We start from the raw sequence: 57671 nt of genomic DNA, 5'->3' as shown, positions 1-57671 counted from the left end.
CACAGCGGTTTACCAAAGAGCACCCGGCGTATATTGCCCTGCTGGATAAGCGGCAAACCCTGCTGAAAGAGCGGGAGCGATTTAATCAGCAGGTTCAGAAGTTGCCGAAGACCCAACGTGAAGTGTTGCGATTAACCCGGGATGTGGAAGTCAATCAGCAGATTTATGTGCAACTGCTCAATAAAGTGCAGGAATTGAATATTCTCAAAGCCAGCACGGTCGGGAATGTCCGGATTCTGGATGTGGCGCAGTCATATACCACCGCCATCAAACCCAAGAAACCACTGATTGTGGTGCTGGCGACCTTATTGGGTGGCATGTTGGCAGTAGCCTTGGTGCTGGTTCGTGCAGCCTTCCATCGTGGGGTTGAAAACCCGGATGAGATTGAAGCCATTGGTTTACCTGTGTATGCCAGTATCCCGATGTCGGACTGGCAGGCGGATATGGAGAAAAAACAAAAAACCAAGCGCCAATTGACTGTCGAAGAAAGTTTACTGGCCGTGGCGAACCCGGCGGACTTGTCGATTGAAGCCTTGCGCAGCCTGCGAACCAGCCTGCACTTTGCCATGATGGAAGCGAAGAATAACGTGCTGATGATTTCGGGTCCCAGCCCGGGTATCGGCAAGTCCTTTGTCTCGTCCAATATGGCTGCCGTGATTGCAAAAGCAGGGCAGCGTGTGTTGCTGATCGATGCCGATATGCGTAAAGGCCGGTTAGAAAAAAACATGGCAGTGACCCATACACCCGGCCTGTCGAACTATCTGGCAGATACGGCAAGCATTGAAGACATTATCAAGCAACCTGGCGTGGAAGGGTTGGCCTTTATTGGCCGGGGCGAAGTGCCACCGAATCCGTCGGAACTTCTGATGCACCCGCGCTTCAAGAAACTGCTGGAGTGGGCGTCTGAAAACTACGATATGGTCGTGGTTGATACCCCGCCGATTTTAGCGGTGACCGATCCGGCCATTGTGGGTGCACATGCAGGCACGACCTTACTGGTTGGCCGCTTTGGCCAGAATGCTGTGAAAGAGATTGAAGTGACCAAGCAGCGCTTTGAACAAAATGGCATTGAGGTGAAAGGTTTTATTCTGAATGCAGTGCTGAGAACAGCGAGTTCGCATTATAGCGGTGGTTACTATAACTATAGTTATGAATCAAAGTAATTGGATATTGAATTTATTATGTCTAAGAAAAAAGTATTAACGGTCTTCGGAACACGTCCAGAAGCCATTAAAATGGCACCCTTGGTTCATGCGTTAGCCGAAGATGAGCGATTTGATGCCAAAGTTTGTGTTACGGCGCAGCATCGGGAAATGTTAGATCAGGTCCTTGAATTATTTGAAATTCATCCCGATTATGATTTAAATCTGATGAAAGCCGGACAGACGTTAAATGATGTCACTGCACGAATATTGACTGAACTGAAACCCGTATTACAGGAGTTTCAACCCGATGTTGTGCTAGTGCATGGGGATACAGCTACGACATTTGCAGCAAGCTTAGCCGCATATTATGAACAAATCCCAGTTGGGCATGTTGAAGCAGGCCTGAGAACAGGCAATATTTATTCACCTTGGCCTGAAGAAGCAAATCGTCGATTAACTGGTACATTGACAAAGTACCATTTTGCACCGACAGAAACATCTAAAGATAATCTGCTGAAAGAGAACTTCTGCCCATCTAATATTTATGTCACTGGAAACACTGTGATTGATGCCCTGTTGATGGTCAAAGAAAAAATTGATACTAATGAAGATCTAAAAGCAACGTTAGCATCTAATTTTCCTTTCTTAGATGAAGATAAAAAGCTCATATTAGTGACAGGTCATCGCCGTGAAAGCTTTGGTGGTGGTTTTGAGAGAATTTGCCAGTCTTTGGCAGAAACAGCCAAGCAACATCCAAATGTTCAAATTTTATATCCTGTTCATTTGAACCCAAATGTACGTGAACCTGTTAATCGTATTCTTGCTGATGTCGAGAATGTATTCTTGATTGAACCACAGCAATATTTACCATTTATCTATTTGATGAGTCGAGCGCACATTATTCTGACGGATTCTGGTGGAATACAAGAAGAAGCGCCTTCTTTGGGTAAGCCGGTTCTTGTCATGAGAGATACAACTGAACGTCCAGAAGCTGTAGCTGCTGGCACTGTAAAGTTGGTTGGTACGGATGTGGATATCATTGTTAATAGCTTGAATGAATTGTTAACAAATAAAGAGCGATATCAAAAAATGAGCTTTGCGCATAATCCATATGGTGATGGAAAGGCTTGTGAACGAATTTTAAGTAGTTTGGTATAAAGGTAATATTGAATGTCATTTGAAACAATCTCAGTAATCGGCCTGGGGTATATTGGTTTACCTACAGCAGCTATGTTTGCTTCTAGAAAGAAAAAAGTCATTGGTGTGGATGTAAACCAGCATGCGGTAGATACCATAAATCAGGGGAAAATCCATATTGTAGAGCCTGAGTTGGATATGATCGTCCACGCTGCAGTAACCGAAGGTTATTTAAAAGCAACTATTTCTCCAGAACCTGCTGATGCATTTTTGATTGCAGTACCGACACCATTTAAGAAAAATACGAATGGTGGTATACCAGAGCCTGACCTGTCTTATATTGAATCCGCCAGTAAAGCTATTGCACCTGTTTTAAAGAAGGGTGATCTAGTCATTTTAGAGTCAACTTCACCTGTAGGGGCTACTGAACAGATGGCTGAGTGGCTAGCCTCTTCCCGTCCAGATTTGAGTTTTCCTCAATCTGCAGGTGAAACAGCTGATGTAAGTATTGCTCATTGTCCTGAACGTGTTTTACCTGGACATGTTGTTCGTGAATTAGTTGAGAATGACCGTGTCATTGGTGGAATGAGTAAGCAATGTTCGGATCGAGCAGTTGAACTCTATCGTATTTTTGTCGAAGGTGAGTGTGTTATTACGAATGCACGAACGGCTGAAATGGCGAAGTTAACCGAAAATAGTTCACGTGATGTTCAGATCGCTTTTGCAAATGAACTCTCTATTATCTGCGACAAACTAGATATAGATGTATGGGAATTAATTAAACTTGCAAATCGACACCCAAGAGTAAATATTCTTCAGCCAGGACCTGGAGTCGGCGGTCATTGTATTGCTGTAGATCCTTGGTTTATTGTTTCAAAGACTCCTGATGATGCTAAAATAATTCATACAGCTAGGTTAGTGAATGATGGAAAGCCTGAGTGGGTTGTAGAAAAAGTGAAAATGGCAATTTCAGACTTTCTGCAACAGAATACTCATAAAACAGTTAAAGATGTGACAATAGCTTGTTACGGACTAGCTTTTAAACCTGACATTGATGATTTACGTGAAAGTCCAGCGTTAGATATTACAAAAATGATAGCGAGTATGCATTCTGGAATTGTTATTGCTGTTGAGCCAAATGTGAATCAACTTCCTATAAATATGGGAGATGTTGTACTGAAGGATATAGGCGACGCTCTAAGTGAAGCTGATATTAGTGTATTGCTTGTTGATCATAAAGAATTTAGGAATATCAAACCTCAAACCCATATCGTTGATACTAAAGGTATCTGGGGATGAAAAAATGCGTCACCTTTAAACTTAAAGGTGGCGCATTTATTTTGAAGGTTTTCAAATGTTAGGTTCATTAATTGTTTCTGTTATGCCTGGAGCGTATCGGATTTATTTGCTTTGGATGGTTAGTTTTTTCTTAGGGAATTCTGAAGCAACCGGACTATCAGTTTACTATACATTAACTACATCATTATTAATGGTCACAAGCCTAGGGTATTGTTTAATTACATTGAAAGACTTAAGTGGAGTCAGTTTTCAAGATGGTTTTAAATACTATTATAAATCAATAACTGGAATTCTCGTTTTAAGTTTTTCTATTTGGGGAGGGTATTCATTATATAATGATGTGTTTAATTTGGAGAAATTATACCTGATTGTATTTTTGGGTATTTACCAACTTGAACGTCATTATTGGTTAAAGGATAAAAGGTTCTTTAATCTTGCACTCATAGACTTGTTATTAGTATTGTTGACTACTTTATTGTTCGGTTTTTCTAATAATCTAAACCCATATATAATAATTTCTTTATCTCATATAGCTTCTATATTTGTATCATTTATTTGTAGGAAATTAAATGATAATAATACTGATAACTTGAGTGGTGTTTCCGCAAATGAGAGCCCAAACCATTTTGAATCAATAAGAGTTGGATGTTCTAATATGATTTCTAGTGGTGTTTTTTATTTTATACCTTCAGCTGTTCTTCTTTTTGATGCTGAAAGCTTTGTTCAGTTGATTGCGCTTACTGTAACGCTTTCAGGTGTAGCAATCGTTTTTCCCAGGGCTGTCTTAAATAGCTATATACCTAAAGTGTCAAAGGAAGTGAAATTAGGGAAGTTTGATAATTGCTTGAGGGAAGAAATAAATAAAAAAATTCGAGTTTTATGTGTTCTGCTTTACGTGCCAGTGATTATTGCTTGTATCATATATTTATATGTTTCCGGTGTTGCACTAAACAGCCAATCGATTATATTGGTTGGTTTAATTTGCGCTACAGTTACAATAGGTCAGCTATACCTACTTGATTCATATATACTATTATTTATGGACATGGATAAAAAAGTTCTTCTAGCCAATATAATGGTATTGGCTGCCATATCATTGATGTCGTACATTATTTATTTAATGGATATAATGATATTTAATAAAGTTCTGCTTCTGTGGTGTGGTATTATTGTGTTGTATCTAGCTAGGTGGTTTTATTACTCGTATATAATAAGGGATAAATTGGTATGAGTTTTAAACTTAGTGCCAGGAATGGTTTTGAATATAATATACTAAAATTTAAAGTGGACAGCATTGCGCTACTTCTTATCACAATCTTTCCTATTATTGATACTTTCGTTGGCTTTTTGAATCAACATAGCGATTCAATGGAATCAATTGTGGGCGTTTTGTTCAAATCCTTAGTTCTATTGTTGTTGATTTTAAGGGTTTTTGTTTTATCAAAATATAGAATATTTGCTCATTTGGTATTATGTTTATCTTTAATAATAATTTTATACCAAATTTCTTATTACGATGCAAAAATCGTTTCTGAGCTATCATCATTAACAAAAATTCTTTTTTTTGTTTATTCAATTTTATATTTTGAGACTATAGCTAAGAATGATGAATATACTATAAATATTAAGCTACTTCTTTGGGTATATTTTTTATCAATTTCATTTAATGTTTCTGTTGGCGTACTAGGTTATGGTGGGCATACTTACGAATCACTTGAATACGGAGTGAAGGGATTTGTTTATGCTGGAAATGAATTATCTTTTTTACTATGTTTAATTTCCTCGTGTTTGATTTATATTTATAGGAAAAACATTAAGTTGGTTTTGGTTATTGGATTGGTTTCAGTAACTTTAGGATATTTTATTGCAACCAAATCTGCTCTTTTTGGATGTGTTTTTTTACTGGCTTTTTATTTTTTTCTATACACGAATTATTTAGCTAAAGTATTTGTTTTTGCATTGTGCATTGGAGCTTTTTTTATATTTCCTTTTAGTAATGTAGAAACACAGCTTCTAAGTAGATTACTAGACAGGTTTTCTTCAGTAGAACTGGTTAGTTTTATTTTTTCTGGAAGAGATCAATATCTGGATATTATATTGCAATATGTTCAGGATTATTCATCCGTTTTTTCATTTCTCCTAGGCTATAGTAAAACAGTGATAAGCCAAAGTGGTTACTCTGGAGTAGAAATGGATTTTGTTGATATCTACTTTTGGTATGGAGCTGTTTTTTTAATATTCATTTCTTGTTTTATATTATCTGTTTATTTGAAAATATGGCTTTCTAGTTTAAAGCAATTAGATAAGGTCTATTTAACGCTATCATATAGTTTAATGATTTTCTTATCAGCGATTGCTGGTCACGTAATTACTTCTGGTATGATTTCTCCAGTTTTTGGTCTTTATATATATCTATCCAATAGAGATAACTTCTAATTAAGATATTGATAGCTTGAAGTTATATTAGGCGATTACCTGTTAATTAATAAAGTATCTTATGAAAAAGTTGGATTTTAAATGAAAAAAATATTTTTGATTCTTTATTACTCTTTTGCTAAACATTTACCCAGAAATGAAACGTTAGTAGTTGGTTTGATTTTTTTGAAAATTAGAAGGTTTTTTTGTTCATTCATTTTTAAAAAATCTGGATTGAATGTTAATATCAATTCTGGTGCCTACTTTGGTAATGGGAATAATATACAGATTGGCTCATATTCATCAATCGGCGAGCGTTGTAAAATTGCTAATGATACAATTATTGGTGATTATGTAATGATGGCCCCAGAAGTCATTATTTTTTCAGTTAATCATGATTTTTCCGATATAAAGATACCGATATGTTTACAAGGAAACCAAGAGCCAAAACCTGTACTAATAGAGCGGGATGTATGGATTGGACAGCGGGCAATTATCTTACCTGGTGTTACAATTGGTGAAGGGGCGATTATTGCTGCAGGTAGTGTAGTGACTAAAAGTGTGGCTGCTTATTCAATTGTGGGTGGTAATCCTGCAAAAGTCATTAAAATGAGAAAATGAAAATGATTCACATATTTAGTACACAAGTAAAATCAGGAAAAGGTGGTATAAGTACAGCTCTAATTGGGTATGTAAATGGTTTTGATGAGTTAAATGTTTCTTATTGTCAGCATGCAACACATAGTGATCTAAGACGACTGAAACCATTTATAATTTCTTTTATTAAATCATTTTCTGTTAAGAAACATGATATTTGTTGGTTTCATCATGGTCCTTGGTTTTCGATGTTAAGAAAACTGGTTTTAATGTTCATCTGCAAGACTAAAGGTGGAATTGTTGTTTCTCATCTTCATTCTCCTAAGGTTTATGATTATCTGCAGCATAGTGTATTATCCAACTTAATAAAAATAATTTTTCTCATTTCTGATAAAGTTGTCGTAGTTGCTCCTTGGTGGAAAGAATTGTTAGTGGATAGATTCCCTGAATATAGAAACAAAATAATAGTTTCTTTGAATCCTATTGATACGTCTTTAGTCAAAGTAAATGATGATGAAGTTAAAAGAAAAAGAAAAGAAATAAAAATTATATCAATGTGTCGATTAGAAAAAGGTAAAGGTGTTGATAATACAATTAAAGCCTTAGCTGAATTACCTGATACATACTCATTAGATATTTTAGGAGTGGGATCCCAAGAAAAAGAGCTTCAAGAACTGGTTAAAGAACTTAATTTATCTAATAGGGTAAGATTTATTGGATGGGTTGATTATGATGAGAAAATGTCTCACTTGGATAGTGCCGATGTTTTTTGTTTACCATCAAGACTAGATTCATTTGGTATGGTATATATAGAAGCTATGGCAAGAAATCTACCAATTGTCGCGTTACGTTATCAAGCGATTCCTGATGTTGTTCCTGAATTTGCCTCTGTATTAGTTGAAGATGACAGTCCGTTTGTCTTGGCACAAGCTGTCACTAAAGCTAGCTGCATAAATTTTAGCGAAGGGCGGCTACCTTCCGAATATGTAAATGATACCTTTAATTACATGACGATTTCAAAGAAACTACTAGATAATTTATATGACAAATAAAGTAAAGATCTCAGGCTTTGATATATCCTGTTATGACAATATCGATAGTGCAGTTAAAGATATAATGCACACCAAATTGGATACTGCGAATATTGCAGTTGCGATTAATCCTGAAAAAATCGTTAGTGCTCAAAACAACAAATTGGTTTATCAATCTATTGAAAACTCAACGATACGTTATTTAGATGGTATTGGTACTGTATTGTTAGCAAGATCTCGTATTAATTCTGATGTGAAAAGAATTCCAGGCTGTGAACTATGGGAAAATTTAATGATAGCTGCAGCTACAAATATGACACCGGTATATCTATTGGGTGCGAAGCCGGATGTTTTAAATAATACCAAAAGGATATTGGAAGAAAAATATAATGCTAATATCATTGGGTGTAGAGATGGATACTTCTCTGATGATGATGAAGTTATTGATGAAATAATCAGACTTAATCCTAAGATAGTAAGTGTTGCATTGGGCTCTCCAAGACAAGAGCAATTTATGATGAAGTGTAAGTTACGTGGCGCCAATTTTTTTATGATGGGTGTTGGGGGGACTTATGATGTGTTTACCGGTGAAGTTAAAAGAGCCCCTCTTGCTTTCAGAAAAATAGGTCTCGAATGGGCTTATCGTTTACTATGTCAACCGACACGAATATTTAGGCAGATTAATTTACTTAAATTTATTGTGTTAGTTCTTAGGAAGAAAATTTAAAACAGCAAATCAATATACTCAGAGTCAAACTAGGTTGACTGAACAATAATTTATTAAAGTTAATAACACTATCCTATGGCTTCTATATTCTTATTGATATTTCTAATGTCCTTTTGCAGCCTGTTTATCTGCAGGAAAATTGCGAAACGGATTGGGCTGGTTGATGCACCCAATGCACGGAAGCACCACAAAGGGGTGGTTCCGTTGGTTGGGGGTGTCTCCATATTTATTACGCTGGCGATTGCCTTTACATTGTTTGAACTGTTTCCTCACAATGCAATGCTGTATTTAAGTTGCGCGACTGTGCTGGTCGTTGTTGGTGTTGTGGACGATCGCTATGACATCAGTTTTAAGTTCAGGCTGCTGGTACAAGCCTGTGTGTCTCTGGTGATGATTTTTGCCGGGGAGAAAAGCCTGCACGATCTGGGATACATGCTGGGGAATTTCCCGCTGGAGTTGCCCGTTGCGGTCAGTACGGTGCTGACCATTCTGGCTGTGATTGGCGCGATTAATGCCTTTAACATGGTCGACGGTATTGATGGCCTGCTGGGTGGCTTGGCCTCGGTCAGTTTCGCTGCACTCGGTTATGTATTTTGGATGTCTGGTAATACAGAACTCTTTGTCATCTGTGCCATGATTGTGACGGCGATGGTGCCTTATATTCTGTTGAATCTGGGCTTTCCGCTCGGGCGTCGCTTCAAGGTCTTTATGGGAGATGCGGGCAGCATTTTTATTGGCTTTACGGTTATTTGGTTGTTGCTGGATGCCACACAAGCGGGCGAGCAAAGTGCAATGCGCCCGGTGACCGCTCTCTGGCTGATTGCATTACCGCTGATGGACATGGCAACCATTATGGTGCGCCGCATCCGCAAAGGTCAGTCGCCATTTAAACCCGACCGCGAGCACCTGCACCATATCTGTCAGCGTATTGGCTTGTCGCCTTTCATGACGTTGATTGTGATCTGTGGCCTGGCTGCCATCATGGCGGCAGTGGGGATCTGGTCTGATCTGGCTCAGATCAATGAAACGATCATGCTGCTGAGTTTCTTACTGACCTTCGGGGTGTACTTTGCAGTGATCTGCCACATCTGGCGGATTACCACCTGGATTCACCGTTTGACTGGCAAAGCGACAACGAAACCAGTCGAGCAGGCAACATCCGAATAAAATATTGCGCTCATCTTGACAGACGCATTCAGAACCCAGGCCTCGGCTTGGGTTTTTTTATGCAATTTTTCGAGGTTATTTGAAATGGCTGAGACGGTCTTCTCTTCGCAGTTGTTTGGCTTCCCGGTCAAATGCATCGAGTTGGCAAAACCAGGCATCCAGTTGCCAAAGCAGCAACAGTCCCGCATCTGCCGGAGATGTGAAAAGGAAAGTGATTCTCTGTAAAACGGTGATCTGACGTTTTATTCGTGACATTGCTGGGTCCGCAGGCTGAGCCTTCATAATTTGTATAGTAATCCTAACTATGGCGTCTGAAATAAAGGACAGAATAAGCGGATGAAAATTTCAGTTGAAGAACTGCGAGAAGCTGCCAGCTTTGAGTGCAACGAAATGAATAATACCAATCAAAGTAAGTAAGTGATCAAAAATAGCGCAGGAAAAATGTTTGAGAACAAGGCAGATTTTTTAGATAAGTAGTTATTCTACAATCAAAAAATCTAACGCAGATATCGAACATTTTAACAAGCTAGGATGACCAGTTATTTACTGCGATTGGTATAAGAAGTGCTCAGGCTGCTACCACACGAGCAGAGCAGCCTGAGAGGGATTAAGCGTTGGTTGTGACTTTGACTTTTTCAGCTTTCGAGAGCAGGAAGAAATAAGCCACAAAACAGGCGATAAATAACCAGAACATCACGTATTCAGGCACATTCGCGATTTCACCGTAAATCCCGACACCGCAGAGCAGGGTTGCAATGGTACAAATGGCAATCAGGGTTTGCGTCGAGTTCAGTCCCATGCGCTGGAAGATATGATGCAGATGCTCCCGATCCGGTTTAAACGGAGAATCGCCCCGCTTGACCCGGCGAATCATGATGGCAGCCATATCCATCAAAGGCACGGCAATCAGCCAGAGTGCCGTCACCGGACGCAAAGGCGGTCGGCTGCCATTCTGGCTGGCCAGCAATAGGAACCAAATCACGGTAAAGCCTATCAGCATGCTGCCGGCATCGCCCATGAAGACTTTGCGCTGACGGCCGAAGGCACCCAGATTGAGTAAGATATAGGGGATCATCGTAATAATGATGATGGTGCACAGATAAGCCAATGAGCCTTGCCCATCATGAAACAGCATGAAGCCCAACCCACCAAAGGTCACCATGGATAACCCGCCTAAAAGTCCATCGATACCATCCACCATATTGAATGCATTGATCGCACCGATCACGGCCAGAACGGTCACGCCATAGCCAAACATGCCCAGATCAATCGTACCGAAGCCAATCATATTGCCCAGTGTGTGTAACTCCAGGCCTGCGAAGTACATCATACAAACCGAGAGCACAGCCTGTATCAGCAGCCGGATTTTGAAGCTGACATCGAATTTATCGTCGAGCGCGCCGACAAGGGTCAGAATGGCGATGCAAAAAATGTAGAGTCCGGCATCATCGAGAATATCGGGAGAGTAGTAGAGAAACTGAGCAATGGTGATGCAAATGGCAATCCCTCCCACCAGCGGCACAGCTCCATCGTGGAGCTTTCTGGCATTCGGCTTGTCGACTAAGCCGACACGTTTGGCGACCTTCCGGAGTAAAAAAAGTGCAGCAAAAGACGAAAAAAAGACAAAGAAAAAGTCAGCAACCATGAGTCGTTCCGAAAGTGGTCAAAACGCCCAAAGACTATCAAGAATTCATCAGACGAGGAAGCGTTTACAGGACCGCTTGAGTGAAATACTTTATTTCAGTTCAATTTCTTGCGAAGACCAGCCACAGACCGCAGGGGATGACATGTGGCGGTAGTCCCTTGTTATTTCATGGTATAGTGGGTCATTATTTTCGCTGACCAAAATTTAATTGTTCGTTTTTCCATCCTTTCAAACGGACGAATCAGGAACCAAGCATGCAATATTTAAAGTCTGACGCATCTTTGAGTCAGGAGTTGTCTGTCCAGATCTTCATCTCGCCCCGAATCACCACAAAGCGCTTATGTATACAGTTAACTAATCGTGATGCAGCTGAAGACGTGGAAAACGAACTGGCTGTGCTGCATCGAAAAAAACTGATTGCGAAAGAAGGTCAGCGATGGCAACTGACCCTGAAGGGATTGCAGTTTGCACTCCAAAACCTGCTGAGCGCTGGAGACAACCGAATCATCCTGGATTTGGTGATCGGTGAAGATGACCCCAGCCCTGAACTTGAAATTTATCTGCTGCTGGCAGATTTAAGCTGGATGCCTACATTCAGAGGATACGCTCAGGAGCTCTCCCAGCATGCGGAAGCCTTATTGATGCAGTTGCTTCTGTTGCCGGAAATTTGGGCGTTATTGACAACCGTCGAGCATGGGCGTGTTCGCGAAAGCCTGCAGGGATGGGCCTGGTTATTACATCAACTGTATTCAACCGACGATGATGACTGGGTGTCGCAGGCGTTGCACTCGCTGGATGCGTCTGACGAAAGAGTCCATTACTGGTCTCCGCAAGCCGATTTCTGGCTCCGTGAGTCTTCGGGACGCAAAGAGCATCCCTTATGGCAACCTTACAACAGTGAGTATCTGCATCGCCGTACTGTGCTTCAACAGGATCTGACGCCCTACTCGTTTACGGCGTTGCTCGATCTGGCCGTCATGACGCTGTTAGATAAAGAAGAAGCCAGTCATATTTATTTTCGGCGACGCGAGCAACTGCGTTTCCGGGTGACTCAGCATGATTATGCCTGGGAGCAGTTTGCGTATCTGATAACGACAACACTTGAAGAACAACAAGATTATTTTGTCTCGGTCGATGACTGGCTGGATAGTGTTTATGCTTTTGATGCCGGGGTGTGCTGGGGCAAGTTGTTGCTGGATGTTTTAATCCTCTGCCAATGGCAGCAGACAAATACAGCACTTTATCAGCAGTGGGTCACTCAGGTTCTGGACCATCCCATGATGGCGTTGATTCTGGCCCAGAAAGCAACAGGTACGCTGGCATGGAAAGCGCAACAGGCATTTCGTTCCCTGACCGGAACCATGTCGGAGGATGAACCGCCGTTCTATCAGCCTGCTGCTCTGCAGGATATCTGGCTGAATAAACTGACAGAACTCATGATTCATGAAACACAGGCAGCGCCAGAACAGCGGCTGGCGTGGGAATTGTGTACAGATACCGGAAACATTCAGGCAAGAGTGCAGGCTTTGGGAAAAAGAGGCTGGACGAAAGGTCGCCTGGTCCAGACACATTCACTGCAATATTCAGTGGCGGCTGAACTCATGACAGATCATGACTGGCATGTCATGCATCAGCTTGAACGCAGCGGACGTGGCTTTGGTGCGCATCAGGGCCTTCGAGCTTTATCGGTTTTAAAAGCCTTGTCTGCTTGCGATAACCTGATGAACCGTGCCGGAGAGCCGATCAGCTTACATGGCATCAAACCACTGCTCATTCTGCATGCTTCGCCTGATTTGAAGCTTGAGATGTATCCTCAGATTGATCCCAAGCGACTGGCTCAATTGCTTGATGATACGTGGTGTTTTCTGGATACAACCGAGATCTCCCCCGCATTGCTGTCTTTAATCGAATCTCGTCCGGAACATTTAGAACTCGGCCATCATCAATCTTTGCTTCATGCCCTGACGCAGCAACAGGGCCTGCAGTGGTACAGCACGGTGTCTGGCGACGGGAGTATCGATCCGGGCCGCTGGGATCCCGCCCCTCACTTATGGCTGGATTGGCAGCAAGGGAAGTTATCCGTGGCCATCGAGCATCAGAATGTTGTCTCTGAGCATGGCGCGTCGAACCGGGTGAGCCGGCCATCCGGCCAGGGCGAACGCTGGATTTCAGGTCCGGATGCCACTTGGTATTCACGCGATCTGGAACAGGAAAAAGAGGCATCACGGTCGCTCCTGAAGCGATTGGGCCTGAAGGCGAACCAGAAGCGCCAGTGGGATTTATACGGTGATGATGCAATGTCATTGGTGAAGCAGTTATCCTCGCTGGAAGGCATCCCCGTGCACTGGCGTCAGAGAAACCGTCAGGTTCAGGTGCTGACCAGTCGCGATGTGGCGTTGAATATCGAAAAACAGCAGAACTGGTTTACGGTGAATGGGAAGGTCAAATCCGATCAGCCACTGGAATTAGATTTGCGGATGTTGCTTGCGAACAGCCGGCAAGGGTACATACAGCAGGACAGTGCTGGCCTGATCGTGTTGCTGGAAGATGATCTTCAGCAACAGCTCAGGATGCTCGACAGCCTGCTCAATGAAGAGATGCAGGTTGATGTGCAGATGGCTTACCCGCTGCAACAATTACTGGAAACTCTGACCCATGACGGCGACAGCGGCTGGCAAGCACTCCAGACCAAGTGGTCTGAAAAGCCTGTGATCGCAGCGCATATTCTGGCCCCCCTTCGGGATTACCAGAAGGTCAGCGTTCAGTGGGCTGCGCATTTGTCTCATCATGGTTTTGGTGCCTGTCTTGCGGATGATATGGGGCTGGGGAAAACCCTGCAGGCACTCAGTTTAATCCGCCATTATGCTCACCAGGGCGCGGCACTGGTTGTGGCCCCGAAATCTGTGATTCATAACTGGGAATCCGAATGTCAGCGCTTTGCGCCTGAATTACGCGTGGTTGATCTGGAGCAGGCGCAAGATCGGAGCGAAGCAATTACCTCGGCGTCCGAAGCAACCATTGTGCTGGTCAGTTACGGATTAATGACCCGTTGTCAGGAAGCGCTTCAGAGTGTGTCCTGGCAAACCATCGTCATGGATGAAGCACAGCAGATTAAAAATCCGCAGACAAAACGCGCGAAGCTGGTGTTTGGCCTGAAAGCTGAGCGTCGGTTTACCCTGACGGGAACCCCCGTCGAAAATCATTTAACCGAGTTATGGAGCCAATTTGCATTTTTGAATCCGGGGTTACTGGGCACTATAAAGCATTTCAAACAGAAATACGGGCAGGCGGATCGAAGCCAGGAGGACATGATGCGCCTGAAGGCATTGATCAGTCCTTTTATGATGCGTCGGACCAAATCTGAGGTGTTGCAGGAATTGCCGGGTAAAACGGAGATCACCCACACCGTTTATCTGTCTGCAAAAGAAAGTGCGGCGTATGAAGCCGTGAGAAAAGATGCACTCAAAACGGCGCAGCGCCAACAAGGTGTGGTTGAAGTTCTGGCGGCGCTGACACGCTTGAGACAGGTGTGCTGCGACGCCAGCCTGGTGTTTGACTCATTTTCTGAGCAGAGCAGTAAATTAAAAGAGGCCCTGACACTGGTGACAGAGGCGCTTGAGGGCGGGCATCAGATTCTGGTATTCAGCCAGTTTGTGAAACTCCTGAAGCGCTTTTCGGGGATGATGGCACAATCGTCCCTGTCTTTCAGCTACTTGGATGGTCAGTCAACTTCGAAGCAACGAAAACAAGCCATTGAGGACTTTAAAAGCGGCAAACATCAGGTGTTTCTGATCAGTCTGAAAGCGGGCGGAACCGGTTTGAATCTGACAGAAGCAGATACCGTCATTCATCTTGATCCCTGGTGGAATCCGGCGGTTGAAGATCAGGCCAGTGATCGCGCGCATCGGATGGGGCAGCACAGGCCTGTGACCGTCTATCGGTTAGTCACAGAAAATACGGTTGAAGAAAAAATTATTCAGCTTCACCGGGACAAGCGTGATCTGGCTGAAAAAGTGCTTTCCGGACAAGACAATACGCAGGCACTGAACCCTCAGATGTTGCTGAGCATGATAGAAGATTAATGACGAAACAGCAATACAGTTGCGGGTGGTACTTTTTCATCCGCGCCTCTTCAATCCCCTTGTCTATACTTGCCTTGAACGGGCGATAAAAACAGACAAGTATCTGATACCAATCGCAGTCAATCACGGGTCATCCTAGCTTGTTCAAATGTTCGATCACTGCGTTAGATTTTTTGATTGTAGAATGACTACTTATCTAAAAAATCTGCCGTGTACTCAAACATTTTTCCTGCGCTATTTTTGACCACTGATTTACTTTGATTGGTATGAGAAAGAAGTACCGAGCATCTTGAACTTTTTTGCGAAGGGGAAAGGCGTATGCAGATTTTACCGGTGATTCTGGCCGGAGGGACAGGCAGTCGCCTGTGGCCGTTGTCTCGCGAGCAATATCCCAAGCAATTTCTCCGGCTGCTGCCAGCGCACGCTTCAAAGCCGCCGACAGCATCAAACGCCTCACTTTCCATGCTGCAGCAAACCATCCAACGCTTGTCGGACTTGGATCATCGTGCGCCTTTGGTGGTTTGTCAGGAAGCACACCGTTTTTTGGCTGCAGAGCAATTGCGAACCTGTCATCAGGGGGATTGCCGGATCTTGCTGGAACCTCATGGCCGGAATACCGCGCCAGCCGTTGCACTGTCGGCGCTTCTTGCGCAGAGCGACGCTGGAGTTATCGCGCACGAGAGCGATGATCCCTTATTGCTGGTGTTAGCGGCGGATCATCATATTGTTGATGACACTGCGTTTGTGCAAGCCATTGAGCAGGCCATCCCGCTGGCGGCGTCCGGTCAGTTGGTGACCTTTGGCATCACGCCGCAATCACCTGAAACGGGTTATGGCTATATCAAGCGGGGTGCGCCGTCGGGCAGTGGTTATGCTGTCGATCAGTTTGTTGAAAAGCCGGATCTGCCCACAGCCAGAGAGTATCTGGTCAGCGGTGATTATTTCTGGAACAGCGGGATGTTCTTATTCCGGGCTTCGGTTTATCTGCAGGCCTTGTCCCTGTTTCGTCCCGACATTCTGGCGGCCTGTCAGGCTTCCATCACCTCCCCAAAATTGGATCATCAATTTATCCGAATTGATGAGCAGGCTTTTGCGCAGTGTCCGTCAGAATCGATTGATTACGCCGTGATGGAAAAAACAACGTCGGCGGTGATGGTGCCCATGGATGCCGGATGGTGTGATTTAGGGGCCTGGTCGGCGTTGTGGGCGCAAAGCGATAAGGATGTCTCCGGCAATGTGACGATCGGAGATGTGCTCACCGCGGAAACACAGAACTGTTATCTCCGCTCGGATGGCCGCCTGGTAGCCACGGTTGGGTTGCGTGATGTGGTGGTGATTGAAACCAAAGATGCCGTCTTGGTTGCTGCGAAAGAACATGTTCAGGATGTGAAAGACATCGTCACCCGGCTTCGGGAAGCGCAGCGGCCTGAATTTGATTTGCACCGGGAAGTTTACCGGCCCTGGGGAAAATACGATCAGGTTGATGCTGGCCTCCGGCATCAGGTCAAACACATTACGGTCAACCCCGGAGAGAAGCTGTCATTACAGATGCATCATCATCGGGCCGAGCATTGGGTGGTGGTTTGTGGCACGGCTCAGGTGACCGTGGGGGATAAAACCTGGCTGCTGAGTGAAAACGAATCGACCTATATTCCTATTGGTGTGGTTCATGCGCTGGAGAACCCGGGCAAGATCCCGCTGGAGATCATTGAGGTCCAGTCCGGCAGCTATCTGGGAGAAGACGACATCGTCCGGTTTGAGGACAGATACGGCAGACAATAAGCGACAGGCTGGCATCAATGAACTGGCAATCGGGTCGATGGAGGCGCCATGCAATCCCTGACATGTTTCAAAGCCTATGATATTCGCGGTGAACTGGGTTCAGAGCTCAATGAAGAGATTGCCTACCGGATCGGACGGGCTTTTGCTCAGCATTTTCATCCGCGATGCGTTGCTGTTGGGGGGGATGTGCGCTTGTCTTCCCCGGCATTAAAACAGGCACTGGCACAAGGGCTGATGGATGGCGGCAGTGATGTTATTGATCTGGGCCTGACCGGGACTGAAGAAGTCTATTTTGCCGCGCAAACGCTGACAGTGGACGGAGGCATTGAAATCACAGCCAGCCATAATCCCATTAATTTCAATGGTATGAAGCTGGTTCGGGCAGGTGCGGTGCCTGTGAGCGGTGACAGTGGGCTTCATGCCATCCGGCAACTGGCCGAACGCAACTGTTTTGAGGCTGTGGCAGCCCAGGGACGTTTGTATCAGGGTTCGGTGCAAGCCGATTATGTGTCTTTCCTGATGCGAAGCTACGCGCCAAAACAGATGCGCCCGATGAAACTCGTGGTGAACGCTGGAAACGGGGCAGTGGGCCCCTTGCTTGATGCCCTTGAAGCAGCATTGCATCAGCAACAGATCCCGATGACATTGATTAAGATTCATCATGCACCGGACGGTACTTTCCCTCACGGGATTCCCAACCCATTGTTGCCCGAATGCCGCGCTGCAACGGCGCAGGCGGTGATTGAACATCAGGCCGATATGGGCATTGCCTGGGATGGCGATTTTGATCGCTGTTTCCTCTTTGATGAGCGGGGAGAGTTTATCGAAGGCTATTATATTGTCGGTTTGCTGGCAGAGGCTTTTTTACAGCAGTCGGCTCAGCCTGCCACAGAAAAAATCATCCATGATCCCCGCTTAATCTGGAACACTCAGGAGATTGTCAGTCGTTATGGCGGACAGGCGGTGCAGTCGAAAACCGGCCATGCATTTATCAAAGAACGGATGCGGCAGGAGGATGCGATTTACGGCGGAGAAATGAGCGCCCATCATTATTTTCGCGACTTTGCCTACTGCGACAGCGGCATGATCCCCTGGTTACTGGTCGTACAGCTGCTCTCGCAAACAGGACAGTCTTTGTCTTCACTGGTGGCAGCCAGAATTCAGGCATACCCGTCATCGGGAGAAATCAACCTGAAAGCCGCCAGTCCTCAAGCCGTACTCCATCGTGTTCTGGATGTTTATGAACCGGATGCACTGGCCGTGGATACAACGGATGGCCTCAGCCTGAGCTTTGCAGACTGGCGCTTTAACCTCAGGGCTTCCAACACTGAACCTGTCTTGCGGCTCAATGTTGAATCCCGAGGCGACATGACGCTGATGCAGGAAAAGACCGCAGAACTGCTGGCGCTGATTCAGGATAAATGAGCCTTTTTTAATGATCTTTGGATCGTTCAAGAAAAAGTCTTTAGATGTGATTGAGGTATCGCATTCCTGTTTTTCTTTTCCATGCCAAGCGAATGTTTCATTGAGCCTTTAAAGGTTAGGCGACTTTTACTGATCTTTTTGATGAGGTGGGATTGAAGGCGTTCAGGTTTCATTTATTGACAGAATGTTCGTGAGCCTGTTCAGAAAAGAATCATGAGGCGTGCTTACGGGAAGAGTAATTTTTCTCAGAGAAAGTTTGTGTAAAAAAGATCAAATTTAGCCTTATGATTTTTAAGGGTATTTTGAGATCGTATTGGCGTGCTTTTCCCCATTTCGTCAATTTGTCGGGATTTTGGAATTAACGGATGTGGATCCGTGACGTTTTTCGTGAATTATGTCGCGCAATTTCGCTGCTAATGTTCCACATGTTATTAAGTTTGTCATGCTGTTGAACATATTTCAGTCAACAGCAGCACCAGGGGAGTCCGGTGAATATTTTACACCATGGCGCCAGGGACGGAGTAACCGGTTCCTGCCACGAATTACAGTTAGGGGAATACAGTCTGTTAATTGACTGCGGGGCTTTTCAGGGCGAAGAAGCCAAGCGCAGCAATGACATTAATTTTCCGGTTGAACCGATCAAAGCACTGGTACTGACCCATTGCCATATTGACCATGTCGGCCGGATTCCCTGGTTATTAGCGGCGGGGTTTCGCGGGCCGATTTATGCCACGGAAGCCACTGCCTCTTTACTGCCGCTGATGCTGGAAGACGGGCTGAAATTGCAGCTGGGACTGAGTGATGAGAAATGCGAAGCTTTTATCCGACTGGTTCGCTCACAGCTCAAACCGGTGCCGTTTGATTGCCGGGCTCAAATTATGTTGCCGGATGGTCAGGATGTCAGCCTTGTGTTCCGGCAGGCGGGCCATATTCTTGGGTCGGCTTATCTGGAATTTACCTTACCTGATCGGCAGAAGGTTGTGTTTTCCGGGGATCTCGGCCCCAGCCAGACGCCGTTGCTGGTGGACCCGGTTTCTCCGGCACATGCGGATGTACTGGTGCTTGAAAGCACTTATGGTGATAAGCGACATCCGGGCGTGGAAAATCGGGAGCAGGTATTGAAAGCAATTGTGGAGCAGTCCCTGCAGGACGGTGGTGCCATTTTAATTCCGGCATTCAGTCTGGGCCGTACTCAGGAAGTGCTGTTTGATCTGGAAAATATCGTGGTTCAGGAACAGGCGAAAACCGGGGGGCGAAGCCCGTGGCCAGCATTGCCGATTGTGCTGGATTCGCCGTTAGCGATGAAAATTACTCAGACTTATCAGGGCTTTAAACGCTTATGGGCTCAGGAAGCCAAAGCAAGAGTGCACAGTGGCCGTCATCCGCTGGATTTTGAGCAGTGTACGCAACTCGACAGTCATGAAGATCACATCGGCTTGGTGAATCGTCTGAAAGCGAGCGGGGAACCGGCGGTGATTATCGCGGCCAGCGGCATGTGCTCCGGCGGCAGAATCATGAATTATCTGGAAGCTTTGCTGCCGGATCCCAGAACGGATGTGGTGTTGATTGGCTATCAGGCCAGAGGCACGCTGGGACGAGAACTGCAAAACGGGGCAAATGAAGTGATCATTCAAAATCAGCGGATTGAGGTGAAGGCCCGGGTGCACACCATGACGGGGTATTCAGCCCATGCCGATCAAAACGATTTACTGCGGTTTGTCAGAGGCATCGAAAACGGCCCGAGAGAGATCCGTCTGGTTCATGGCGACAGACCCGCGCAGGAAGCACTCGCGCGCCGCCTGAGTAAAATTAAGCCGGACGCAAAGGTGATAGTTTGCGCAAACCTGAACCTGGACTAAGTCATTCCTTGCATCCGGACAGTGTTCCGATACTCTAGTCTCCGCGACGACACCAAAATAGCTTAACAGCATATTTCAAAGGATTGCGCCTGCCTTGTCATCTGCATTCCATAACAATCCTTTAGGCTGGGGCTATCATTGGTGTTAAGAAGACCGAGTTTGAGGAAAGAGAATGAAAATTACAGTCGCGGGAACAGGTTACGTGGGCCTGTCGAATGCTGTTTTGCTGGCTCAGCACCATCAGGTGATTGCGCTGGATATTGTAGAAGAGAAAGTAAACCTGCTGAATCAAGGGCTGTCACCGATTGTTGATCAGGAAATCAGTGAGTACCTCAAACATCATTCGCTGGATCTGACGGCCACAACCGACAAACATCTGGCGTACAGTCATGCAGATTTTGTCATCATCGCCACACCGACGGATTACGATCCGGTCACCAACTACTTTAATACGTCTTCGGTTGAGTCGGTAATCCGGGATGTTCTGGCGGTGAATCCTCAGGCGGTGATGGTGATAAAATCGACTATCCCGGTCGGCTATACCCAGCGCATCAAAGCTGAATTTGGAACCGAGAATATTCTTTTTTCTCCGGAGTTTCTGCGCGAAGGCCGTGCGTTGTATGACAATCTCTATCCTTCCCGGATTATTGTCGGTGAACAGTCTGAACGGGCAAAAATCTTTGCCGGGCTGCTGCTGGAAGGGGCAAAAAAAGAGAAAGCCGATATTCCGGTGCTCTTTACCCATGCGACCGAAGCAGAAGCCGTGAAGTTGTTTTCGAATACTTATCTGGCCATGCGGGTGGCTTATTTCAATGAGCTGGACAGCTATGCGGCAGCACATGGCCTGGACAGCCGTGAAATTATTGAAGGGGTGTGCCTGGATCCGCGGATTGGCAATCATTACAACAATCCATCTTTTGGTTACGGCGGTTATTGCCTGCCCAAAGATACCAAGCAGTTGCTGGCGAACTACCAGAAAGTCCCGAATAACATCATCCGTGCCATTGTGGATGCAAACAGCACCCGTAAAGACTTTATCGCGCAGGCGATATTGGCGAAAAAGCCGAAGGTGGTTGGGATTTATCGTCTGATTATGAAAAGCGGTTCTGATAACTTCAGAGCTTCGTCCATTCAGGGGATCATGAAACGCATCAAAGCCAAAGGTGTGGAAGTTGTGGTTTATGAACCTGTGCTGAAAGATGATGAATTCTTTCATTCCACCGTGATCCGGGATCTGGATGCATTCAAGGCAATGTCGGATGTGATTGTGTCAAACCGAATGGCAGACGACCTGCACGATGTGGCGGACAAAGTCTATACCCGAGATTTATTCGGTGCTGATTAATCCAATAAAAGCCTCAACTTAGGGTGAGAACCTAGTTTTCTTGCCCTAAAACCCTCGCATAGATCACAGATTTCTCCTGCTACTGACTATACTGAAATTACCAATTCGTTTTTTCAGAAGGGTCAGGGGCAGCGATGAGAATACGGAAAAGTGGCTTAATTGCGCTCAGTCTCAGCGGGCTGATGAGTGTCAGTGTTTTTGCAGCAGATCCGGTTGCAGACGTGCCTGCGACACCTCAGGCCGCCAGCACGCCGCCGGTCACGACGTCTTCGGCGACCACGACAACCAGTTCGTCTTCGACAGGTTCAGCGGCCGGAATTACGAAAGCGTCTGCTGCTTCTGCCGGTGGCCTGACGGCGACCGTCGTAGCGGTCGGTGTGGCTGCGGTGGTGATTGGTGTCGCGCTGTCGGATACCGGCGGTGGAGATGACAATCCGGCACCACCCGTGACGGATCAGCAGTAATCTGAACTGACCTTTCGATCAGTGGACCTTTTCCTTTCGAGATTGTCTCCCCCTCGCAGAGGGGGAGTGCGTTCAGGCTGTAAGGGCTCAGCTGTCGATCGCTTTTCCTTTCAGCAGCTTGCGAACCCACATCCGGCCCGGATGCAGGGCATCCAGCACACTGAGTGGCAGTGGCAGCGGATCCCCGCATAATTGTGAGGCCAGCAGCTCACCGAGCAATGGCGCAGAACTTAACCCCCGGGAGCCCAGTCCAATCATGGCATACAGACCCTCGTAGACGGGGACTTCGGCAGCTTGGGCTTGCGTGTCTTTCAGATTGGCATACTGGCTCAGGACGTCTTCATAGCGGCAGACATTCCCGACAAACGGCAGATGATCCCGGCTGGCACAACGGACACCGACACGAGCATCCTGCGCAGAAAAATCAATCGCCTTTGGCCAGTCTGTATCCGGCAGGCAATTCACCAGGCGGGTCTGATTGTCCTGATGTTCTGCTTCAGAAAAACTCAGATCGGTGCTGTTTCTGCGGTAGCTGGCGCCGATGCAGTGCGTGCCGGAGGATGGATTGACCGGAGTGAGATAGCCATCGTAGCAAAGCACGGATTTCAGCTGCGCCAGTTCTCCCTTACCTGGCACATGGCTCACTTGCCCCCGGACCGAATAAGCCGGGATCATTTCGGTTTGGCTGAATTCGGCAAAACGGTGACCATTGGCAAGAATCACGGTTGGGTGATGGAACTGTCGTCCATCCGCGGTGTTCAGTGTCCACTGTCCTGCGTCATCTTGAGAAGCGGAAGTCACTTCTGTGCTGGCATATACGGTCAGCAGGCCGGTTGCCTCAGCCTGCCGGATCACGCTGCGGGTCAGCTCCTGCGGGCACAGCCAGCCTCCGAGCGGATAATGAACGCTGCGGTGTCCGGTCTTCACGCCGGTGACGGCTTCGGTCTGCTCAACATCCAGCGCCTGAATCACCTCTGCCGGGAATCCGCCTTTCAGCATCTTATCGAGTTTCTCCCCCGCTTTATCACACCAGGCCAGTTGGGTGACACCGCACCAATCGTGGCTGAAATCACCGGATTGAGCCGCCTGTTCTACAAACTGTCGTGCAAAAAGATAGGCAGGGGCAAAGAAGCGGCTCAGGGCATCGTTAGAGCCATTGAGGAGCGGATAGACCGCCCCCTGACGATTTCCGGATGCGCCTTCTGCCGGCATTGAGTCAGCACAATATAGACTGACGGTGATCCCCCGTCGCACCAGTGCGCTGGCGAGCGTTGCAGAACCGATGCCGCCGCCGACAATGGCGACGTCCGTGAGATCCGCTGCGGATTGCCGCGCATACCAGGGAGCAAGGTTGCTGCCTTGCTGGCGTTCGGTCAGTGTACCGGCCAGCATGTCGCGTTTATGGCCGAATCCTTTCACTTTTTTCATCTCGAATCCGGCTTCAATCAGCCCGCGGCGAACAAAACCCGCGGCTGTGAAGGTGGCGGTCGTACAGCCTTCACGGGCCAGAGCTGCCATACCGTTGAAGAGTTCCTGATTCCACATGTCCGGATTTTTGCTGGGGGCGAAGCCATCAAGAAACCAGGTATCGACCAAGCCGTCGGCATGGGTCCATACTTGAGGGAGGGCTGTTTTGATATCACCAAACCACAGATCCAGCGTAATCATCCCGTCTTCCAGCACCAGACGGTGGCAGTCCGCCACAGCTGGCGGGTAATGGGCATGAAGTTGGCTGGCCAGTTCAGCCAGTTCAGGCCAGGATTGATGGGCTTTGATCAGATCCTCTTTGGTGACCGGAAATTTTTCGAAACTGATGAAATGCAGCGCTTTGACATCGGCGTCCGGATTGGCCTCGCGGAACGCTTTGAACCATTGCCAGACAGCCAGAAAGTTCAGACCGGTGCCAAAACCGGTTTCTGCGACGACAAAGCGGCGACGCGGGAAAGTCGCCCAGCGGGTGGGCAGTTCGTTTTGCTGTAAAAACACATAACGTGTTTCTTCCAGGCCGTTGGCATTGGAGAAATACACGTCATCAAAATCGTTTGAAACCGGTGTCCCGGCTTCATTCCAGTCCAGCACTGCATTTTCTATCTGTTTTGGTGATGAATGGGACAAAAGAAAAACCTCTTCGAAAAAGTTGGGGTCAAGGATGCTAAGCTGATGATTTTCTATACTCAGATGTTGTCGCACGAGGGCGAACTTTGGTAAAAGATCATCAATTGACCACGATAAGCAGCGGATTGTAACTGATTCGGGGGAAAGCTGACCACTTAAGCTTGTTAAACCCGTTATCATCAACCGCGTTAAATGACAGTAGGAATTCATCATGAAACGAGCCGTAATTACAGGCATGGGTATTGTCTCCAGTATCGGTAACAATGTGAAAGAAGTACTGGAGTCTCTGAAAGCGGGCAAGTCAGGCATTAATTTTTCTCAGCAATTCGCCGATGCGAAGCTTCGCAGCAATGTCTGGGGCGACCTGAAAATGAACCCCGCTGATCATATTGATCGCAAGAAAATGCGTTTCATGGGCGATGCCGCAGCATTCGCATATCTGTCGATGGAGCAGGCCATTGAAGATGCTGGCCTGACAGACGAGCAGGTTTCTCACGATCGGACGGGCTTAGTGGCCGGTTCAGGCGGTGCTTCTTCTTATAACCAGGTTGCAGCCGTTGATATTCTGCGCGAAAAAGGCGTGAAGCGTGTGGGTCCGTACATGGTGCCGCGGACCATGTCGTCTACGGTTTCTGCGTGTCTGGCAACCCCATTCAAAATCCGTGGTGTGAACTACACCATGAGTTCAGCCTGTGCAACCTCTGCACACTGTATTGGTCACGCACTGGAGCTGATCCAACTGGGCAAACAGGATGTTGTGTTTGCCGGTGGTGGTGAAGAACTGGACTGGTCCCTGACCATGATGTTTGATGCCATGGGCGCATTGTCGACCAAGTATAACGACGACCCATCAAAAGCTTCCCGTACCTATGACGCAGACCGTGACGGTTTCGTGATCTCCGGTGGTGGCGGCATGATGGTCATCGAAGAGCTGGAGCACGCACTGGCGCGCGGCGCGAAAATCTACGGTGAAATCGTGGGTTATGGCGCAACTTCAGATGGTTACGACATGGTTGCGCCGTCCGGTGAAGGTGCAGTGCGCTGTATGAAGATGGCAATGCAGGATCTGGATGCGCCGGTGGATTACATCAATACCCACGGGACTTCTACGCCTGTCGGTGATGTGAAAGAGCTGGGTGCGATTCAGGAACTGTTCGGTCAGAACAGCCCGGCAATTTCAGCAACCAAAGCGATGACAGGTCATGCCTTGGGGGCAGCGGGTGTACACGAAGCGATTTACTCAACGCTGATGCTGGAAAATGGCTTCATTGCGCCAAGCATCAACATTGATAATCTGGATCCGGCCGCGGAAGGTCTCGACATTGTTCGTGAAGCCCGCGATGCATCGCTGAAGACCGTGATGTCGAACTCGTTCGGCTTCGGTGGTACCAATGCGACGCTGGTGATTCAGAAGTACGAAGGCTAAAGCGTCAGGTGCTGAATCCGGCACCTGAACAGCAGAGATTTCCAGGCCAGCATAAATCGACAAAGCGTTTTATGCCTGTATTCAGACGCGACATTTTGCAGGGCGAATTTCGGTTCGCAGAACGGAAATCTGTGCATGCAAATGTTTTCCCATCCTGGATTTTTAACCCGGTATTCATACCGGGTTTTTTTATTTCCGGGAGCGGTCGCTGCACCTGCTTGACATCAGCCAAAATTTTCCCAAGCTAGAACCAATTTTTTCCGATGTTTCCCGGAGCCCGAATGAAAATCCTTGTAGACGAAAACATGCCTTATGCGGTGGAACTGTTCAGCCGACTGGGCGAAGTCATTGCCAAACCTGGCCGGACCCTGACTGCCGACGATCTGGTGGGTATCGATGGCCTGATGATCCGCTCGGTGACCCGAGTGAATGCTGAACTGCTTGAGAAAGCGGATCACTTGAAATTCATTGGAACCGCAACTGCCGGGCAGGATCACATCGATCAGGCTGCCGTGGCAGAAAAGGGAATTGCTTACACTGCGGCACCGGGCTGTAACAAAGTCGGGGTGGCTGAGTATGTATTGAGCAGCCTGATGGTGCTGGGGCAGCAGCAGGGTTTTTCTATTTTCGACAAAACCGTTGGCATTATTGGCGCCGGCAACGTGGGCTCTTATCTGGCGAAATGTCTGGATGCGCTGGGCATTCGCTATTACCTGAATGACCCTTTGCTGGAAGCAGCTGGCGATCCGCGTGAATTTCATACACTCGAGACATTGGTTGAAGCATGTGATGTCATCACCGTGCACACACCGCTGACCCGTTCAGGTGAGTATCCAACCCATCATCTGATTGATGCTTCTTTTCTGGGCCGCCTGAAAGATGGCGCGATTCTGATCAACGCTGCCCGGGGGCCGATTGCAGATAATCAGGCACTGAAAACAGCATTACAGCACTCGGTGTCCGGACAGGGCAAGTCTCTGACGGCTGTGCTGGATGTGTTTGAACAGGAGCCATTGGTGGATCGTGAATTGCTGCCTTTGCTGGCGTTTGCAACCCCGCATGTCGCTGGTTACGGTCTGGAAGGAAAAGCACGCGGTACGACCATGATCTTCAACAGTTTCTGTGAGTTTCTGGGCCGGGGCGATCGGGTTGAAGCGGCAGAGCTGCTGCCGGTTGCGCCTGTGCCTTATGTGCGCTTGAGCGAGGCCTGGGATGAGCCGACGTTATTCAGTCTGATTCAGTTGATCTATGATGTCAGAAAAGATGACGCACTGTTCCGCCGTAAGATGACAGCCGTGGATGATGCCGGGATGGCTGCACAATTCGACAGGATGCGTAAAAATTACTGGGATCGCCGCGAATACAGTGCGGTGACGGTAGCAGGTCAGGGGCATTTTGGGTTAGAGTCGCTGGCTAAACTAGGTTTTACTGTTGAGGAAACACCATGAGTCAGGAATTTGATATTGCCATTCTGGGCGCAACCGGGGCCGTTGGGGAAACCATGGTTGAGGTGCTGGAGGCGCGAAACTTTCCTGTCCGCAACCTTTACCTGCTGGCTTCCGAACGAAGCGCAGGGAAGACCGTGCGATTTAAAGGCAAAAGTGTCCGGGTGACTAATGTTGAAGAGTTTGACTGGTCGCAGGTGCAGATTGCACTCTTCTCGGCCGGATCGGAAGCTTCTGAATACTGGGCACCGATTGCTGCGGATGAGGGTGTTGTTGTCATCGACAATACCTCGTGTTTCCGATATGACCCGGAAATTCCGCTGGTGGTGCCGGAAGTGAATCCCGAGGCGCTGGCTGATTTCCGTAACCGAAATATTATCGCCAATCCAAATTGCTCCACGATTCAGATGCTGGTGGCCCTGAAGCCGATTCAGGATGCTTATGGCATTGATCGGATCAACGTGGCGACTTACCAGTCGGTGTCTGGCTCTGGCAAAAGTGGTATCGATGAACTGGCCGGTCAGACGGCCAAGCTGCTGAACGGTATGCCGATTGAAAACAAAGCTTACCCGAAACAGATTGCGTTTAACTGTTTACCGCAGATCGATGTCTTTATGGACAACGGTTACACCAAAGAAGAAATGAAAATGGTGTGGGAAACGCAGAAGATTCTGGGCGATGCCAATATTCGGGTGAACCCGACCTGTGTTCGGGTCCCGGTTTTCTACGGCCATGCGGAAGCCGTTCATGTCGAAACCTGCCAGCCGGTGGTTCTGGAAGAGGCAATCAGCCTGCTGGAGAACGCGGAGGGCGTTGAAGTGTTCCATGGCACGGAATTCCCGACGCAGGTGGTGGATGCCAACGGCAAAGACCATGTGATGGTTGGCCGGATTCGTGAAGATATCAGTCACCCGTGTGGGCTGAATATGTGGATCGTGGCGGATAACGTGCGCAAAGGCGCAGCAACCAACAGTGTCCAGATTGCCGAGAAACTGATTCAGGACTATCTGTAAACACGTCCTGTGAAGGGGGCAGCTCAGGTGCGCCTGAAGCTGCCCTTATACCAATCGCAGTCAATCACTGGTCATCCTAGCTGGTTCAAATGTTCGATCACTGCGTTAGATTTTTTGATTGTAGAATCACTACTTATCTAAAAAATCTGCCTTGTTCTCAACCATTTTTCCTGCGCTATTTCTGATCATTGACTGACTTTGATTGGTTTATTTTATCCGGATGTGATGTTCAGTTCCCGAACCGTTCAAATATACCTGACGCCAATTTCTTGATCTTCACAGTAAAAGCTGGGTGTGATGATTGACATCATGCTGTAGCAGGCAACAATCACAATATTTGTTCAAAAGCCTGTGGTGATGCACTGTATGTTTAAGATTTCTGGCGACAGGCCGAAGCATTCCAGACAGACTGGTCCTGCCGAACCCTCCGATTTCGCAGTCCGGTCCACAGACCTTAGTATTTTATCTCTGTCAGAGAGGACAGCAGGCAGTGTCTGACTCATCAACTAAAATGAAACGCGTGATTTTACCGGTCGTTATCGCTTCGGCTGCATTGCAATTGCCGGTCAACGTACAAGCCAACACGATTCGAATTATGGGCCCCGCAGACGAAGTTGCAGAACCTGCAACGCCGCCCAGCCGGACGACACAAGCACCGCAAACGACACCGTCCTCGCAACCGGCACCGCAGCGTCCTGCCGTTTCTCAGCCCGCGAATCCTTCGCCGCGTGTGACTGCACCTGCGACGCCTGTGCGTGCGCCAGCGAGCACGGCATCGCAACCGAGCACCCGCTCGGTGGGTATTTACGGCCCGACCGGTGAGAATGAAACGCTGTGGTCGATTGCGTCTCGCTATAAACCCAATGACAGTGTGACGATTTATCAGGTACTCGGTGCGATTTTCCGGGCGAACCCGGGGGCATTTTCGGACAACAATATCCATGGTCTGATCCCGGGCAGCCGATTGAGAATGCCAACCATGGCACAGATTCGGGCGGAAAATTCTGATGTGATTCGGGATCGGGTTGAAGCCGATCTGAAACGCCGCGAGCTGGCCCGGGCAGCCAATGCATCCCGAACGGCGACGGCACCGAAACAGGCACCGAAACAGGAACCGAAACCGAAAGCAGCACCCGAAGCCTCTGGTCAATCGGCAGCGCCAAAAGCCACCGCGCCAACGCCACCATCAACACCCAAAGTGACGGCACCCGAGCAGAAGACAGCGGCGGGTAACGTGACTTCCGGCAATTCAGCGACGTCATCACAAACGCCGAAACAAGTCACATCGGCGGAGAGCGCTCCGTCTGCCTCGTCTCCGGCACTCACCGGTCAGCCGCTCGCGGCATCGGCGCTGAAAGATCAGTTAAATGCCTCTGATGAAGAGTTAGCGCAACTGCGTGAAAGTAATCATGTCCTGAAACTGCGTCTGGCTGAGATGCAGCATGAAATTGGGGCATTGAAAGAGCAGTTGGCGGGAGACGATGAACTCCGCAATGAGATTCAGTCGTTCATTGAGCAGCAAAAAGCGGATCAGCAAGAACCCCAGGTTCAGACCCCCGCGGAACTGCCTCAGAACTGGCTCGATAAATTAGCTTCGAATCCGCTGGCACTCGCTGGCGCTGCGCTGATTCCGGGCACTTTAATTGCTGGATTACTGGCATTTTTCCTTGGCCGCCGCCGGAAGCAGGAAGAAGAACCTGAACCAGCCGCCGAGCAGCCAGTACAGGAGACCCCGAAATCGATCGCGTCAGAGTTTGATGATGACGATGAACCGCAATTGGGACTCGATGCCGAAAACAGCAGCCTGGATGAGTTGTTTGATGATCACTCGACGACGGATGATCCGGTGTTCTCGGATAATCTGTTTGATGACAATGATGCCGATCTGGACGAACTTGATCTGACGGATGGCCTGGATGATGCCTTTGACAGTGATCTGCCGAAAAGTGATATCACGGTCAAAAACAATGATGAAGCCATCGGGCTTCAGGACATGGAGCGTGCGCTGGATGAACTCGATCAGACGCCTGCCCGTGATACCGACAGCGAAAACGAAAGCCTGAGCGGTCTGTGGGACAAACCACTGAGTGCTCAGGAAGAAGAAGATACTGATTTCGATCTGGCCGTGGGGTTACAAACGGAAGAGCCGGTACAGGCCAGTGCACCGTTACCGGAACCGCAACCGGAACCGGTTCCGCAAGCCAGAACAGAATCTCTGGATGATTTACTTGATGGTGTGGCAGATCAGAATGCAGACAGTATTGAACTGGGCATGCTGGATCAGGACATTCTCAATGAACTGATGGACGATTTTGATCGCGAAAGCTCCGTCCTTGAGGAACCGCGTGCTGCGGCACCTGAAATGCCTGCCACTGAACCTGAAGCCGTGGAAAGTGAATGGGATGCCGATGATCTCATTGATGATTACAATCTGGATGCCAACAGTACTGAGTTACTGGATGAATTGCTCGAAGAGAACGAATCAGAACCTGAAACCAACATTGAATTGGATGAAAACAGCACGGCATTGCTGGATGAACTGATTGAGGAAGAGCCTGAGCAGGCGCCAGTTGAACTGGCGGAAGACAGTACTGAGTTACTGGATGAGTTGCTGGGCGAAGAGACTCAGAGCTATGACGATCCGGAGCTGGATAATGAAGAAGACAATCCTGATGTTTTTGATGAGTTACTGACGGTAGAGAACGAAACCGCAGACAATTCACAGCCCGACAGCGATGTGGTGTCAGATCTGGATAAAGAGCTGGTTCCAGAACTGGACTCAGAACTGGACTCAGAACTGGACTCAGAACTGGTCCCAGAACTGGTCCCAGAATTGGATTCGTTTGAGCCCTCGGATCTGGCTGAAAAGAAAACTGTCGATGAGTACTTAAATGCGCTGGATGAGGCAGAAGCTTCGGCAGCTCAATCTGCAGAGCCAGAGCCAGAGCCAGAGCCAGAGCCAGAGCCAGAGCCAGAGCCAGAGCCAGAGCCAGAGCCAGAAATTGAGGCCGATTTCGACGCGGAACCCGCGTTGGCGGAAACAGAGACGGATCTGGATGCCTTGCTGGCGGATGTTGCACCAGTCATGGCAGGTGCGGCGCCAACGGCTTCTGAGGAAACTGAGCCGCAGGATTTTGCCGCGGATGCTGAACCTGAGTCAGAAACTGTCTCTGAAGCTTCGGAATATGGTGATGATCTTGAGGTTCAGCCTCAGCCTGATGTCATGGCTGAAGCGTCAGAGCCAGAAGAACCCGAGTTGTCATTTGCGGCAGAAGCATCTGACGACGATGCTGAAGTATACGCTGAAGACCGTATTGAAGCGGTGCCCCAACAATTTGTTGAGTCAGACTCAGACCAGGCTCTCGAACCGGACTCAGAACTGGACTCAGAACTGGACTCAGAACCGGTTTCGGGGCAGGCGCCTGGACTTGCGCCAGAATCGGATCCGGCGTTGGCACCAGAACAAGTTGCGGAACCAGAATCAGCAGCGTTCCCGTCGTCTTCTGAACCACAAGAAGAGGATGCTGAGCCAGCACCGATTCCTGAGCTAGATGATCTGGCTGCGATGGATGTTGCAAAAGCCGAAAATTCGGAGCAAGCGCTTACAGAGTCTGCACCTGATGCTGCGTTGTCTGATCAGACCGATATGGCAGACAATGTCACCGGGTCTGAAGACGATGAGGCAGCGCAGATTGTTGCTGAAGCAACCGAAGTTGATACAACTGAGGCTGATGCAACCGAGGCTGAAGTACACCCTGAAGAAGTAACTGAATCGACAGAGGTCCCAGAACCGGCGTCCGTGCAGGCGGATACGCAGGACGAAGTGAAGCCCGAGCCGGGTACAGACTGGCAGCATGGCAGTGAAGCCGAGGAAGCGCCGGAAACAGAGACCCCGGAAGCGACGCTGGATCCTGCCTGGGACGAAGCGGTTGCTGGTCGTCAGGCGCCCACCATGAATCTGGATGATTTTCCTGAGTTCGATGAGGAAGCGGCGTTACTGGATCCGGAAGCTGAGCCTTGGGAAGACGGTGAGGATAACGGTACACCGGAGTGGTCTGATGAAGAATCTCAGGCGGCAATGGCCCGTGTGTCTGAGCAATTGCAACTGGCGGCGCAGGCTGCTGAGCCAAAGTCGGAGCTGACCGAGCCGGTCGAACAGCCTTCGTTGTCTGATGCGCCGCAGCCGGAAGTGATGCCAGAAGCGGCGCAGGAACCTGTTCAGGAACCTGTTCAGGAACCTGTTCAGGAACCTGTTCAGGTTCCGATGCATGACAAACCCAAGTATGAATATGCGGTGATTGATCCGCAAAGTCTGCCCGAGTTTGATGAAGATGACGCACTCCATGCGTCGTTTGAAGAGCAGATGGAACTTGAGCAGTATGAACAGGAAATGCAGCATGGCGTTGCTGAGGCGGCGGCCGATAATGTGGCGCCACAGCCACAGCCACAGCCACAGCCACAGCCAGTTCAGCCGGAACTCAGTGAAGAGCTGATCGATTCAGCGGGCCTGGATATGGCAGCTTTGCTGGCCGATCCGGATATGGATATGCCAGCGATGACGGCGCACAATGACGTAGCGTCTGACGATGACTGGCCTTCTTTTGCTGCGCAGGATGACGCTCAGAACCATGAGACGGGTGACACGGATGCGTTGTCTGATGCGTCGGAGCCTGCCACGTCCGGGGGTGCAGAACCGACGGAATCGGTCGCTGAGGATTCCGTGGCAGTTCCGGAAACGGTCACTCAGGCTGAGACTGAATTACCGCTGGAATCTGAATCTGAAGTTCATGCTGAACCCGCAACAGATATACCTGCATTCGATGCACCAGCGCAGGCCGATGAGTTCGAACATGAGCAATGGCTGTTGCATGAAAGCGTTCCGGCTTCTGAGCTGGAAGAACAGGAACTGACCCCGGAAGAGAATGAGATCTGGGGGACGGATATTCCTGAGCCTGAGCTGGAAAGTGAAGACTGGGGTGAGCAACCGCCTCTCTCTGAACAGCCGGAAACGGTCGAAGAAGATAAACAGGCAGACAGCCAGCTGGTCCAGACAAAGCATGAAAAAGAACCTTATATCAGCATTGATGAGCTGATGAAGGAACTGGAAGGGGAGTCTGACCCGGATCTGGATGTGACACCACTGAAGCTGGATGTGGGTCTGGACGAATTCCCGGATGTTTTGGCGGGCATTGGTGAGCTGGATGTTGACGGCGCCGGTGAGTATGCCAGCAAGCTGGATCTGGCCAAAGCCTATCTGGAAATGAGTGATATTGACGGCGCTTACTTCCTGCTGGAAGACGTCGCAGAGAATGGCGATGGTGATGTCAGCCGTGAAGCAGCCAACCTGCTGCTGAAACTGGATCGCTAACTGCACAGCTCAACTGAACAGGAAGTCCGCAAGTGCGGACTTCTTTTTTTTTGTGCCTTTTTTTATAATCGCCGTTTGAATTTTCTGGGCTGTCTGCTGGCAGCCCGTGACGTAAGAGTGTAACGATGCGAATTGCCCTTGGGATTGAGTACGACGGAAGCCGCTATTATGGTTGGCAGCGTCAGCGGGATGTCGACAGTGTTCAGGGAAGACTGGAAGCCGCGCTGAGTAAAATTGCCAATCAGGACATTGAAGTCCAGTGTGCCGGTCGAACCGATGCCGGGGTGCACGGAACGGGTCAGGTGGTTCACTTCGACTGTGATGTGCCCCGTAAGCTGGTCGCCTGGACCATGGGCACCAATGCACATCTGCCCAAAGATATTGCGGTTCGCTGGGCGCATGAAGTCCCGGAGGATTTTCATGCCCGTTTCAGCGCAACCGCGCGTCGTTACCGGTATGTGATTTACAATCATGCGTTGCGTCCTGCGATTCTCAGCAGCGGGATCAGCCATTACCACGGTGAGCTGGATGCAGAAAAAATGCACGAAGCAGGGCAGTATCTGCTGGGTGAAAATGACTTCACTTCTTTCCGTGCCGTGTTTTGCCAGTCGCGCAGCCCGTGGCGGAATGTGATGCACCTGAATGTCAGTCGTCAGGGGCATTATGTGATCATCGATATCAAAGCCAATGCTTTTGTGCATCATATGGTCCGCAATATCACTGGCAGCCTGATTAAGGTCGGTCGCGGCGAAGAGAAACCAGAGTGGATTCAGTGGCTGCTGGCTCAGAAAGATCGCACGTTGGCAGGCGCCACAGCTAAAGCGGAAGGCTTATATCTGGTTGAGGTGGATTACCCGGAAACTTACGCGTTACCTGTGGTTCCGGTGGGGCCGCTGTTTCTGTAAAAGACGGGCGTCGGATGAACTGATCTGACGTTCGGTTCACATTGATTTACGAAAAAATATGCAGCTTCGTTCGCACTGCAACCAAGAAACACTAGAATTGAACAAAACTTCATCATTTGATGGTTGGGGAACAGAAAACTGGTCGGGCAATTTTCTTGAGCTAAGATCCCGTTAACTGTTTATTTCCACAAGGTACTACCAGTTTTTTATCTACACTGACTCGAGTTTGTGTTTTAATTCCTGACTTGAAAATTATCGAATTGATTATCCTTTGCCTGCGGGCGTGGGAGTTGTAAATGAAAGGTCATTCATGAGCTGGCTTGAAAAGATCCTCACAAAAAGCAACATTGTATCGTCTCGTAAAGCTTCCATCCCGGAAGGGGTATGGACGAAATGTACCTCCTGTGAGCAGGTACTGTACTACGCAGACCTCGAGCGCAATCTGGAAGTTTGCCCGAAGTGTGATCATCACATGCGAATGAAAGCCCGTCGCCGTCTGGAAACCTTCCTGGATGAAGAAGGTCAGGTGGAGATTGCTGCTGAACTCGAACCGAAAGATCACCTGAAATTCCGTGATTCCAAGAAATACAAAGATCGTATTACCGCAGCGCAGAAAACCAGTGGTGAAAAAGACGCGCTGGTAGCGATGAAAGGCACACTGCTGCAACAGCCGATTGTAGCCTGCGCATTTGAATTCAGCTTCATGGGCGGTTCCATGGGCTCTGTGGTGGGTGCGAAGTTTGTCCGTGCGGTTGATGAAGCCATTGCTAACGAATGTGGTTTGGTGTGCTTCTCTGCCAGTGGTGGTGCCCGGATGCAGGAAGCGCTGATGTCGCTGATGCAAATGGCTAAAACCAGCGCAGCACTGGAACGCCTGTCTGCCAAAGGTCTGCCGTTTGTCTCTGTGCTGACGGATCCGACAATGGGCGGTGTGTCTGCCAGTCTGGCGATGCTGGGCGATATCAATATCGGTGAGCCGAAAGCATTGATTGGCTTCGCCGGTCAGCGCGTCATTGAGCAAACCGTACGTGAAAAGCTGCCGGAAGGTTTCCAGCGCAGTGAGTTCCTGCTGGAGCATGGCGCGATTGATATGATTGTCGACCGCCGCGAAATGCGTCAGCGCATTGGGGGTTTGCTCGCGAAGATGACCAATACGATTTCACCGCTGGTTGTCCCGGTTGTTCAGGAGCCTGTTGCAGATTCTGAAGCCGATGCAGAATCAGCTGAGGACAAGGCATAAGCCGATTCCCTTCTTAACACGCCTGGCCTCTGCCAGGCGTTTTTCTTTCCGGAAGCCCGAGCAGGATGTCATGTCAGCGAACGGTGAAAACTGGTTGCAGGCTGTTCAATTTTGTCATTGTTCCACAATTCCGGTCTCCGATAGCGCAGCAAGCATTAAATTTCGCCTGCTTCATGCTACATTATGCCCCATCTTCTTTATCAAATTAGTTAGTACGGTTACATGTCTGATACCTCTGCAATGCCGCTGTCTGTTCCTTCGGCACATTCACCTTTGAACGATTGGTTCACGTATCTGGAGAATCTTCATACCAGTGCCATTGATCTGGGTCTGGAGCGTGTTCAGGCCGTCGGGGAGCGAGCCGGTTTACGCAAACCGGCACCGACTGTGATTACTGTGGCCGGGACCAACGGCAAAGGCTCGACCTGTGCCATTCTGGAAAGTATTTTGCTGCAGGCGGGATATACCGTGGGCGTCTACAGTTCACCTCATTTGGTGCGATATAACGAACGCGTCCGGGTGAATGGTGCAGAACTGCCGGATCATGAACACAGCCAGGCTTTTGCGGCGATAGAAGCGTTTCGGGAAACAACCAGCCTGAGCTTTTTTGAGTTCGGGACGCTGGCTGCGCTGCAACTCTTTAAGATGCATCAGGTCGAAGTCGTGGTGCTGGAAGTGGGGCTGGGGGGCCGGTTGGATGCCACCAATATTGTCGATCATGATGTGTCGGTGATCACCAGTCTGGCGATTGACCATGTGGACTGGCTGGGCGACGACATTGAAGTGATTGGGCATGAAAAAGCCGGTATCTTCCGTGCCGATAAGCCGGCTATCTGCGGGCAGCCGAATCCGCCCGCCTCGGTGGCCGCGCATGCGGACAGTATTGGTGCCGAGCTGTATCAGGTGGGCTATCAGTACACGTATGAGCAGTCAGGCGAAACCTGGAACTGGAAATGTGGTGCATTTGATATGGAGCAATTGCCGCTGCCGGCATTGCCATTGCCGAATGCAGCCACTGCTTTGATGGCACTGGGGGTTGCAGAACTCGACATCACGGATCAGCATATTGTTGCCGGTCTGGCGAAAGTACGTCTGGCGGGGCGGATGGAAACCGTTTCGGATCAGCCACTCATCTTACTGGATGTGGCCCATAATCCCCATTCTGCACACTATCTGGCGCGTCAGCTCAAAGCGCTGAAAAATATTCGCGAAGTCGGACAGATCTATGGTGTGGTTGCCATGCTGAAAGATAAAGATATCGCGTCGACACTTGACGAAATGCGCGCGGTGATCGATGTCTGGTATCCGGCGTCACTGACCGGACCAAGAGCTGCTTCGGCACAGCAGCTTGCTGATCATCTGAATTATTCCGGTCAGATATTCGATGATCCGGTGCAGGCGTATCAGTCAGCACTGGCTGCGGCTCAACCGGAAGATGTGGTGATTGTCTTCGGTTCTTTCCATACCGTCGGCGAAGTGTCCGCTCACATTCAGTCAACTCAGGAGTAAGTGTGGCGAGTAAATTTCAAAGCAGACTGGTCGGCACCATTGTGCTGGTTGCCATTGGGGTAATCTTCTTGCCTGATTTCTTTGATGGCAAGAAGCAGCATTTTCAGGAGCAGTTTGCCAGCATTCCGCTTCAGCCTCAGGCGGGCGGTGACGAAACATTCACGGCCATTCCTGAACCTGTGGATGCAGAAGCGGAACTGCCACCGATGCCAGTCACCGAGCAAATTGCAGGTCAGCCTGTGGCTCAGTCATCCGTTCAGGAAAAAGATCCGGTCTCGGTGAAAACCCAACTGCAGGGGGAGCCTCAGCCGGGGCATCTGGACAGTGGCTGGGTAATTCAGCTGGGGGTATTCCGAAATTTTGAGAATGCACACCAGTTGGTTGAAAAGCTGAGAAGTAAAGGTTATCAGGCGCATGTCCTGCCAAAACAGCTCAAACCAGGCGATTTGGCCAGAGTTGTTGTTGGACCTGAAATCAGTAAGGATTCTCTGTCAGGAAAAGTAGACGATTTGCGTCAGCTCACCGGGCTGAACGGGCAATTGCTCAGATTTAACCCACTAAACCCTTAGGTAAACGTTTGCGTTCTGATTTTTTCTGTTAGAATACGCGCCAACAACAAGAATTATATAGAAGATGATCTGGATTGATTTTGTCATTTTAGGGGTGATTGGCTTCTCTGCACTGGTCAGTTTGATCCGTGGTTTTGTCAAAGAAGCGTTGTCACTGGTGATTTGGTTTGCCGCCTTTTTTGTAGCCAGCAATTTTTATCAGGAGCTGGCGGCATACTTTACCAACATTCAGGATGAACTCATCCGGAATGGCAGTGCGATTGCTGTGTTGTTTATTGCGACCTTGATTGTGGGCGCAGTGGTCAATTATGTGATCGGGCAGCTGGTGCAGAAAACGGGCTTGTCCGGGACTGACCGAGTTTTGGGTGTGGTGTTCGGGGGCGTACGCGGTGTGCTGATCATTGCTGCGTTGTTATTTTTCCTCGATGCTTTCACTGGGTTTCCGACGTCCGACTGGTGGCAGGCGTCTCAGTTAATTCCGCAGTTTGGTGTGGTGATTGAGTGGTTTTTCTCTTATCTGAAAGAGAGTTCGAGTTTTCTTCCCGGCGCGTTATAGCGCCGGATTTATATCAGTTGTATTGCGTAACAGCGAGGGAGACATTGAACTGAGCGAGTTGTACAGGCTCAGGGATAACACGCTGTTACTCAATGCAATTATTGATGATCCATAACGAGGATTTAAGACATGTGTGGTATTGTCGGAATCGTGGGAAACACCCCGGTTAACCAGTCTATTTATGATGCACTGACCGTGTTACAACATCGTGGCCAGGATGCCGCGGGTATTGTTACCCTGGAAAGCAATCGTTTTCGTCTTCGCAAGGCGAACGGCCTGGTGCGTGATGTGTTCGAAGCAAAACACATGCAGCGCCTGCAAGGGACGGTCGGGATCGGCCACGTCCGTTATCCGACCGCGGGAAGCTCAAGTGCCTCAGAGGCTCAGCCTTTTTATGTGAACTCCCCCTACGGGATTACACTGGCACACAACGGCAACCTGACCAATGCCGCCGACATCCGGGACTCTCTGTTTGAGCAGGCCCGCCGTCACGTGAACACGTCGTCGGATTCTGAGATCCTGCTGAATGTGCTGGCCCACCAATTGGAAGGTGCGACGAACTATCCGCTGACTTCTGATGATATTTTCTCTGCAGTTCGTGCTGTGCATAAGTTGGTGCGTGGTGCTTACGCTGTGGTTGCCATGGTGATTGGCCATGGCCTGATTGCCTTTCGTGACCCGCACGGTATCCGCCCGCTGTGTTTGGGTAAACGCGAAGTCGACGGCAAAGTGGAATACATGGTGGCTTCAGAGTCGGTTGCGCTGGACGCGGTCGGTTTTCACTTCATGCGTGATGTTGCGCCGGGCGAAGCGGTCTATATCAGCTTTGATGGCCAACTGTTCACAGAACAATGTGCCGAGAACCCTGCACTGAATCCTTGTGTCTTTGAATTTGTTTACTTTGCCCGCCCGGATTCTTTCATCGATAAGATTTCTGTCTACAGTGCCCGTTTGAACATGGGTAAAAAGCTGGGCGAAAAAATTAAACGGGAATGGGATGATCTGGACATTGATGTTGTCATTCCAATTCCGGAAACTTCCTGTGACAGTGCGCTGGAAATTGCCCGTACCCTCGACAAACCTTACCGTCAGGGATTTGTGAAGAACCGTTACGTTGGACGGACCTTCATCATGCCGGGTCAGCAGTTACGCCGGAAGTCGGTGCGCCGTAAACTTAATGCCATCAGCTCAGAGTTCAAAGGCAAGAATGTCCTGTTGATTGATGACTCAATCGTGCGTGGGACGACATCAGAGCAGATCATCGAAATGGCTCGTGAAGCGGGCGCAAATAAGGTGTATCTGGCATCGGCAGCGCCGGAAATCCGTTTCCCGAATGTGTATGGGATTGATATGCCGAGTGCGAATGAGCTGATTGCCCATGGCCGTGAGGTGGACGAGATCTGTAAGATGATTGGTGCCGATGGCCTGATTTTCCAGGATCTGGAAGACCTGGTTGAAGCGGTGGCAGAAGGCAATCCGGATATCCAGCTGTTCGAAACGTCTGTCTTTAACGGCAATTACGTGACAGGTGATGTGAACCAGCAATATCTGGAATACCTGGAAACGCTGCGCAGTGAAGATGCAAAAACACAGCGCGAGATTCAGCAGGAACTGGCGAATCTGGAACTCTACAACGAAGGCGTATAATCCGCCCCTTGTGAACCAGCTGAAAAAGGCAAGCGCGAGCTTGCCTTTTTGCTTTTTCCGGTTTGAAGCGGTTGGCGTTTAATGACTGAATTGCGGCCCAATCCCGACATTCCACAGAATCACAGAACCAGCAATGATTGACACCAGTAGGACCAGCCCGCAGGTCACAATGGAACTGGCGTATATAAAGCCGCGCTCTTCAGGAATGTGCATCAGAATCGGCACACCGGTATAGAGCAGATAAACAGAGTAAGAAATGCCCACCAGGCCAGCCATCATCAGAAACCACAATTGCGGATAGAGTGCCGCGACGCTAATCATGAAGAGTGGGGTCGCGGTATAGGCCGCTAATTCCAGTGCCTGCGTATAGGTTGGGGTTGAACCGAAGGTATGACTCATCCAGTAAGTGAGGTAAGCGAGTGCAAACACACCGCCAATCAACGCAAAATACATGGCCACCGACATCCCCAGCGCACTGGCCGGTGTCAGGAAAATCGGGTCAACGGCACCCACTCGCCAGCCAATGAACACGCTGGAAATATAGGCAAAAATTGGGGGTAACAATGCAATCAGCAGAATGTGACTCAGACTGCTTTGCACGCCTTCGTGTTGCTCATCAATGTTTTTCCACTCTTTTTTGGGATGAGTGTAAAGCCCGAATAAATGTCCCAGAATCATAACCTATCCTCGTTATTTAGGGTGCGTCATGCACAACGTATTACAGGTTGTTGTTCAGAACACTTCAGTGTTGATCCGGACACCCGTTGTGTTCTCTTCTCTATAACATTTAGTCGGGCTTCGGGCGCTTGGCAAGATTGTGAATCACCAAGCATTCCCAAGATGTGAGGTTGGCAGACCTCGGCTCAGTATTCAGGACGTACTGAAGTAATGACTGGCAAATTCAATGAAGAGGCGCAGTTTTTCTGGCTGATGATCTTTGTGGTTATACAGCAGGTAAACATTTCTCGGGTTGGCTGACCAGCTTTCCAGGACACGGATCAATTCTCCGCTCTGAATGTATTTCTCCAGCATCGCATCTGGCATCAGCGTGATGCCCAGACCGGACACACAGGCTTTACGAACCACATTGAGCTGGTTGGATTCGAACCGACCTTTCTCATTCACCGTGATGGTTTCACCATTTTTGTTCGACAGCCGCCAGCGAAGCAGAGGTGAGCCCTTGAGTAGCGCATGTTCCGACAACTCCTGGGCATGGGTCGGCGCCGGATGGCGGCGTAAGTAGTCCGGGCTGGCGACGAGAATGTCTTCGACGGCATTAATTTTTCTGGCGATGAGCGCTGAATCACGCTGCGGGCCGACACGAAAGATCACATCCCAGTCGGTAGGATCTAACTGTTCAGGTTCGTTACTGAGGAAGAGTTCGATGCTGATGGCCGGATGTTCCTGCATAAATGCATTCAGCATGGGTTGCAGCATCACTTTGCTCAGGTTGGTTGGTGCGGCAATTCTCAGACGCCCGCTGGCACCCTTGGATTCATCCCGGATGTGTTCAGCGGTATCCAGCAACTGCTGCAGCAGTGGCGTACACAGCTGATAATATTGCTGACCGGCTTCCGTCAAAGACAGCTTGCGGGCATGACGATTCAGCAAACGCAGATTCAGGCTGTCTTCCAGTGCTTGAATGCGTCGGGTCAAAGTTGCGACAGGAACCTGATATTTTCTGGAGGCTGCTGTATAGCTTCCTTCTTCAACGACGATCCGGAACAGGTTTAAATCATCTAACTTCATAGGCGATGTTGAGATCGATATGGGAAAGTGGGAATTGTATAACAAAATACTCAATGTGAAGAGGTTAAGATTTCGAGTATCGAATTAAGTGGTGGTGATGGCGTTGAGAACCACCAACGGACAGGGCCAGATGTTGAGCGAGCTAGCAGAATACTAAACTAAAGTTGAGAGCGGGTCTTCAAGCCTGACGTTGCAGGGTTTAGCGCCTATTCTAAAGGGAAGCCCTTAGCGTGTGATTGACACGTCAGACGATTTCATCCACAAGGAAACCGCTGCTCTGCAGAATTTTATTCTGTGTACTTGGCCCATTGCAACCTGGAGGGCATACGCATTGTTAGAAGGTAAAGAAGTTCTCATTGTTGAGGACGACCCGGTTTTTCGCCGGATGATCACTGGATTTCTGCAGTCTCAGGGTTGCGAGACCCGAGAGGCTGAAGATGGTCTTGCTGGTTTGCGCGCACTTCGTGACGGCATTCCGGATATCTTATTATGTGATCTGGCAATGCCTGTGCTGACCGGCATGGAATTTGTGGAAGAAGTCTCGCTGCAGTATCCCATGGTCCCTGTGATTGTGATTTCCGGCACCGGTGAGATGGCTGATGTCGCGAATGCACTCAGGCATGGTGTGAAAGATTTTCTGGTGAAGCCACTCGATAACATCATGGTGCTGAAAGCAGCCTTGATGTCTGTGCTGAAAGCTCAGGACAATAGTGCTGAGTACTCAGATTTTTCCAGTCAGTTGTTGCAACATGACACCGCTGTTGATGACGAGTTGAAATGGCATATTGAGGAGTTGGAGTCCAATCCTGACATTGCCCGGGAACTCCTGGTGGGTTTGATGCCGGAAACGCAGTCTCGACAGGGGGACTGGCAACTCAATTACTGTGTGCTGCAATCTGCAGAGGTTCTGCCCGTATTGCTGGATTACACCTGGCTCATGGACGGACGCCTGGCGTTTTATCTGTTAGATGCTGAATCCGGTGGACGTCGTGGTGCTGCGACCGTGCTGTTGATTCGCGCCTTGTTCAATGACTATCTGCGAAAACGCATGGCGTTTGAGAATGATTTGAACAGTATGCTGGCAGCGATCGAACAAGGGATGCAACAATCCGGTTATGCAGTGCCGGTTCGGGGGCTGTTCGGAATTTTTGATGCCTGTGACCGGAATTTGTCGGTGATTTCCGTGGGTTCTGAAGCGATGCTCAAGACGAGTGAAGGTGAACGAACTATGGCTGCGGGAGAATATCTGGGCCAGGGTGCTCGGAAAAACCCGGTCAGTGAGCATGTTTTGCCGCCATCTGGGGCTCGGTTGTCACTGAGTAAAATCGGGACCACAAATTTCAGTGTGACGATTCAACGTTTAGAAGCCATGAAGGATGCTGAAGACCATCCGGTTGTCAAAGCAAAAACAAGGTTTCAGTAACGATAAAAAACTCACTTAGCTTGATTTTTCAACAGCTTGGCGCAAAAGCGCACATGAATTCGCTGCGAGACTGAATCTGGCAATGGAATCGGTTGAGGTTTGGGTCTCTCGCCATATAATCACTATGAGTGAAAAGTTACCTGAGCAGAGGCGTTATGAAAGATTGGTTCTTACTATATTGCAAGCGGAGTGAACAAGAGCGCGCAGTAGTCAATCTGGAACGCCAGAGCGTCACATGTTATTACCCGCAGGTGACGGTAGAAAAATTGGTTCGTGGTAAACGCGTGACGGCGAACGAACCGCTGTTTCCCAATTATATGTTTGTCCGGTTCGATCCTGAGCAAGTCAGCTATACAACGGTACGTTCAACCCGTGGTGTGGCTGATTTCATTCGTCAGGGGCCATATCCCCAAAAAGTGCAGCCAGAATTGTTGCATCAGTTGATGAGGAATGAAAACAGTGAAGCGCATCAGGAAAAACTGTCGAATCTGCCTAAGCCTGGTGAATCAATGGAGCTTCAGCGAGGTCAGTTTCAGGGCCTGGAAGCTATTTATCAGGAGCCGGACGGCGAAAAGCGTTCTTTCATGCTGATTCATCTGCTGGGCAAACCAGTGAAAGTCAGCGTCGATAATGCGGATATCGTGCGGCGCTGAGCCGCATTGTCCGCCCCGCCATACCTTTCTGCCGTAATCCGTTGTCATAGTGGTGCAGGTCACGTTTTTACCTTCGGGATACCTCGCTGTCATCATGCATCTTTGTTATATTGCGGCAGACAATGACAACTTACATGGATAATGCAATGCAAAAGACTTCCCCAGTTCGTAAAGCGGTCATTCCTGTAGCCGGTTTAGGAACCAGGATGCTGCCTGCCACGAAGGCAATTCCTAAAGAAATGCTGCCGATTGTGGACAAGCCATTGATTCAGTATGTGGTGAACGAGTGTGTCGCCGCAGGCATTAAAGAGATTGTGCTCGTTACACATTCTTCGAAAAATTCGATCGAAAACCATTTCGACACCTCGTTTGAGCTGGAAGCGACGCTGGAAAAGCGTGTGAAGCGTCAGTTGCTGGATGAAGTCCAGAATATCTGCCCGAGTGATGTGACCATCATGCATGTCCGTCAGGGACAGGCTAAAGGCCTTGGCCACGCTGTCTTGTGCGCGCGTCCGCTGGTTGGCGATGCTCCTTTTGCCGTTGTACTGCCGGATGTCATTCTGGACGATGCGGCCAGCGACCTGCGTCGCGAGAATATGGCTGCGATGGTGAACCTGTTCAACGAGACAGGTGTCAGCCAGGTCATGGTTGAGCCGGTGCCGATGTCGGAAGTTTCCAGTTATGGTGTCGCGGATATCAATGGAGAGCAGATCGAACCAGGTGAGTCAGCACCCATGTCACAAGTCGTTGAAAAACCATCGCAAGATGAAGCGCCATCGAATCTGGCAATTGTCGGCCGTTATATTCTGCCTGCTGAGATCTGGGATATTCTGGCGAAGACGCCAGTGGGTGCCGGTGACGAAATTCAGCTGACAGACGCCATTGCGATGCTGATGGACAAGCAGCCTGTGCATGCGTTCCACATGACAGGCAAGAGCCATGACTGTGGCAGCAAACTCGGCTATATGCAGGCATTCGTCGAGTATGGCCTGCGTCACCCGCAACTGGGTGAAGTATTTGCGGCTTACCTGAAAGGTGTCGCGAAATAATACCAATCGCAGTCAATCATTGGTCATCCTAGCTTGTTCAAATGCTCGATAACTGCGTTAGATTTTTTGATTGTAGAATCAGGACTTATCTAAAAAATCTGCCTTGTTCTCAAACATTTTTTCTACGCTATTCCTGATCACTGACTGACTTTGATTGGTATAATTGATTCTCTGGAGAATCAGATTTCAGATGATAAAAAAGCGAGGGAGACCTCGCTTTTTTGGTTTTTGCGGTGGGCTGCGATTTTATCTTTCGTGAAACTGTTCGCAGGCTAGCAGCGTATTTTCGATCAGCGTTGCGACTGTCATGGGGCCCACACCGCCCGGGACTGGGGTGATGTGTTTGGCGCGCTGACGTGCCGCATCGTATTCGACATCCCCGATCAGTGTTCCGTTATCCAGACGGTTAATGCCGACATCAATCACGGTCGCGCCTTCTTTGATCCAGTCTCCGGGAATAAAATTCGGTTTCCCGACAGCAACCACCAGAATATCCGCCTGGCGGACATGGCTTTCCAGATCCTGAGTAAAACGGTGACAGGTTGTTGTTGTCGCACCTGCCAGAAGCAGTTCCAGTGTCATCGGGCGACCGACAATATTTGAAGCGCCCACGATGACCGCATGCTTGCCGCGCGCCTGGATGTTGTATCGCTCCAGCAGGGTGATGATGCCTTTCGGCGTGCATGAACGCAGTTTAGGAATGCGCTGGCACAGGCGACCGACGTTATACGGATGGAAACCATCGACATCTTTTTCCGGGGTGATATGCTCCAGCACTTTGGTAGAGTCGATGCCAGCCGGAAGCGGCAACTGGACCAGAATACCGTCAATGCTGCTGTCAGCATTCAATTCATCGATCAGCGACAGAAGCGCGTCTTCTGTGCTATTCGCGGGCAGATCGAATGAACGGGAGATAAACCCGACTTCTTCACAGGCTTTGCGTTTGCTGCCAACGTAGATTTGAGAAGCAGGATCCTGACCCACCAGAATCACAGCCAGCCCGGGTGCGCGTAAGCCTGCATCGGTGCGCGCTTTGACGCGTGCAGCAACTTCTTGTCTGACAGTTTGGGAGATGAGTTTTCCATCAATGATTTGAGCGGCCATGGTTTTCCTTCGTGCAGAAATAAACTGAGCGGCGCTATTGTCGCAGAGACGACGGGGGAAATCCATAGCGCAAACGTTTGCTTTTTGCGTGAGCCGTCATTTTTGTTGCGAGAGTTTTGCCGGGAATACCGACACAAACAGAATGAAATCATCTGTTTCGTGCTTGATCTCATGATTTGAAGATCGTAAATCCAGCGATAAAGCTCAGATTTTCTGCTTCCGCTGTCTTAACTTTAACCGCTTGATTCATTGGACAGCGGAAAATCACGTTTTCCCGTTGACCTTGTTTTCAGGCAACGTATAATCCACTCCCGTTACGCGATATGCCGCGTATCATCTCCCTATCGATGCGCCCTTAGCTCAGTTGGATAGAGCACGTGCCTTCTAAGCATGTGGTCGCAGGTTCGAATCCTGCAGGGCGCGCCATCTCTTTTTCGATTCCCGCTATTTCTCGATTCAACTCACCGTGTTCTGAAATATTCGATTTCAGTATGTGTGGCGAACCTGTTCAATTTTCCTGCACTGAATCTACATTTGGATAAAAAAGCGCATGATCACGGCAATTTTTTCGGGTTTTCTATTGAAAATACGAAATCAGTCCCTATCTTGTCGTAAGGTTTGCGCTAGGTATGGTCCGGACGCCTCGACGAATGCAGGTGGGCCCGTTATAATACCGCGCTTTAATTTCACACTCATTGTCGTTGGCAGTGAGACTGAAATTGACAGAATTCAGGCGTTATGGTGTGCAATGCCGTAACACGAAAGGATGCCAACGTCAGCAGCGCGCTGAGGGGCAAAATAACTCAGTCAACCTGAGTCAGTTTTGAGGTTTATGAAAATGCAAGTTACCGTTGAAACCACTGAAGGCCTAGAGCGCCAAATTACGATCACTGTTCCTGCTGCGAACATCGAAGATGCTGTAACAGCTCAACTGAAGCAAATTGCTAAAACACGTCGTTTCGACGGTTTCCGTCCTGGTAAAGCACCAATCAAGATGGTTGCTCGCATGTTCGGCGCATCTGTACGTCAAGACGTTCTGGGTGAAGTGATGCAGCGTCACTACATCGAAGCAATCGTTCAGGAAAAAATTAACCCAGCGGGTGCACCAACGTTCACGCCAGTTGATATGGCTGAAGGTAAAGATCTGGTGTTCAAAGCAACGTTTGAAGTATTCCCAGAAATCGAACTGTCTGGTCTGGACAAAATCGCAGTTGAAAAACCAGCGGCTGAAGTGAAAGATGAAGACGTTGTACAAATGCTGGACACCCTGCGTAAGCAACAAGCGAGCTGGACTGAAGTTGATACTGCTGCTGCAGAAGACAGCCGTGTGACCCTGGACTTTACCGGTTCAATCGACGGTGAAGAGTTCGAAGGCGGTAAAGCTGAAGCATTCCCGCTGATGATGGGCCAAGGCCGCATGATTCCTGGCTTCGAAGAAGGTATCGTGGGTAAAAAAGCAGGTGAAGAGTTCAGCATCGACGTGACTTTCCCTGAAGATTACCATGCAGAAAACCTGAAAGGTAAAGCTGCGGTATTCGCAATTAAACTGCACAAAGTTGAAGCACAGGAACTGCCTGAGCTGACTGAAGAGTTTGTGAAGAAGTTTGGAATTGAAGACGGTTCTGTTGACGGTTTGAAGGCTGAAGTTCGTAAGAACATGGAACGTGAACTGAAGCAGGCTATCAAAGGCCGCATCAAGGATCAGGTTCTGAACGGTCTGATTGAGCAAAACGACATCAACGTGCCTGCTGCACTGATTGATCAGGAAGTGAACACCCTGCGTCAGCAAGCCGTTCAGCGTTTTGGCGGTGATGCAAACAACGCACCTGAGCTGCCACGTGAGCTGTTCGAAGAGCAAGCGAAGCGTCGTGTTGTTGTGGGTCTGTTGCTGGGCGAAGTGATCAAGGCCGAAGAACTGAAAGCAGATGACGAGCGTGTTAAGGCGCTGATCACTGAAATGGCATCTGCTTATGAAGATCCTTCTGAAGTTGTTGCATACTACGAGAAGAATGAGCAGCTGATGAACAACATGCGTAATGTTGCTCTGGAAGAACAAGCGATTGATGCTCTGCTGGCTAAAGCACAGATTTCAGAAAAAGAAATTAGCTTCAATGAGCTGATGAACCAACAGCAACCTGCTGCTTAATTGACTGAAATGACTGTAAAGATTTGACTTCGTTTCAAATCTTCTGCTAACAATGGTCCGTATGAGTCAATCATTCGGGCCATTAATTTTTTTGGGGAAATAAGGTTATGAGCTACCAAGATAATAATGCCATGTCGCCAATCATGAATGCGCTGGTTCCTATGGTGGTCGAGCAGACCTCTCGTGGTGAACGTTCCTACGACATCTATTCCCGGCTATTGAAAGAGCGTGTGATCTTCCTGACTGGTCAGGTTGAGGATCAGATGGCGAATCTGGTTGTGGCACAGCTGTTGTTCCTTGAATCAGAAAACCCTGACAAAGATATTTTCCTGTACATTAACTCACCGGGCGGTTCTGTGACGGCAGGGATGTCGATTTATGACACCATGCAGCACATCAAACCTGATGTCAGCACCTTCTGTATGGGACAGGCCTGTTCCATGGGTGCCTTCCTGCTGGCTGGTGGTGCAAAAGGAAAACGTTTCTGCCTGCCAAATTCCCGGGTGATGATTCATCAGCCTTTGGGTGGCTTCCAGGGTCAGGCGTCTGATATTCAGATTCATGCGCAGGAAATTCTGACGATTAAACAGCGTTTGAATAATCTGCTGGCTGAACATACGGGACAGCCGCTGGAAATTGTTGAAAGAGATACGGACCGGGACAACTTTATGTCCGCTGAACAGGCGGCAGAGTATGGTCTGGTTGATGCCGTTTTGAATAAGCGTGACTAACGAGTCAGGATGATGCACAGTGTCCGTGTTGAGTGGGCAAGGTGACAGCAAAATGACGAGAGTTGTTATACACTCAAAACTAGGCAAAGATGGGTGAAACCCAAAATGAGGTTAGCGAATGACAGATAAGCGAAAAGAGAGTGGTAGTGGAAAACTGCTGTACTGCTCTTTCTGCGGTAAAAGTCAGCATGAAGTTCGCAAGCTGATTGCTGGCCCTTCTGTGTATATTTGCGATGAGTGCGTTGACCTGTGTAACGACATTATTCGTGAAGAAATCAAAGAAGTTATGCCAAAGCGCGATGGGAGTGAACTGCCAACGCCAAGAGAGATCCGCACGCATTTAGATGATTATGTCATCGGCCAGGATCACGCGAAAAAAGTTCTGGCTGTAGCTGTCTACAACCATTACAAGCGTCTGCGCAATGGGGATACCACCAGTGATGGTGTTGAACTGGGCAAAAGTAACATCCTGCTGATCGGCCCGACAGGGAGTGGTAAAACGTTGCTGGCTGAAACGCTGGCGCGGATGCTGGATGTGCCATTTACGATGGCAGATGCAACCACATTGACCGAAGCGGGTTATGTTGGTGAAGATGTCGAGAACATTATCCAGAAGCTGTTGCAAAAATGTGATTATGATGTCGCAAAAGCAGAGCGCGGTATTGTCTACATCGATGAAATCGACAAGATTTCCCGCAAATCCGACAACCCTTCAATTACCCGTGATGTCTCCGGGGAAGGGGTTCAGCAGGCATTGCTGAAGCTGATCGAAGGGACTGTTGCATCGGTACCGCCTCAGGGTGGACGTAAGCATCCTCAGCAGGAATTCCTTCAGGTCGATACGTCGAAAATCCTGTTTATCTGCGGTGGTGCTTTTGCGGGTCTGGATAAAGTGGTTGAGCAGCGTGTTGCAACCAGCTCAGGCATTGGCTTCGGTGCGGAAGTCCGCTCAAAAGACAAACGCAGTACGCTCAGTGATCTGTTCGAGAAAGTTGAGCCGGAAGATCTGGTGAAATATGGCCTGATTCCTGAGTTCATCGGTCGTCTGCCTGTGACTGCTATTCTGAGCGAGCTGGATGAAGCTGCGCTGGTTCAAATTCTGCGTGAGCCGAAGAATGCGCTGACCAAGCAGTATGCAGCTTTACTGGAACTGGAAAATGTTGAACTGGAATTCCGTGACGACGCACTGCAGGCGATTGCCCGCAAAGCGATGGAACGTAAAACCGGTGCGCGGGGTCTGCGCTCGATTGTTGAAGCAGTATTGCTGGATACCATGTACGAACTGCCATCGGCTGAAGGTGTGAGTAAAGTGGTGATCGATGAATCAGTGATCAAAGGCGAATCTGAGCCGTTGCTGATTTACGAGAACACTGAAAGCCAAGCCGCTGGCGGCGAGTAAGCGGTTGCTAAATGTACAGTTTGAATAAATAAAGGAGGCTTTGGCCTCCTTTTTGATTTTCTGGCAAATCGGCCGTTGAATCTTTGTATTCTGCCCCCATATACTCATGAAAAGAGACTGAACGGAAGAGAGAACAATATGAACCTGGAGCGTTCGGAACGCCTTGCCATTCCCGTTCTGCCACTGCGTGACGTGGTGGTCTACCCTCATATGGTTATTCCATTGTTTGTAGGCCGGGATAAATCGATTCGTTGCCTTGAAACCGCAATGGATAACGATAAACAAATTTTGTTAGTGGCCCAAAAAGAAGCGGCGACTGACGAACCCACTGTTGACGATCTCTATGATGTCGGCACCGTTGCCACGATTCTGCAATTGCTGAAACTACCGGACGGTACAGTCAAAGTTCTGGTTGAGGGGCAGCAGCGTGCCAGCATTCACAAGTTGGCGGATGATGATTTCTTCAGTGCTGAAGCCGAGTTTCTGGTCACGCCAGAAATGGATGAGCGTGAGCAGGAAGTACTCGTTCGTACCGCAATCAGCCAGTTCGAAGGCTTTATCAAGCTGAACAAAAAGATTCCGCCAGAGGTGCTGACCTCCTTAAACGGAATTGATGAAGCTGCGCGTTTGGCAGACACCATTGCAGCGCATATGCCGCTGAAGTTGGGTGACAAACAAAAAGTGCTGGAAATTGTGGATATCACGGAGCGTCTTGAGTTCCTGATGGCCATGATGGAATCTGAGATTGACCTGCTGCAGGTGGAAAAACGCATCCGCGGCCGTGTGAAGAAACAGATGGAGAAAAGCCAGCGCGAGTATTACCTCAACGAGCAGATGAAAGCCATCCAGAAAGAACTGGGTGAGCTGGACGATGCGCCGGATGAATTCGAATCGTTGAAGAAGAAAATCGACGAATCGAAAATGCCTGCGGAAGCCCGTGAGAAAACAGAGCAGGAACTGCAAAAGCTGAAGATGATGTCGCCGATGTCAGCCGAAGCAACTGTGGTTCGTGGTTATATTGACTGGATGCTGAGTGTGCCATGGCACAAGCGGACCAAGGTCAAAAAAGATCTGTCCAAAGCCGAAGAGATCCTGAACGCTGACCACTATGGTCTGGAGCGGGTCAAAGACCGCATTCTGGAATATTTAGCGGTACAAAGCCGAATCAACAAACTGAAAGGTCCGATCCTGTGTCTGGTGGGACCTCCGGGTGTCGGTAAAACCTCGCTCGGTCAGTCGATTGCAGCAGCTACGGGCCGTAAGTATGTGCGGATGGCGCTGGGTGGCGTGCGTGATGAAGCGGAAATCCGTGGTCATCGCCGGACCTATATCGGTTCCATGCCGGGCAAATTGATCCAGAAAATGTCAAAAGTGGGCGTGAAAAACCCATTGTTCCTGCTGGATGAGATCGACAAGATGTCGTCCGACATGCGGGGCGACCCGGCGTCAGCACTGCTGGAAGTGCTGGACCCGGAACAGAACAATGCATTCAACGATCATTATCTGGAAGTCGATTACGATCTGTCGGATGTGATGTTTGTGGCAACGTCGAACTCTATGAACATTCCAGGTCCGTTGCTGGACCGGATGGAAGTGATTCGTTTATCGGGCTACACCGAAGACGAGAAACTGAATATCGCTAAGCGTCATTTGCTTGAAAAACAAGTGAAGCGCAATGGCCTGAAAACAGGTGAAGTTGACATTGATGATTCAGCCATTATTGGCATTATCCGTTACTACACCCGTGAAGCTGGCGTCCGGAGTCTGGAGCGTGAAATTTCCAAGCTATGCCGCAAAGCAGTAAAAGAAATTCTGCTTAACCCGGATGTGAAGAAAGTGACCATCAATCAGGCAAACCTGAAACAGTATCTGGGCGTACAGCGTTTCGACTACGGTAAAGCTGAAGAGAGCAACCGGATTGGTCAGGTAACCGGATTGGCCTGGACGGAAGTGGGTGGCGATTTGTTAACCATTGAAACCGAGTCAATGCCAGGTAAAGGTAAACTGTCTTTCACCGGCTCTCTGGGCGATGTGATGCAGGAATCCATCCAGGCGGCGATGACGGTTGTCCGTACCCGTGCCGAGAAGCTGGGGATTAACAACGATTTCTATGAAAAGCGTGACATTCATGTTCACGTCCCTGAAGGTGCAACACCGAAAGATGGCCCAAGTGCGGGTATCGCGATGTGCACCGCGCTGGTGTCCAGTCTGACAGGGAATCCGGTTCGCAGTGATGTGGCCATGACGGGGGAAATTACCCTGCGTGGTGAGGTTCTGCCGATTGGTGGCCTGAAAGAGAAATTGCTGGCAGCGCATCGGGGGGGCATTAAAACGGTGCTGATCCCGAAAGAGAACGAACGCGATCTGGAAGAGATTCCAGACAACGTGATTGCCGATCTGGAAGTGCGTCCGGTTCGCTGGATAGACGATGTGCTGCGTATTGCGCTGGAAAATAATCCGACCGGGATTGAGCTGGTCAACGCGCAAAACAGTGATATGCAGCAAAATTAGCACATGAAAGAGGCTGACAGTGACCGAAATCGCTTGTCAGCCAATTTCTGTCTGGCTATAAGTGAGGTCTAATTTTCCGCAAGCTCAATAATAATAAGGCTTGCAGACTTGTTCAGTGTCGAAAAGGCCTGATAAATTAGACCTGATACAACTTTTTGATTGTCCTTTGCCGTCACAGCGTAAAGTTAGATTATGCTGTTGTCAGGAAGACAATGTTCATAGAGGGGAAGAAATCGTGAACAAAACTCAGTTGGTTGATAAAATCGCCGAAGGTGCTGATATTTCTAAAGCATCTGCTGGCCGTGCGCTGGACGCTTTCATTGAGGCTGTATCTGAGTCTCTGAAAGAAGGTGACCAGGTTGCACTGGTTGGTTTTGGTACTTTCTCTGTTCGTGAGCGTGCTGCCCGTACTGGCCGTAACCCACAAACGGGTGAAGAAATCCAAATCGCAGCGGCTCGAGTACCAGGTTTCAAACCAGGTAAAGCGCTGAAAGATTCTGTCAACTAAGTCTGGCTTTGCCAGCAGTTGTAAGGAACAAAACCTTACGCTGAGTGTCATACCATGGCATTTTTGCGTAATATGAGAGCGCATCTTCATGATGCGCTTTTTTTACTTTGTATCAGGTAATGAATGTCGGTTCTGAAGGGCCGGATTCAGCAGTTATTGCCAGCTCGAACAACTAGGAGATACGGCACGTTATGATGGAGCGGATGCGCGAAGGCGTGAGCAGCATTTGGGTGAAGATTATTCTCGCCTTAATCATATTATCTTTTGTCTTAACCGGTGTCGGCGGTTATCTGGCAAGTTCTGACCAGCCAGCTGCGGCAAAGATTGATGGCGAAGAAATCAGCCAGGCTCAGTTCGAGCAGGCTTATCAGAACGAACGTAACCGAATGCAGTCTCAGCTGGGGGACTACTTTACGACGCTGATGGGGGATCCGGGCTATGTGCAGCAGTTCCGTCGCAGTGTCCTGGATCGGCTGGTCAATGATGCCCTGATTGAGCAACGTGCGAATGCGCTGGGCTTGCGTATCAGTGATGACCAAGTGAAGCAGGCGATTCGTGCAATGCCTGAATTCCAGCGCGACGGTCAGTTTGACAATGATGCTTATAATGCAATTCTGCGTCGTTCTCGCTTTACCCCTGATCAGTTCGCTGAGTATATGCGCACCGATCTGCTGCGTCAGCAATTGCTGACGGCGATTCAGAGCAGTGATTTTGCGTTGAGTCATGAAGTTGCACAACTTCAGCAACTGGAACAACAGCAGCGTGAAGTCCGCAGCCTGACTCTGGATCTTGAGACGTTTAAAAAAGGTGCTGAGATCTCTGAAGAAGACAGCCTGGCCTATTACGAGGAGCATGCTGAGCAGTTTATGCGCCCGGAGCAGGTCAAAGTCTCTTATATCGAGTTGTCGGCTGACACCTTGAAGCAGACAATTGAAGTGAATGAGGAAGCGCTGGAGACTTTTTATCAGGAGAGTCTGGCGAAGTATACCACTCCAGAACAGCGTCGTGTGCGTCTCATTCTGATTCAGGGCGATGATGCGCAGGCGAAGGAAAAGGCTGATGCAATTCTGGCTGAGCTGAAAGACGGTGCCGATTTTGCGACGCTGGCGCAAACCAAGTCGGAAGATACATTCAGTGCCAAGCAAGGCGGGGATCTGGGTTGGTACGATCGTGGTGTGATGGACGCACCATTGGATGAAGCCCTTTTTGCACTGAAGAATAAGGGGGATATCTCAGATGTAGTAAAGTCTGAATTGGGATATCACATTATTCAACTGGAAGATGTCAAAGCCCCTCATGCGAAACCGCTGGCAGACGTTCGAGATGAGCTTTTGGCCGATTTGCGTGATCAGAATACAGCTGAAGCATTCTACAATTTGAAAGCAAAGCTGGATAAAATTGCTTTTGATGAGTCTAAATCGCTGGAACCTGCAGCCAAGGCCATCAATGGCAAGGTACAAACCACAGATTTCTTCTCACTGGAAGAGGCTGACGGTGTGCTGGCAACCCCAGCGGTTCTTCAGGCGTTGAACTCGCCGGAAGTCCGTGATGACTCGCATAACTCCGAGCTCATTGATTTAGGTGCTGAGCATGTGATTGTGGTGCGTGTGGACGATTACCGTCCGGAAGAATTATTGGCATTTGAAGATGTGTCGGATCAGGTGCATGAGATTCTGGCTGCAGAGCGTGGCGAAGCCGCTGCAGAAAAGCTGGCTGATGACATGCTGGTTGCACTACGTAAAGGCGACCATACGCTGCTGGAAAACAATGATCTGAGCTTCTCTGAGCCGGAAAAACTGAGCCGCCGCGGGAATGATCCCGTACTGGTCGAGAAAGCATTTTCAATGCCGAAACCAGACGCCGGTCAAACCGTGTTTGATATGACGCATGATCAGCAAGGCAATGTTGTGATTATTGCGCTTGATAAAGTAACAGAGCCTGAGCTGGATGCGGTGAAGGCAAATGATCCGCTGGCTGACCAACTGGCGCAAATGAATGCACAACAGGATGTCATGGCATTGCTGGATGTGCTGCGTGCAGATGCGAAAGTGACTTATTCGGTTTCGGGCGAAACTGCACAGTAAATGTAATTAATAAATCAGTTAACGGGCCGCCTTGTGCGGCCCGTCGTTTTTTCTGCGGAAGGAATTCTGACGGCATTTTAATGCTTTTCAATTTCATTATTCTTCTTGCAACTGTTAACAAGGAAGGAGAAAAAATGAAAAGTTCGATTGCTTTACTGATGCTGGCAGCGAGTATGGTCGTGCCGGGCATCGCCGATGCGACCACGGAGCATGAAGGCATTGAAATCGTTGTCAATATCAATACAGCCAATGTTGAAGAGCTGGATAAATTGTTACTGGGTGTCGGGCCAGATAAGGCTCAGAGCATTGTGGCTTTTCGTGAGGCACACGGGAATTTTTCGACCATTGAAGATTTGAGTAAAGTGAAGGGCATTGGCGCTTCCACGGTCGAAAAAAACAGAGCCAGAATCCAGCTCTAAAGGCGAAAGCCAACCCACTATCTTGTCAGGGGCGCATGAGTGCCCCTTTCAAATTCATGCCCGGCGATTCGAGACTCCCAGCGCCGTGGTTACTTTGGTAACGGCCAGCAGCGCACCGCCCAGCGCACCAGCCAGGTGGGCTTCTACCGCAACGTGAGCTTCAATCAGCGCGGCTGTCTCTGCAGATCCCCCAACAGACACATCCCAGGTCACTTTGAGCACACCGGCGGCCAGCAGGAGTTTCCCGCCTTTGCGGTGCAGCCGGATATCCTGACAGGTCCCCCAGATAAAGAGTCCATGCAACACACCGGACAAGCCTGCGTAAATATCCATCTCCGTGAGAAATAAAGCCAGTCCGACCATGAGGCTCAGCAAGAAGAGCAGAAGACTCAATCGGAAGGCGTTGAGATCAAACCGGAATAAGTAACAGAGAATGATGAGCCCGGACAGATTCATCGCGAGATGCGGCCAATTGGTGTGCGTCAGATTTCCTGTTAGGATCCGCCACCATTGTCCGGTAAGCATCGCTTGCCGATCCCAAATCATCAGGTCATGAATTGGGGCAAATTGTGCGACAATGCTAAGCAGGCAGACAACCAGCAAAGATAGAAACAATGATCGTGAAAACAAGGGCACCTCAATGAGCCGCTATTGTGAGCGTTGCGGCAAAGCCGTGAAAGCCTGTATCTGCCAATGGGTTGAGCAGGTTGATGCTAAAACTGAACTCTGGATATTGCAACATCCGACGGAGGTGAAGCAACCCTTGGGCACTGCCCGGATCCTGACCCTTGCTTTACCCAATGCCCGGTTGTGGGTGGGGGAGAACTTCAGCCATGATGAAACGCTGAATGCTTTGCTGTCAGATCCGAACCGTCGGGTGGCGGTGCTCTACCCGGGTGAGCAGGCATCGCCACTCAGTCAGTCCGCTTCAGAGCAGAGCCACCATCCAATCACGACTCTGATCCTGCTCGATGGCACCTGGAAAAAAGCCTATAAAATGTGGCAGTTGTCTGAAAACTTGCATGCTTTGCCTTGTGTTCGGCTGGAAGATACAGACCCGGGGAACTACAGAATCCGAAAATCCCCCAAAGCTACGGGCTTGTCTACCGTCGAGGCTGCTTATCATGCACTGACTCAGCTGGAAGGTGACCAGACTGATTTTCAGCCATTGCTTGTGCCTTTCAACCGAATGATCGATTTTCAGATCAGCCAGATGCCGCCCGGTGTTTATGAACGGCATTATGGCCGGAAATCAACGCCTGAATCCTGAACACAGGCTCAGACGTTTGGCCCGAGGTGCCACTCATGGGCCGGATGGAACAAGTTGCCGTAGAAGCGCTGTGCAAAGCCATCGGTCATCCCGGCAATGTAGTCGGCAATCACCCGCTGCTCATTTTCACCCTGATGGATCGCTGCCCGCCACCGGTCTTGGGTGCCGGCCGGGAGTAATCGCTCCGGATCAGAGGCGAGGGCATCGAACATTTCCATGATAATTTGCTGCCCTTTGTATTCCAGAAGCTGAATGTCCGGTTTGTGAACCACATACTCACTGACAAATTGTTTCAGCACCGTCAGCACTTTTTCCATCGGCTCTGAAAGGTAGGCGTTCCACTTCAGCAAGGGCTCCTGAAAGCTGGGTTCTCCTTCCGCCGTTGTCGGGGCAATCTCAATGGCTGTGATCAGCGCATTGACCAGAGCGCCGATCGCATCTTTCCGCTGGTGATGATCGGCAAACAGTTGGGCACTGAGCCAGTCAATGCGTTCGCTGAGCCACGGCTCACCGCAGTCGGCAAGGTGACTTGCAGCAGCGTCTTCCCATTGCTTTTGGGTCACGATCCCCATCACGATGGCATCTTCGAGATCGTGGACCCCATAGGCAATGTCATCTGCCAGTTCCATGATGGAGCAATCCAGCGACTTAAACCGCGTTTTCAGGTGCTGAGACGCTGTTTGACGTGTCTCGCGCATGGTTGTGCGCAGCT

General features: G+C 49.1%; 44 protein-coding genes and 1 tRNA gene (2 of these 45 running past the window's edge). 37 read left to right on the top strand and 8 right to left on the bottom strand.

Annotated features, from left to right (window positions below; translation table 11 throughout):
• The 9 genes from Q4579_RS13145 to wecA (Q4579_RS13105) form a co-directional block, all read left to right on the top strand.
• A protein-coding gene (locus Q4579_RS13145; RefSeq protein ID WP_303564850.1) for a polysaccharide biosynthesis tyrosine autokinase crosses the window boundary here: on the top strand, window positions 1–1163 show its 3' portion. 997 nt of this gene lie to the left of the window's left edge; 1163 of the gene's 2160 nt are visible here — the last part of the coding sequence; the start codon falls outside the window, past its left edge; it ends in the stop codon at window positions 1161–1163.
• Between the two features lie 18 nt (window positions 1164–1181).
• On the top strand, window positions 1182–2303 hold the full coding sequence (gene wecB / locus Q4579_RS13140) for a non-hydrolyzing UDP-N-acetylglucosamine 2-epimerase (protein WP_303564878.1): 1122 nt from the start codon (window positions 1182–1184) through the stop codon (window positions 2301–2303).
• A 12-nt stretch (window positions 2304–2315) separates the two neighbouring features.
• Window positions 2316–3581, top strand: coding sequence for a UDP-N-acetyl-D-mannosamine dehydrogenase (gene wecC / locus Q4579_RS13135; protein WP_303564847.1), 1266 nt, complete (start codon window positions 2316–2318; stop codon window positions 3579–3581).
• 55 nt (window positions 3582–3636) lie between these two features.
• The gene (locus Q4579_RS13130; protein WP_303564846.1) at window positions 3637–4812 is read left to right on the top strand and encodes a hypothetical protein; all 1176 of its coding nucleotides are present in this window, start codon (window positions 3637–3639) and stop codon (window positions 4810–4812) included.
• Entirely contained in the window at window positions 4809–6017 is a 1209-nt protein-coding gene (locus tag Q4579_RS13125; RefSeq protein WP_303564845.1) for an O-antigen ligase family protein, read from the top strand. Before Q4579_RS13130 ends, Q4579_RS13125 begins: the two co-directional genes overlap by 4 nt.
• 81 nt (window positions 6018–6098) lie before the next feature.
• Entirely contained in the window at window positions 6099–6617 is a 519-nt protein-coding gene (locus Q4579_RS13120; protein ID WP_303564844.1) for a DapH/DapD/GlmU-related protein, read from the top strand.
• Window positions 6618–6619: 2 nt separating this feature from the next.
• Window positions 6620–7645, top strand: a complete 1026-nt coding sequence (locus Q4579_RS13115) for a glycosyltransferase family 4 protein (RefSeq protein ID WP_303564842.1) — start codon at window positions 6620–6622, stop codon at window positions 7643–7645.
• Entirely contained in the window at window positions 7635–8351 is a 717-nt protein-coding gene (locus Q4579_RS13110; RefSeq protein WP_303564840.1) for a WecB/TagA/CpsF family glycosyltransferase, read from the top strand. Before Q4579_RS13115 ends, Q4579_RS13110 begins: the two co-directional genes overlap by 11 nt.
• A gap of 75 nt (window positions 8352–8426) precedes the next feature.
• Window positions 8427–9518, top strand: a complete 1092-nt coding sequence (gene wecA / locus Q4579_RS13105) for a UDP-N-acetylglucosamine--undecaprenyl-phosphate N-acetylglucosaminephosphotransferase (RefSeq protein WP_303564839.1) — start codon at window positions 8427–8429, stop codon at window positions 9516–9518.
• Window positions 9519–9593: 75 nt separating this feature from the next.
• Here the strand turns inward: wecA (Q4579_RS13105) and Q4579_RS13100 are convergent, their stop codons facing one another.
• Together Q4579_RS13100 and wecA (Q4579_RS13095) are read right to left on the bottom strand one after the other, a co-directional pair.
• Window positions 9594–9773: a hypothetical protein gene (locus Q4579_RS13100; RefSeq protein WP_303564837.1), complete on the bottom strand. Its 180-nt coding sequence runs from the start codon at window positions 9771–9773 to the stop codon at window positions 9594–9596.
• A gap of 352 nt (window positions 9774–10125) precedes the next feature.
• Window positions 10126–11163: a UDP-N-acetylglucosamine--undecaprenyl-phosphate N-acetylglucosaminephosphotransferase gene (gene wecA / locus Q4579_RS13095; RefSeq protein ID WP_303564835.1), complete on the bottom strand. Its 1038-nt coding sequence runs from the start codon at window positions 11161–11163 to the stop codon at window positions 10126–10128.
• 254 nt (window positions 11164–11417) lie between these two features.
• Here wecA (Q4579_RS13095) and Q4579_RS13090 point away from each other — a divergent pair, with 254 nt between their 5' ends.
• From Q4579_RS13090 to Q4579_RS13065, 6 genes are all read left to right on the top strand, one after another.
• Complete coding sequence (locus Q4579_RS13090; protein ID WP_303564833.1) at window positions 11418–15245, top strand: DEAD/DEAH box helicase; 3828 nt, start codon at window positions 11418–11420, stop codon at window positions 15243–15245.
• Between the two features lie 318 nt (window positions 15246–15563).
• The gene (locus Q4579_RS13085) at window positions 15564–17027 is read left to right on the top strand and encodes a mannose-1-phosphate guanylyltransferase/mannose-6-phosphate isomerase (protein ID WP_303564831.1); all 1464 of its coding nucleotides are present in this window, start codon (window positions 15564–15566) and stop codon (window positions 17025–17027) included.
• A gap of 48 nt (window positions 17028–17075) precedes the next feature.
• Window positions 17076–18452 carry a phosphomannomutase CpsG gene (locus Q4579_RS13080; RefSeq protein WP_303564830.1) on the top strand — a complete coding sequence of 459 codons (1377 nt, stop codon included), beginning with the start codon at window positions 17076–17078 and terminating at the stop codon, window positions 18450–18452.
• A 488-nt stretch (window positions 18453–18940) separates the two neighbouring features.
• Window positions 18941–20311 carry an MBL fold metallo-hydrolase RNA specificity domain-containing protein gene (locus Q4579_RS13075; protein ID WP_303564828.1) on the top strand — a complete coding sequence of 457 codons (1371 nt, stop codon included), beginning with the start codon at window positions 18941–18943 and terminating at the stop codon, window positions 20309–20311.
• Between the two features lie 172 nt (window positions 20312–20483).
• Entirely contained in the window at window positions 20484–21656 is a 1173-nt protein-coding gene (locus tag Q4579_RS13070) for a nucleotide sugar dehydrogenase (RefSeq protein ID WP_303564826.1), read from the top strand.
• A gap of 134 nt (window positions 21657–21790) precedes the next feature.
• Window positions 21791–22120: a hypothetical protein gene (locus Q4579_RS13065; RefSeq protein WP_303564824.1), complete on the top strand. Its 330-nt coding sequence runs from the start codon at window positions 21791–21793 to the stop codon at window positions 22118–22120.
• A gap of 87 nt (window positions 22121–22207) precedes the next feature.
• Here Q4579_RS13065 and mnmC read toward each other — a convergent pair whose 3' ends face one another.
• Window positions 22208–24235, bottom strand: a complete 2028-nt coding sequence (gene mnmC / locus Q4579_RS13060; protein ID WP_303564823.1) for a bifunctional tRNA (5-methylaminomethyl-2-thiouridine)(34)-methyltransferase MnmD/FAD-dependent 5-carboxymethylaminomethyl-2-thiouridine(34) oxidoreductase MnmC — start codon at window positions 24233–24235, stop codon at window positions 22208–22210.
• Window positions 24236–24446: 211 nt separating this feature from the next.
• On the opposite strand from mnmC, the gene fabB reads away from it, so the two are divergent.
• The 10 genes from fabB to purF all read left to right on the top strand — a co-directional run bounded on the left by fabB (window position 24447) and on the right by purF (window position 39913).
• On the top strand, window positions 24447–25661 hold the full coding sequence (fabB, locus tag Q4579_RS13055) for a beta-ketoacyl-ACP synthase I (RefSeq protein ID WP_303564821.1): 1215 nt from the start codon (window positions 24447–24449) through the stop codon (window positions 25659–25661).
• Window positions 25662–25942: 281 nt separating this feature from the next.
• Entirely contained in the window at window positions 25943–27109 is a 1167-nt protein-coding gene (locus tag Q4579_RS13050) for a 4-phosphoerythronate dehydrogenase (RefSeq protein ID WP_303564820.1), read from the top strand.
• On the top strand, window positions 27106–28119 hold the full coding sequence (locus Q4579_RS13045) for an aspartate-semialdehyde dehydrogenase (protein WP_303564819.1): 1014 nt from the start codon (window positions 27106–27108) through the stop codon (window positions 28117–28119). Before Q4579_RS13050 ends, Q4579_RS13045 begins: the two co-directional genes overlap by 4 nt.
• A gap of 490 nt (window positions 28120–28609) precedes the next feature.
• Entirely contained in the window at window positions 28610–33487 is a 4878-nt protein-coding gene (locus Q4579_RS13040; protein WP_303564818.1) for a FimV/HubP family polar landmark protein, read from the top strand.
• A gap of 125 nt (window positions 33488–33612) precedes the next feature.
• Window positions 33613–34392 (top strand): tRNA pseudouridine(38-40) synthase TruA, encoded by a 780-nt coding sequence (truA, locus tag Q4579_RS13035; RefSeq protein WP_303564816.1) that lies wholly within the window; start codon window positions 33613–33615, stop codon window positions 34390–34392.
• Between the two features lie 310 nt (window positions 34393–34702).
• Window positions 34703–35632: an acetyl-CoA carboxylase, carboxyltransferase subunit beta gene (gene accD, locus Q4579_RS13030; protein ID WP_303564815.1), complete on the top strand. Its 930-nt coding sequence runs from the start codon at window positions 34703–34705 to the stop codon at window positions 35630–35632.
• A 222-nt stretch (window positions 35633–35854) separates the two neighbouring features.
• A complete protein-coding gene (gene folC, locus Q4579_RS13025; protein WP_303564812.1) occupies window positions 35855–37141 on the top strand; it encodes a bifunctional tetrahydrofolate synthase/dihydrofolate synthase in 1287 nt (428 codons plus the stop codon).
• 2 nt (window positions 37142–37143) lie between these two features.
• A complete protein-coding gene (locus Q4579_RS13020; protein ID WP_303564811.1) occupies window positions 37144–37710 on the top strand; it encodes an SPOR domain-containing protein in 567 nt (188 codons plus the stop codon).
• 64 nt (window positions 37711–37774) lie between these two features.
• Window positions 37775–38266, top strand: a complete 492-nt coding sequence (gene cvpA / locus Q4579_RS13015; protein WP_303564810.1) for a colicin V production protein — start codon at window positions 37775–37777, stop codon at window positions 38264–38266.
• A 129-nt stretch (window positions 38267–38395) separates the two neighbouring features.
• Complete coding sequence (gene purF, locus Q4579_RS13010; RefSeq protein WP_303564809.1) at window positions 38396–39913, top strand: amidophosphoribosyltransferase; 1518 nt, start codon at window positions 38396–38398, stop codon at window positions 39911–39913.
• Window positions 39914–39991: 78 nt separating this feature from the next.
• Here purF and Q4579_RS13005 read toward each other — a convergent pair whose 3' ends face one another.
• Together Q4579_RS13005 and Q4579_RS13000 are read right to left on the bottom strand one after the other, a co-directional pair.
• Window positions 39992–40591, bottom strand: coding sequence for a Yip1 family protein (locus Q4579_RS13005; protein WP_211647430.1), 600 nt, complete (start codon window positions 40589–40591; stop codon window positions 39992–39994).
• A gap of 192 nt (window positions 40592–40783) precedes the next feature.
• Window positions 40784–41662, bottom strand: coding sequence for a LysR family transcriptional regulator (locus Q4579_RS13000; RefSeq protein ID WP_303564807.1), 879 nt, complete (start codon window positions 41660–41662; stop codon window positions 40784–40786).
• A gap of 331 nt (window positions 41663–41993) precedes the next feature.
• Here Q4579_RS13000 and Q4579_RS12995 point away from each other — a divergent pair, with 331 nt between their 5' ends.
• The 3 genes from Q4579_RS12995 to galU all read left to right on the top strand — a co-directional run bounded on the left by Q4579_RS12995 (window position 41994) and on the right by galU (window position 44787).
• Window positions 41994–43085: a response regulator gene (locus Q4579_RS12995; RefSeq protein ID WP_303564805.1), complete on the top strand. Its 1092-nt coding sequence runs from the start codon at window positions 41994–41996 to the stop codon at window positions 43083–43085.
• A gap of 155 nt (window positions 43086–43240) precedes the next feature.
• Window positions 43241–43738 (top strand): transcription/translation regulatory transformer protein RfaH, encoded by a 498-nt coding sequence (gene rfaH / locus Q4579_RS12990; RefSeq protein WP_303564804.1) that lies wholly within the window; start codon window positions 43241–43243, stop codon window positions 43736–43738.
• A gap of 146 nt (window positions 43739–43884) precedes the next feature.
• Window positions 43885–44787: a UTP--glucose-1-phosphate uridylyltransferase GalU gene (gene galU / locus Q4579_RS12985; RefSeq protein ID WP_303564803.1), complete on the top strand. Its 903-nt coding sequence runs from the start codon at window positions 43885–43887 to the stop codon at window positions 44785–44787.
• A 246-nt stretch (window positions 44788–45033) separates the two neighbouring features.
• On the opposite strand, the gene folD is transcribed toward galU, so the two are convergent.
• Window positions 45034–45891, bottom strand: coding sequence for a bifunctional methylenetetrahydrofolate dehydrogenase/methenyltetrahydrofolate cyclohydrolase FolD (gene folD, locus Q4579_RS12980; RefSeq protein WP_303564802.1), 858 nt, complete (start codon window positions 45889–45891; stop codon window positions 45034–45036).
• A 349-nt stretch (window positions 45892–46240) separates the two neighbouring features.
• Here folD and Q4579_RS12975 point away from each other — a divergent pair.
• From Q4579_RS12975 to Q4579_RS12940, 8 genes are all read left to right on the top strand, one after another.
• Window positions 46241–46317: transfer RNA gene (locus Q4579_RS12975), tRNA-Arg, on the top strand.
• Between the two features lie 412 nt (window positions 46318–46729).
• Window positions 46730–48037, top strand: a complete 1308-nt coding sequence (tig, locus tag Q4579_RS12970) for a trigger factor (RefSeq protein WP_303564801.1) — start codon at window positions 46730–46732, stop codon at window positions 48035–48037.
• Window positions 48038–48144: 107 nt separating this feature from the next.
• The gene (gene clpP / locus Q4579_RS12965) at window positions 48145–48768 is read left to right on the top strand and encodes an ATP-dependent Clp endopeptidase proteolytic subunit ClpP (protein WP_303564799.1); all 624 of its coding nucleotides are present in this window, start codon (window positions 48145–48147) and stop codon (window positions 48766–48768) included.
• A 118-nt stretch (window positions 48769–48886) separates the two neighbouring features.
• A complete protein-coding gene (gene clpX / locus Q4579_RS12960; protein WP_211647438.1) occupies window positions 48887–50167 on the top strand; it encodes an ATP-dependent protease ATP-binding subunit ClpX in 1281 nt (426 codons plus the stop codon).
• A 138-nt stretch (window positions 50168–50305) separates the two neighbouring features.
• The gene (gene lon / locus Q4579_RS12955; RefSeq protein WP_303564796.1) at window positions 50306–52678 is read left to right on the top strand and encodes an endopeptidase La; all 2373 of its coding nucleotides are present in this window, start codon (window positions 50306–50308) and stop codon (window positions 52676–52678) included.
• Between the two features lie 235 nt (window positions 52679–52913).
• Window positions 52914–53186, top strand: a complete 273-nt coding sequence (gene hupB / locus Q4579_RS12950; RefSeq protein ID WP_027252850.1) for a nucleoid-associated protein HU-beta — start codon at window positions 52914–52916, stop codon at window positions 53184–53186.
• A 191-nt stretch (window positions 53187–53377) separates the two neighbouring features.
• Window positions 53378–55270 (top strand): peptidylprolyl isomerase, encoded by a 1893-nt coding sequence (ppiD, locus tag Q4579_RS12945; RefSeq protein ID WP_303564794.1) that lies wholly within the window; start codon window positions 53378–53380, stop codon window positions 55268–55270.
• Between the two features lie 158 nt (window positions 55271–55428).
• Window positions 55429–55689, top strand: coding sequence for a helix-hairpin-helix domain-containing protein (locus tag Q4579_RS12940; protein WP_303564876.1), 261 nt, complete (start codon window positions 55429–55431; stop codon window positions 55687–55689).
• Window positions 55690–55743: 54 nt separating this feature from the next.
• Here Q4579_RS12940 and rrtA read toward each other — a convergent pair whose 3' ends face one another.
• A complete protein-coding gene (gene rrtA / locus Q4579_RS12935; RefSeq protein ID WP_303564793.1) occupies window positions 55744–56319 on the bottom strand; it encodes a rhombosortase in 576 nt (191 codons plus the stop codon).
• A gap of 10 nt (window positions 56320–56329) precedes the next feature.
• Between rrtA and Q4579_RS12930 the strand changes: the two genes are divergently transcribed.
• Window positions 56330–56959 carry a tRNA-uridine aminocarboxypropyltransferase gene (locus Q4579_RS12930; protein ID WP_303564792.1) on the top strand — a complete coding sequence of 210 codons (630 nt, stop codon included), beginning with the start codon at window positions 56330–56332 and terminating at the stop codon, window positions 56957–56959.
• Between the two features lie 8 nt (window positions 56960–56967).
• On the opposite strand, the gene Q4579_RS12925 is transcribed toward Q4579_RS12930, so the two are convergent.
• A protein-coding gene (locus Q4579_RS12925; protein WP_303564791.1) for an anti-phage deoxyguanosine triphosphatase crosses the window boundary here: on the bottom strand, window positions 56968–57671 show its 3' portion. Its footprint extends 664 nt past the window's final position; 704 of the gene's 1368 nt are visible here — the last part of the coding sequence; its start codon lies beyond the right edge, outside the window; its stop codon occupies window positions 56968–56970.

Origin of the sequence: Photobacterium sp. 1_MG-2023 (assembly GCF_030547945.1) — a bacterium.
Lineage (GTDB): Bacteria > Pseudomonadota > Gammaproteobacteria > Enterobacterales > Vibrionaceae > Photobacterium.
Note: the sequence above shows the minus strand (reverse complement) of the source record. Positions and strands in the feature narration are given on the sequence as shown.

Bases quoted from the DNA above. Each gene is read 5' to 3' on its own strand.
- wecB (WP_303564878.1), top strand. From the start codon at position 1,182: ATGTCTAAGAAAAAAGTATTAACGGTCTTCGGAACACGTCCAGAAGCC.
- wecC (WP_303564847.1), top strand. From the start codon at position 2,316: ATGTCATTTGAAACAATCTCAGTAATCGGCCTGGGGTATATTGGTTTA.
- Q4579_RS13130 (WP_303564846.1), top strand. From the start codon at position 3,637: ATGTTAGGTTCATTAATTGTTTCTGTTATGCCTGGAGCGTATCGGATT.
- Q4579_RS13125 (WP_303564845.1), top strand. From the start codon at position 4,809: ATGAGTTTTAAACTTAGTGCCAGGAATGGTTTTGAATATAATATACTA.
- Q4579_RS13120 (WP_303564844.1), top strand. From the start codon at position 6,099: ATGAAAAAAATATTTTTGATTCTTTATTACTCTTTTGCTAAACATTTA.
- Q4579_RS13115 (WP_303564842.1), top strand. From the start codon at position 6,620: ATGATTCACATATTTAGTACACAAGTAAAATCAGGAAAAGGTGGTATA.
- Q4579_RS13110 (WP_303564840.1), top strand. From the start codon at position 7,635: ATGACAAATAAAGTAAAGATCTCAGGCTTTGATATATCCTGTTATGAC.
- wecA (WP_303564839.1), top strand. From the start codon at position 8,427: ATGGCTTCTATATTCTTATTGATATTTCTAATGTCCTTTTGCAGCCTG.
- Q4579_RS13100 (WP_303564837.1), bottom strand. From the start codon at position 9,773: ATGTCACGAATAAAACGTCAGATCACCGTTTTACAGAGAATCACTTTC.
- wecA (WP_303564835.1), bottom strand. From the start codon at position 11,163: ATGGTTGCTGACTTTTTCTTTGTCTTTTTTTCGTCTTTTGCTGCACTT.
- Q4579_RS13090 (WP_303564833.1), top strand. From the start codon at position 11,418: ATGCAATATTTAAAGTCTGACGCATCTTTGAGTCAGGAGTTGTCTGTC.
- Q4579_RS13085 (WP_303564831.1), top strand. From the start codon at position 15,564: ATGCAGATTTTACCGGTGATTCTGGCCGGAGGGACAGGCAGTCGCCTG.
- Q4579_RS13080 (WP_303564830.1), top strand. From the start codon at position 17,076: ATGCAATCCCTGACATGTTTCAAAGCCTATGATATTCGCGGTGAACTG.
- Q4579_RS13070 (WP_303564826.1), top strand. From the start codon at position 20,484: ATGAAAATTACAGTCGCGGGAACAGGTTACGTGGGCCTGTCGAATGCT.
- Q4579_RS13065 (WP_303564824.1), top strand. From the start codon at position 21,791: ATGAGAATACGGAAAAGTGGCTTAATTGCGCTCAGTCTCAGCGGGCTG.
- fabB (WP_303564821.1), top strand. From the start codon at position 24,447: ATGAAACGAGCCGTAATTACAGGCATGGGTATTGTCTCCAGTATCGGT.
- Q4579_RS13050 (WP_303564820.1), top strand. From the start codon at position 25,943: ATGAAAATCCTTGTAGACGAAAACATGCCTTATGCGGTGGAACTGTTC.
- Q4579_RS13045 (WP_303564819.1), top strand. From the start codon at position 27,106: ATGAGTCAGGAATTTGATATTGCCATTCTGGGCGCAACCGGGGCCGTT.
- truA (WP_303564816.1), top strand. From the start codon at position 33,613: ATGCGAATTGCCCTTGGGATTGAGTACGACGGAAGCCGCTATTATGGT.
- accD (WP_303564815.1), top strand. From the start codon at position 34,703: ATGAGCTGGCTTGAAAAGATCCTCACAAAAAGCAACATTGTATCGTCT.
- folC (WP_303564812.1), top strand. From the start codon at position 35,855: ATGTCTGATACCTCTGCAATGCCGCTGTCTGTTCCTTCGGCACATTCA.
- cvpA (WP_303564810.1), top strand. From the start codon at position 37,775: ATGATCTGGATTGATTTTGTCATTTTAGGGGTGATTGGCTTCTCTGCA.
- purF (WP_303564809.1), top strand. From the start codon at position 38,396: ATGTGTGGTATTGTCGGAATCGTGGGAAACACCCCGGTTAACCAGTCT.
- Q4579_RS13005 (WP_211647430.1), bottom strand. From the start codon at position 40,591: ATGATTCTGGGACATTTATTCGGGCTTTACACTCATCCCAAAAAAGAG.
- Q4579_RS13000 (WP_303564807.1), bottom strand. From the start codon at position 41,662: ATGAAGTTAGATGATTTAAACCTGTTCCGGATCGTCGTTGAAGAAGGA.
- rfaH (WP_303564804.1), top strand. From the start codon at position 43,241: ATGAAAGATTGGTTCTTACTATATTGCAAGCGGAGTGAACAAGAGCGC.
- galU (WP_303564803.1), top strand. From the start codon at position 43,885: ATGCAAAAGACTTCCCCAGTTCGTAAAGCGGTCATTCCTGTAGCCGGT.
- folD (WP_303564802.1), bottom strand. From the start codon at position 45,891: ATGGCCGCTCAAATCATTGATGGAAAACTCATCTCCCAAACTGTCAGA.
- tig (WP_303564801.1), top strand. From the start codon at position 46,730: ATGCAAGTTACCGTTGAAACCACTGAAGGCCTAGAGCGCCAAATTACG.
- clpP (WP_303564799.1), top strand. From the start codon at position 48,145: ATGAGCTACCAAGATAATAATGCCATGTCGCCAATCATGAATGCGCTG.
- clpX (WP_211647438.1), top strand. From the start codon at position 48,887: ATGACAGATAAGCGAAAAGAGAGTGGTAGTGGAAAACTGCTGTACTGC.
- lon (WP_303564796.1), top strand. From the start codon at position 50,306: ATGAACCTGGAGCGTTCGGAACGCCTTGCCATTCCCGTTCTGCCACTG.
- ppiD (WP_303564794.1), top strand. From the start codon at position 53,378: ATGATGGAGCGGATGCGCGAAGGCGTGAGCAGCATTTGGGTGAAGATT.
- Q4579_RS12940 (WP_303564876.1), top strand. From the start codon at position 55,429: ATGCTGGCAGCGAGTATGGTCGTGCCGGGCATCGCCGATGCGACCACG.
- Q4579_RS12930 (WP_303564792.1), top strand. From the start codon at position 56,330: ATGAGCCGCTATTGTGAGCGTTGCGGCAAAGCCGTGAAAGCCTGTATC.